The organism is Enterobacter sp. MF024 (genome assembly GCF_005843915.1).
In the GTDB taxonomy this organism is placed as follows: domain Bacteria; phylum Pseudomonadota; class Gammaproteobacteria; order Enterobacterales; family Enterobacteriaceae; genus Enterobacter; species Enterobacter barmai.
The window spans coordinates 563,407-620,245 of sequence record NZ_VCBB01000001.1 but is presented as its reverse complement, the minus strand read 5'-3'; the positions used below and the strand labels follow the sequence as shown (position 1 = coordinate 620,245).

55 protein-coding genes and 1 pseudogene (2 of these 56 running past the window's edge) are annotated in these 56,839 nt (G+C 56.0%); 24 read left to right on the top strand and 32 right to left on the bottom strand.

Annotated elements, in window-relative coordinates:
- Positions 1–1,177 carry the 3' portion of a glycogen debranching protein GlgX gene (gene glgX, locus FFB58_RS03155; protein ID WP_138368960.1) on the top strand. It extends 899 nt beyond the left edge of the window, so 1,177 of the gene's 2,076 nt are visible here — the last part of the coding sequence; the start codon falls outside the window, past its left edge; its stop codon occupies positions 1,175–1,177.
- Here glgX and FFB58_RS03150 read toward each other — a convergent pair.
- The 3 genes from FFB58_RS03150 to FFB58_RS03140 all read right to left on the bottom strand — a co-directional run bounded on the left by FFB58_RS03150 (position 1,174) and on the right by FFB58_RS03140 (position 2,184).
- Positions 1,174–1,458, bottom strand: a complete 285-nt coding sequence (locus FFB58_RS03150) for a VF530 family protein (RefSeq protein WP_039028755.1) — start codon at positions 1,456–1,458, stop codon at positions 1,174–1,176. The two genes, glgX and FFB58_RS03150, sit on opposite strands and share 4 nt — an antisense overlap.
- 82 nt (positions 1,459–1,540) lie before the next feature.
- Positions 1,541–1,918 (bottom strand): RidA family protein, encoded by a 378-nt coding sequence (locus FFB58_RS03145; protein ID WP_138368959.1) that lies wholly within the window; start codon positions 1,916–1,918, stop codon positions 1,541–1,543.
- Between the two features lie 38 nt (positions 1,919–1,956).
- The gene (locus tag FFB58_RS03140; protein WP_138368958.1) at positions 1,957–2,184 is read right to left on the bottom strand and encodes a hypothetical protein; all 228 of its coding nucleotides are present in this window, start codon (positions 2,182–2,184) and stop codon (positions 1,957–1,959) included.
- A 153-nt stretch (positions 2,185–2,337) separates the two neighbouring features.
- Between FFB58_RS03140 and FFB58_RS03135 the strand changes: the two genes are divergently transcribed.
- Positions 2,338–2,748, top strand: a complete 411-nt coding sequence (locus tag FFB58_RS03135; protein ID WP_171029922.1) for an ASCH domain-containing protein — start codon at positions 2,338–2,340, stop codon at positions 2,746–2,748.
- 23 nt (positions 2,749–2,771) lie between these two features.
- Complete coding sequence (locus tag FFB58_RS03130) at positions 2,772–3,332, top strand: nucleotidyltransferase family protein (protein WP_138368957.1); 561 nt, start codon at positions 2,772–2,774, stop codon at positions 3,330–3,332.
- Between the two features lie 10 nt (positions 3,333–3,342).
- On the opposite strand, the gene FFB58_RS03125 is transcribed toward FFB58_RS03130, so the two are convergent.
- A complete protein-coding gene (locus tag FFB58_RS03125) occupies positions 3,343–4,620 on the bottom strand; it encodes a glycoside hydrolase family 10 protein (protein WP_052246153.1) in 1,278 nt (425 codons plus the stop codon).
- 305 nt (positions 4,621–4,925) lie between these two features.
- Here FFB58_RS03125 and FFB58_RS03120 point away from each other — a divergent pair, with 305 nt between their 5' ends.
- The 3 genes from FFB58_RS03120 to FFB58_RS03110 are packed head-to-tail and all read left to right on the top strand — an operon-like array spanning position 4,926 to position 9,680.
- Positions 4,926–7,322 (top strand): membrane-bound PQQ-dependent dehydrogenase, glucose/quinate/shikimate family, encoded by a 2,397-nt coding sequence (locus FFB58_RS03120; protein ID WP_138368956.1) that lies wholly within the window; start codon positions 4,926–4,928, stop codon positions 7,320–7,322.
- Complete coding sequence (locus FFB58_RS03115; RefSeq protein ID WP_138368955.1) at positions 7,319–8,704, top strand: cytochrome ubiquinol oxidase subunit I; 1,386 nt, start codon at positions 7,319–7,321, stop codon at positions 8,702–8,704. Before FFB58_RS03120 ends, FFB58_RS03115 begins: the two co-directional genes overlap by 4 nt.
- Positions 8,697–9,680 carry a cytochrome d ubiquinol oxidase subunit II gene (locus FFB58_RS03110; RefSeq protein ID WP_138368954.1) on the top strand — a complete coding sequence of 328 codons (984 nt, stop codon included), beginning with the start codon at positions 8,697–8,699 and terminating at the stop codon, positions 9,678–9,680. The genes FFB58_RS03115 and FFB58_RS03110 overlap by 8 nt, the downstream gene beginning before the upstream one ends.
- Here FFB58_RS03110 and iaaH read toward each other — a convergent pair.
- From iaaH to FFB58_RS03095, 3 genes are all read right to left on the bottom strand, one after another.
- Entirely contained in the window at positions 9,677–11,110 is a 1,434-nt protein-coding gene (iaaH, locus tag FFB58_RS03105) for an indoleacetamide hydrolase (protein WP_138368953.1), read from the bottom strand. The two genes, FFB58_RS03110 and iaaH, sit on opposite strands and share 4 nt — an antisense overlap.
- An 81-nt stretch (positions 11,111–11,191) precedes the next feature.
- Positions 11,192–11,884, bottom strand: a complete 693-nt coding sequence (locus FFB58_RS03100) for a LuxR C-terminal-related transcriptional regulator (protein WP_205735736.1) — start codon at positions 11,882–11,884, stop codon at positions 11,192–11,194.
- A 55-nt stretch (positions 11,885–11,939) separates the two neighbouring features.
- On the bottom strand, positions 11,940–15,719 hold the full coding sequence (locus tag FFB58_RS03095) for an NAD(P)-binding protein (RefSeq protein WP_138368951.1): 3,780 nt from the start codon (positions 15,717–15,719) through the stop codon (positions 11,940–11,942).
- A gap of 827 nt (positions 15,720–16,546) precedes the next feature.
- Between FFB58_RS03095 and FFB58_RS03090 the strand changes: the two genes are divergently transcribed.
- The 5 genes from FFB58_RS03090 (at position 16,547) to FFB58_RS03070 (ending at position 22,595) form a co-directional block, all read left to right on the top strand.
- Positions 16,547–16,798 (top strand): helix-turn-helix domain-containing protein, encoded by a 252-nt coding sequence (locus FFB58_RS03090; protein WP_138368950.1) that lies wholly within the window; start codon positions 16,547–16,549, stop codon positions 16,796–16,798.
- 3 nt (positions 16,799–16,801) lie between these two features.
- Entirely contained in the window at positions 16,802–18,109 is a 1,308-nt protein-coding gene (locus tag FFB58_RS03085; RefSeq protein ID WP_138368949.1) for a type II toxin-antitoxin system HipA family toxin, read from the top strand.
- A 105-nt stretch (positions 18,110–18,214) separates the two neighbouring features.
- Positions 18,215–19,276, top strand: a complete 1,062-nt coding sequence (locus FFB58_RS03080) for a YncE family protein (protein WP_138368948.1) — start codon at positions 18,215–18,217, stop codon at positions 19,274–19,276.
- 10 nt (positions 19,277–19,286) lie between these two features.
- On the top strand, positions 19,287–21,281 hold the full coding sequence (locus tag FFB58_RS03075) for a TonB-dependent receptor (RefSeq protein WP_138368947.1): 1,995 nt from the start codon (positions 19,287–19,289) through the stop codon (positions 21,279–21,281).
- 132 nt (positions 21,282–21,413) lie between these two features.
- Positions 21,414–22,595 (top strand): PLP-dependent aminotransferase family protein, encoded by a 1,182-nt coding sequence (locus FFB58_RS03070; RefSeq protein ID WP_138368946.1) that lies wholly within the window; start codon positions 21,414–21,416, stop codon positions 22,593–22,595.
- Positions 22,596–22,635: 40 nt separating this feature from the next.
- On the opposite strand, the gene FFB58_RS03065 is transcribed toward FFB58_RS03070, so the two are convergent.
- A complete protein-coding gene (locus FFB58_RS03065) occupies positions 22,636–23,472 on the bottom strand; it encodes an alpha/beta hydrolase (protein ID WP_138368945.1) in 837 nt (278 codons plus the stop codon).
- 78 nt (positions 23,473–23,550) lie between these two features.
- Complete coding sequence (locus FFB58_RS03060; protein WP_138369243.1) at positions 23,551–24,954, bottom strand: MFS transporter; 1,404 nt, start codon at positions 24,952–24,954, stop codon at positions 23,551–23,553.
- Between the two features lie 116 nt (positions 24,955–25,070).
- Here FFB58_RS03060 and FFB58_RS03055 point away from each other — a divergent pair, with 116 nt between their 5' ends.
- Complete coding sequence (locus FFB58_RS03055; RefSeq protein WP_138368944.1) at positions 25,071–25,976, top strand: LysR family transcriptional regulator; 906 nt, start codon at positions 25,071–25,073, stop codon at positions 25,974–25,976.
- 45 nt (positions 25,977–26,021) lie between these two features.
- Here FFB58_RS03055 and FFB58_RS03050 read toward each other — a convergent pair whose 3' ends face one another.
- The 6 genes from FFB58_RS03050 to FFB58_RS03025 form a co-directional block, all read right to left on the bottom strand.
- Positions 26,022–27,050 (bottom strand): fimbrial protein, encoded by a 1,029-nt coding sequence (locus FFB58_RS03050; protein ID WP_171029921.1) that lies wholly within the window; start codon positions 27,048–27,050, stop codon positions 26,022–26,024.
- Positions 27,051–27,118: 68 nt separating this feature from the next.
- Complete coding sequence (locus FFB58_RS03045; RefSeq protein ID WP_138368943.1) at positions 27,119–29,620, bottom strand: fimbria/pilus outer membrane usher protein; 2,502 nt, start codon at positions 29,618–29,620, stop codon at positions 27,119–27,121.
- Positions 29,621–29,673: 53 nt separating this feature from the next.
- Positions 29,674–30,342, bottom strand: a complete 669-nt coding sequence (locus tag FFB58_RS03040) for a molecular chaperone (RefSeq protein ID WP_138368942.1) — start codon at positions 30,340–30,342, stop codon at positions 29,674–29,676.
- 54 nt (positions 30,343–30,396) lie between these two features.
- Positions 30,397–31,008, bottom strand: coding sequence for a fimbrial protein (locus FFB58_RS03035; RefSeq protein ID WP_138368941.1), 612 nt, complete (start codon positions 31,006–31,008; stop codon positions 30,397–30,399).
- Positions 31,009–31,149: 141 nt separating this feature from the next.
- On the bottom strand, positions 31,150–32,691 hold the full coding sequence (locus FFB58_RS03030; RefSeq protein WP_171029920.1) for a DHA2 family efflux MFS transporter permease subunit: 1,542 nt from the start codon (positions 32,689–32,691) through the stop codon (positions 31,150–31,152).
- Positions 32,692–32,701: 10 nt separating this feature from the next.
- On the bottom strand, positions 32,702–33,718 hold the full coding sequence (locus tag FFB58_RS03025; protein ID WP_138368940.1) for an HlyD family secretion protein: 1,017 nt from the start codon (positions 33,716–33,718) through the stop codon (positions 32,702–32,704).
- Between the two features lie 374 nt (positions 33,719–34,092).
- Between FFB58_RS03025 and FFB58_RS03020 the strand changes: the two are divergent.
- Positions 34,093–34,296, top strand: a pseudogene (locus FFB58_RS03020) (type II toxin-antitoxin system RelE/ParE family toxin); the annotation flags it as partial.
- Positions 34,297–34,398: 102 nt separating this feature from the next.
- Here FFB58_RS03020 and FFB58_RS03015 read toward each other — a convergent pair.
- The 3 genes from FFB58_RS03015 to FFB58_RS03005 form a co-directional block, all read right to left on the bottom strand.
- Positions 34,399–34,716 carry a YebG family protein gene (locus tag FFB58_RS03015; protein ID WP_039028778.1) on the bottom strand — a complete coding sequence of 106 codons (318 nt, stop codon included), beginning with the start codon at positions 34,714–34,716 and terminating at the stop codon, positions 34,399–34,401.
- Positions 34,717–34,813: 97 nt separating this feature from the next.
- Positions 34,814–35,290 (bottom strand): nuclear transport factor 2 family protein, encoded by a 477-nt coding sequence (locus FFB58_RS03010; RefSeq protein ID WP_138368939.1) that lies wholly within the window; start codon positions 35,288–35,290, stop codon positions 34,814–34,816.
- 63 nt (positions 35,291–35,353) lie between these two features.
- Positions 35,354–35,920 (bottom strand): TetR/AcrR family transcriptional regulator, encoded by a 567-nt coding sequence (locus FFB58_RS03005; protein WP_138368938.1) that lies wholly within the window; start codon positions 35,918–35,920, stop codon positions 35,354–35,356.
- Between the two features lie 232 nt (positions 35,921–36,152).
- Between FFB58_RS03005 and mdcA the strand changes: the two genes are divergently transcribed.
- The 8 genes from mdcA to mdcH all read left to right on the top strand — a co-directional run bounded on the left by mdcA (position 36,153) and on the right by mdcH (position 43,228).
- On the top strand, positions 36,153–37,808 hold the full coding sequence (gene mdcA, locus FFB58_RS03000; protein ID WP_138368937.1) for a malonate decarboxylase subunit alpha: 1,656 nt from the start codon (positions 36,153–36,155) through the stop codon (positions 37,806–37,808).
- Positions 37,808–38,668 (top strand): triphosphoribosyl-dephospho-CoA synthase, encoded by an 861-nt coding sequence (locus FFB58_RS02995; protein WP_138368936.1) that lies wholly within the window; start codon positions 37,808–37,810, stop codon positions 38,666–38,668. Before mdcA ends, FFB58_RS02995 begins: the two co-directional genes overlap by 1 nt.
- Positions 38,669–38,678: 10 nt before the next feature.
- Positions 38,679–38,978 (top strand): malonate decarboxylase acyl carrier protein, encoded by a 300-nt coding sequence (gene mdcC, locus FFB58_RS02990; protein ID WP_138368935.1) that lies wholly within the window; start codon positions 38,679–38,681, stop codon positions 38,976–38,978.
- Complete coding sequence (locus tag FFB58_RS02985; protein WP_039028784.1) at positions 38,971–39,804, top strand: biotin-independent malonate decarboxylase subunit beta; 834 nt, start codon at positions 38,971–38,973, stop codon at positions 39,802–39,804. The genes mdcC and FFB58_RS02985 overlap by 8 nt, the downstream gene beginning before the upstream one ends.
- Positions 39,804–40,604: a biotin-independent malonate decarboxylase subunit gamma gene (gene mdcE, locus FFB58_RS02980; protein WP_138368934.1), complete on the top strand. Its 801-nt coding sequence runs from the start codon at positions 39,804–39,806 to the stop codon at positions 40,602–40,604. The genes FFB58_RS02985 and mdcE overlap by 1 nt, the downstream gene beginning before the upstream one ends.
- Positions 40,605–40,741: 137 nt before the next feature.
- Positions 40,742–41,701, top strand: a complete 960-nt coding sequence (locus FFB58_RS02975; protein ID WP_138368933.1) for an AEC family transporter — start codon at positions 40,742–40,744, stop codon at positions 41,699–41,701.
- Between the two features lies 1 nt (position 41,702).
- Entirely contained in the window at positions 41,703–42,323 is a 621-nt protein-coding gene (locus FFB58_RS02970) for a malonate decarboxylase holo-ACP synthase (protein ID WP_138368932.1), read from the top strand.
- Positions 42,320–43,228 carry a malonate decarboxylase subunit epsilon gene (gene mdcH, locus FFB58_RS02965; RefSeq protein WP_138368931.1) on the top strand — a complete coding sequence of 303 codons (909 nt, stop codon included), beginning with the start codon at positions 42,320–42,322 and terminating at the stop codon, positions 43,226–43,228. Before FFB58_RS02970 ends, mdcH begins: the two co-directional genes overlap by 4 nt.
- Here mdcH and FFB58_RS02960 read toward each other — a convergent pair.
- Together FFB58_RS02960 and grxB are read right to left on the bottom strand one after the other, a co-directional pair.
- On the bottom strand, positions 43,225–44,151 hold the full coding sequence (locus FFB58_RS02960; RefSeq protein WP_138368930.1) for a LysR family transcriptional regulator: 927 nt from the start codon (positions 44,149–44,151) through the stop codon (positions 43,225–43,227). The genes mdcH and FFB58_RS02960 overlap by 4 nt on opposite strands.
- Positions 44,152–44,190: 39 nt before the next feature.
- Positions 44,191–44,826, bottom strand: coding sequence for a glutaredoxin 2 (gene grxB, locus FFB58_RS02955; RefSeq protein ID WP_138368929.1), 636 nt, complete (start codon positions 44,824–44,826; stop codon positions 44,191–44,193).
- 229 nt (positions 44,827–45,055) lie between these two features.
- Between grxB and FFB58_RS02950 the strand changes: the two genes are divergently transcribed.
- Positions 45,056–45,583 carry an NlpC/P60 family protein gene (locus FFB58_RS02950; protein ID WP_039028793.1) on the top strand — a complete coding sequence of 176 codons (528 nt, stop codon included), beginning with the start codon at positions 45,056–45,058 and terminating at the stop codon, positions 45,581–45,583.
- A 10-nt stretch (positions 45,584–45,593) separates the two neighbouring features.
- Here FFB58_RS02950 and FFB58_RS02945 read toward each other — a convergent pair whose 3' ends face one another.
- The 6 genes from FFB58_RS02945 to FFB58_RS02920 form a co-directional block, all read right to left on the bottom strand.
- Positions 45,594–46,004: a DUF6691 family protein gene (locus tag FFB58_RS02945; RefSeq protein ID WP_138368928.1), complete on the bottom strand. Its 411-nt coding sequence runs from the start codon at positions 46,002–46,004 to the stop codon at positions 45,594–45,596.
- Positions 46,005–46,013: 9 nt separating this feature from the next.
- Positions 46,014–46,436: a YeeE/YedE family protein gene (locus tag FFB58_RS02940; RefSeq protein ID WP_138369240.1), complete on the bottom strand. Its 423-nt coding sequence runs from the start codon at positions 46,434–46,436 to the stop codon at positions 46,014–46,016.
- 176 nt (positions 46,437–46,612) lie between these two features.
- The gene (locus tag FFB58_RS02935; RefSeq protein WP_138368927.1) at positions 46,613–46,954 is read right to left on the bottom strand and encodes a hypothetical protein; all 342 of its coding nucleotides are present in this window, start codon (positions 46,952–46,954) and stop codon (positions 46,613–46,615) included.
- Between the two features lie 68 nt (positions 46,955–47,022).
- On the bottom strand, positions 47,023–48,285 hold the full coding sequence (locus FFB58_RS02930; protein ID WP_138368926.1) for a type II toxin-antitoxin system HipA family toxin: 1,263 nt from the start codon (positions 48,283–48,285) through the stop codon (positions 47,023–47,025).
- Positions 48,278–48,592 (bottom strand): helix-turn-helix domain-containing protein, encoded by a 315-nt coding sequence (locus FFB58_RS02925; protein ID WP_205735735.1) that lies wholly within the window; start codon positions 48,590–48,592, stop codon positions 48,278–48,280. The genes FFB58_RS02930 and FFB58_RS02925 overlap by 8 nt, the downstream gene beginning before the upstream one ends.
- Before the next feature lie 73 nt (positions 48,593–48,665).
- Positions 48,666–49,421, bottom strand: a complete 756-nt coding sequence (locus tag FFB58_RS02920; protein WP_138368924.1) for a DeoR/GlpR family DNA-binding transcription regulator — start codon at positions 49,419–49,421, stop codon at positions 48,666–48,668.
- 87 nt (positions 49,422–49,508) lie between these two features.
- Here FFB58_RS02920 and FFB58_RS02915 point away from each other — a divergent pair, with 87 nt between their 5' ends.
- Together FFB58_RS02915 and tam are read left to right on the top strand one after the other, a co-directional pair.
- Positions 49,509–50,093, top strand: coding sequence for an NUDIX domain-containing protein (locus tag FFB58_RS02915; RefSeq protein WP_039028799.1), 585 nt, complete (start codon positions 49,509–49,511; stop codon positions 50,091–50,093).
- A gap of 86 nt (positions 50,094–50,179) precedes the next feature.
- A complete protein-coding gene (gene tam / locus FFB58_RS02910) occupies positions 50,180–50,938 on the top strand; it encodes a trans-aconitate 2-methyltransferase (RefSeq protein WP_138368923.1) in 759 nt (252 codons plus the stop codon).
- Here the strand turns inward: tam and FFB58_RS02905 are convergent, their stop codons facing one another.
- The 6 genes from FFB58_RS02905 to FFB58_RS02880 form a co-directional block, all read right to left on the bottom strand.
- Positions 50,939–52,129 (bottom strand): cytochrome c biogenesis protein/redoxin, encoded by a 1,191-nt coding sequence (locus tag FFB58_RS02905; RefSeq protein WP_138368922.1) that lies wholly within the window; start codon positions 52,127–52,129, stop codon positions 50,939–50,941.
- A 225-nt stretch (positions 52,130–52,354) separates the two neighbouring features.
- Positions 52,355–53,656: an ATP-binding protein gene (locus FFB58_RS02900; RefSeq protein ID WP_138368921.1), complete on the bottom strand. Its 1,302-nt coding sequence runs from the start codon at positions 53,654–53,656 to the stop codon at positions 52,355–52,357.
- A complete protein-coding gene (locus FFB58_RS02895; RefSeq protein ID WP_138368920.1) occupies positions 53,653–54,393 on the bottom strand; it encodes a response regulator in 741 nt (246 codons plus the stop codon). Before FFB58_RS02895 ends, FFB58_RS02900 begins: the two co-directional genes overlap by 4 nt.
- A gap of 48 nt (positions 54,394–54,441) precedes the next feature.
- Positions 54,442–55,437 carry an alpha/beta hydrolase gene (locus FFB58_RS02890; RefSeq protein WP_138368919.1) on the bottom strand — a complete coding sequence of 332 codons (996 nt, stop codon included), beginning with the start codon at positions 55,435–55,437 and terminating at the stop codon, positions 54,442–54,444.
- 159 nt (positions 55,438–55,596) lie between these two features.
- On the bottom strand, positions 55,597–56,511 hold the full coding sequence (locus tag FFB58_RS02885; protein WP_138368918.1) for a bestrophin family protein: 915 nt from the start codon (positions 56,509–56,511) through the stop codon (positions 55,597–55,599).
- A gap of 258 nt (positions 56,512–56,769) precedes the next feature.
- On the bottom strand, positions 56,770–56,839 hold the final stretch of the coding sequence (locus FFB58_RS02880) for a tagaturonate reductase (protein ID WP_138368917.1). Its footprint extends 1,382 nt past the window's final position; 70 of the gene's 1,452 nt are visible here — the last part of the coding sequence; the start codon falls outside the window, past its right edge — the gene reads right to left on this strand; it ends in the stop codon at positions 56,770–56,772.

Below are 56,839 nucleotides of genomic sequence, written 5' to 3'. Positions count from 1 at the left end.
CTACCGCACTATCGCCGGTCAGCACCGCTACTATGTGAATGACACCGGCACCGGCAATACCGTGAATACCTCGCATCCCCGGGTGCTGCAGATGGTCATGGACTCCCTGCGCTATTGGGCTGAATCGATGCATATCGACGGCTTCCGCTTTGACCTCGGCACCATTCTCGGGCGCGAGCCGGAAGGGTTCGACCAGCGCGGCGGCTTTTTCGATGCCATGATGCAGGATCCGCTGCTCTCACGGCTGAAACTGATCGGCGAACCCTGGGATATCGGCCCCGGCGGTTATCAGGTGGGGGGATTCCCGCCCGGCTGGGGCGAGTGGAACGATAAATACCGCGACACCGTGCGCGAATACTGGCGCGGGGATAACGTCTCATCGGACTTTGCCGCGCGACTGCTCGGCTCCGGCGACCTGTACGATCAGCGCGGCCGCCGCCCGTGGGCCAGCATCAACTTTATTACCGCTCACGACGGTTTCACCCTGAACGACCTGGTCTCTTACAACGAGAAGCATAACGAGGCTAACGGCGAGGATAATAACGACGGCCACAATGATAACCGTTCATCAAATTATGGTGCTGAAGGGCCGACCGACGACGAGCAGATTAATGCTCTGCGCGAACAGCAGAAGCGCAACTTCCTGACTACGCTGCTCTTCTCGCACGGGACGCCAATGCTGCTGGCCGGGGATGAGTTTGGCCGCAGCCAGCTGGGGAATAATAACGGCTACTGCCAGGACAGCGAGATCAGCTGGGTGCACTGGGAGAATCTGCCCGCCAGCGCTGACGCGCTGCGCAACTTCACCCGTCATCTTATCAAGCTGCGGGCCAGTCAGCCGCTGTTACGCCGTGAAAGCTGGCGCGACGGCATGGAGATCCAGTGGTACAACGCGGGCGGTGGACCTCAGCTGCCGGAGCACTGGGATGAGGGCACCACGCTGGGGCTCTATCTCACCCGGGCCGATCTGCAGGGTCAACACGGGGTGTGGCAGGAGGTGCTGCTGCTGATCAACCCGTACGAGGCCGCCGTCCCGTTCCGTATCCCGGAATGCGGGGAAGGTGGCTGGGTGCTGGAGCTGAGTACGGTGGAGGATGACAACCTGGCCCGGGCCGTTACCCCGGACACGGACTTCTCGCTGGCGGGCCGCAGTATCGTGCTGTTACGCCGACCTTAACGGTTGGCTCGCGCTCTGGCCCACGGGCTGGTGGAGTCGTCGTCGGCATTGTCCGGCGCGGTCTCCTCCAGCGAGTCCAGATACAGGGCTTCGACCTCGGCGCGGGCCCAGGGCGTGCGGCGCAAAAACTTCAGGCTGGATTTCACGCTGGGATCGCTGTTAAAGCAGTTAATTTTAATCAGCTTTCCCAGCTGCGCCCAGCCGTAGCGCGCCACCAGGGCGTTAACCATCATTTCAAGCGTGACGCCATGCAGAGGATCTTTGGAAGGGTGAGCGGTCATAAGCGTCCGTATTATCAGGCCAGGGTTGGAAGCGGGGAAGGTTACAAGAAAAGCCAGGGGCCAGCAACGTTACCCGTCGATATTACAGGGCAAAAATCGTCTCAATTTCGACAGAGAGGTCCGGCGAAAAGAGGCGGCTGACCTCTACCAGCGAACTGGCAGGCAAATGGTTCCCGTAATTACGGTACAGCACCTCCCGCAGCGCGTTGATCTCCGCGAACGAGGTGATAAAGATAGTCACTTTGATGAGTGACGAAAAATCAGCGCCTTCTGCTGCGATAATTTTCCGTATCTGACTGAATATCTCTTCGGCCTGCTCCGCGATGCCTTGGTGTTGCGCGGGTGTGCCAAACGCGGTTAACCCGGAAATGTAGAGCGTGTTTCCATGCCTGACTGAATGGACATACGGGGCTTTCACTTCCCCTAACTCCGGATAGTTCTTTCTTACCAGTTCACTCATGTTGAAAACCCTTCTGGATGTTTACCTTTGTGCTGGAGCTATGCCACTAAATATTGAATCAGCGATTTGAACAGATACACCATTATTGTAATCTGTAGTGCCCGGTAGCCCCATCTGACGTAGCGCCATGCATGTCGTTCTCTGGCGTCTGCTGCTGCAATTGCGGGGTCAGCATGTTGTTTTTTTGCCCTGGTCCTGAATTCACTTATTACCCACAGCACCACAATAAAAGCAACAACGGCTTTTTGAAGTAAGGCATTATCCATAGCGCATTATTCCTGCAGGATTGTTATTTCATCCACATTAAATGAACGATACCCTTGTTGCTACTACCAGATAAGTATTACAGGTAAGAGAATGTAGGCCGGGCAAGCGAAGCGCCCCCGGCATTTTGCGTATCACGATTTATAAGGTTTTTTATGCATACGATTGATGGATTAAAAATGAAGTTTCCCGGTGCGGATGTCTGGCAGATGGGGGACAGCCAGGCGCTGGCAAGCGAGCTTGCGGACCTGATCAGAAAAGGGATTAAAACAGCCACCTGTGGTTCCTTAGCCTCTTACCAACAAGAAGGTGCCGCATCCAGAATTGGCGGTTACGTCATCGTTCTTGACGGGCAGGAGGTACCGGCATGCGTAGTCAGGGTGGTTTCGGCGCGTCTGGTGCGCTTTTGTGATGTCACCGTTGAGTTTGCCCGCAAAGAGGGTGAAGGTGATTTAAGCCTCGAACACTGGTGCAAAGAGCACCAGCGATTCTTTACCCAGGAAGGGACTTTTTCTGATGATATGGAGCTGATTGCGGAAGAGTTTGAAGTGGTTGAACTCCTTTAATTCGTTTTCTGACAGAGGCACCTGTGGAATATTTAACGTCATTGCAGAAAATAGTGTCTGATGATCCTGGCAGGATGGATGTGCTCTTCGCAGTGAGGGCACTGAAACTCAATGACGGCTGGATCGGGGCGGGGTTTGTACGAGATGCCGTATGGGATCATTTACACGGCTCGGGTCGACGCCCTGTTTCGGGTGATGTGGATGTGGTCTGGTTCGATTCAGAACGTTGCAGTCCGGAACATGATGGCTTTCTGGAAGAAAGACTCAGACAACAAATGCCTTCCTTCGACTGGTCGGTAAAGAATCAAGCCAGAATGCATCTGCGAAACGGTGATAATCCCTACCTCTCGACAGAACACGCCTTGCGGCACTGGCCTGAAACCGCTACGGCTGTAGCGGTCAGATTAGGTGATAATCAACGTATTGAGATAATTGCACCCTATGGGCTCGGCGATCTGTTCGAGCTGCGCCTGCGTCCAACACCTGCATTTGAGCGCGATAAATTGAATGTGTTTATACAACGTATCGACTCAAAGCGATGGCTGGAACGTTATCCCAGGCTGCAGTTCTTTCTGAAACAGTGAGCGTTTCCCTTTACGACCCCCAGCGCGTGCGCAAATACCGCACCGCGTCCTGCGCCCGGGGCTGGTTCAGGTTGTCTTCACGGAACAAAATCGTGCCGTCAATATGCGGATCGGATTCGTTCAGATCGAGCTGTTTCTTCAGCTCCGGCACGCCGCCGTTTACCGTCCAGTCGGGCTCTTTGCTCGAGGGTTCTCCCACTTTATACAGCGCCACGCCAATATAGAGGCGCGTATGGGTCGGCTTCACTACGTCGGCCCACCATTTTGCCAGCACGTCATAGCGCGCCGCATCCCGGGCAAAAGGCCAGTACAGCTGAGGGGCGATGTAGTCCAGCAAACCCTGCTGCACCCATCGACGGGTATCGGCGAAGGACTCGTCGTATGCCGCCGCGCCCCGGGTTTCGGAGCCGGCCGGATCGTGAGAGCGGTTACGCCAGACGCCTGCCGGGCTCACGCCAAACTCCACGTTCGGGTTTAACTGCTTAATGGTGCGCGATACCTGGGTAATCAGCTGCTGGGTGTTGTTGCGTCGCCAGTCGGCTTTTGAGTCAAATCCCTGACCATACTGGCGGTACGTCTGATTGTCGTTCAGCTTCGAACCCGCGGACTCGGCATAGAAGTAGTCATCAAACTGCACCCCGTCGACCGGGTAGCGCGACACCACTTCCGCCACGATGCTGGTGATCCAGTCCCGGGCTTCCGGAATACCGGGGTCGAGAACAAAACGATCGCTCGCGGTGCGGATCCACTCCCGATGCAGGACGTAAACGCTCGGCGGATGCAGCGTCAGGGTACGATTCAGCTCTGCGACCGTGCCGGGGCGGGTATTGGTCGACACGCGGTACGGGTTAAACCAGGCGTGAACTTTCATCCCGCGCTTGTGCGCTTCATCAAGCATAAACTGCAGCGGATCGTAGCCCGGATCTTCACCAATTTTTCCTGTCAGCATATCTGACCACGGCAGTATTTTTGACGGCCACAGCGCCGTGCCGTCCGGTTTCACCTGGAAAAACACGGTATTGATGCCGAGGCTTTTCAGGTTATCCAGCTTGTCGGTCAGGGCCTTTTGCTGCATGGCGATCCGCGATTCGGCGCTACGGCCATTCACGGATGCCTGCGGCGGCCAGTCGAGACGGGAAACGGTCGTCAGCCAGACGCCGCGCACCGGCTGGTGGCGCGCGTTTTTATCAGGCAGCGGCTGTTTCGCCACGGGCGGCAGCGGGGTGACCAGGGATTTAGGTGGGGTTGAGCTGCAACTGACCAGTAAAAGCGCCCATGCGATAAGCATGCCGGAACGTTTAAGGTGGGTGGCTAGCTGAGAACGAGGTGAACAGGCGATGATGATAAGCTCCAGTTATACAATTTTCGCCGGGAACATTTATTGTCGTTCTATTCGGAGGTAAGTCAATCTCGTCAGTAAGGTTTTAATGACGACAAAGGCATCATACAAAACCCATAACGCCACGAACTACGCTTTGTTTATCCTGTTACGCCTCATTCCCTTTCCCGGGCTGTCTTTATAGCCACTTTCTTAAGGCGTCATCCCAAAGGTTTCTTAAACTTTATTGACTTGTCTTTACAAAAGGGTGGGCTATGCCACAGATAACATCTCGTCTCTGGGCCGTGTTAACCGGCTTGCTGGTCGCGCTTGTAGGGCTTGGCTATGTGGTTCTGGGCGGTTGGCTGGCGTTCGTCGGGGGGACCTTTGTCTTTATCCTGCTGGGCGTCGGCTTTTTTATCAGCGGTGTACTGCTGTTCCGCCAGCGGCTTTCCGGCGTCTGGCTCTATCTGTTGATGTTCCTGGCCTGCGCTGGCTGGGCACTGTATGAGGTCGGGCTGGATGGCTGGCAACTGATGCCCCGCCTGCTGGTGGTCGCGGTCCTTGGTGTATGGATCAGCATGCCGTGGGTGATCCGCCAGTTGACCCTGGTTCCCTCAGCCAGGCGGAAGGGGATGGCCGCAGGCGGGATCTACGTCGTGGCTATTGCGGCAATGCTTATCTTTGGCTGGCATATCTCCGGCACGCGGTTTATCCATCATCAGCCATTCCCACCTGCGCAGGCGGCGCAAATATCGCAAAGCGATGATGACTGGAAATACTATGGCCGTACCGCCGACGGGCAGCGTTTTTCGCCGCTGATGCAAATCACTCCCCAGAACGTCAGCCAACTGAAACTGGCCTGGCGTTTTGATTCAGGGGATGTGAAACGCGAGGGGGAGGACAAAGCCGGGCGTGAATTTAACCTCGAGGTCACGCCGGTGAAGGTGGGCGATGTGCTTTATATCTGCACCCCGCATCGTCAGGTTATCGCCCTGAACGCCACCTCCGGTAAAGCGCTGTGGACATTCGATCCGCAAAACGATACCTCGGCGAACGAGTATCTGGCCTGCCGGGGTGTGGCCTGGAGCGACGACGCCACTGACAAGGACTGTCCGCAAAAAGTGATCACCACCACCGCAGATGCCCGGCTGGTGGCGCTGAATGCGGAGACGGGCAAACCCTGCGCCAGCTTTGGTAAGCAGGGATTTGTCAGCCTCACGGACCATATGGGCGAGGTTCCCCCGGGTTTCCATTTCATCACCTCACAGCCGATGGTCATGGACGGACGTATCATCCTTGGGGGCTGGATCTATGATAACCAGTCCACTGGCGAACCCTCTGGCGTGGTGCGGGCGTATGACACCAAAAGCGGTAACCTGGCATGGGCCTGGGACATGGGGCGCAATCCCGCCAATGCGCCGCTGAAACCCGGCGAAGAGTATACGCGGGGTACCCCTAACGGCTGGGGAACCTATACCGCCGATCCCGCGCTGGGGCTGGTTTACATTCCTCTTGGCAATGCCACGCCGGACTATTACGGGGCGCAGCGGCGTCCCTTTGACGAAACTTACTCCAGTGCGGTTGTGGCGCTGGATGTCCGGACCGGCGCAGAGCGCTGGCACTATCAGACCGTGCATCACGACGTCTGGGACTATGACGTTCCCATCGGCCCCACGCTTGTCGATCTGCCCGATGGTAATGGGGGGATAACCCCGGCGCTGGTGCAAACCACCAAGATGGGGCAACTGTTTTTGCTGGATCGGCGAAGCGGAAAACCCCTTGCCGCCGTCAATGAAAAATCGGTTGCTGTGACGCCGTCACTTCCCGGGGAAAGGCTTTCCCCCGTTCAGCCAGATTCTGCTGGCATGCCGGATCTTTCCCCTGCCGATCTGCGGGAAACGGATATGTGGGGTGCCACCGCGTTTGACCAGCTCCTGTGCCGGATCCAGTTTCACCAGTATCGCTATCAGGGGAAATTTACCCCACCCGCCGAGGGAACCTCTATTGCTTATCCTGCCTTTGATGGGGTGATTGACTGGTACGGCGCTTCTGTCGATCCGCTTCACCACGTGCTGATTGCCAACACCAGCTATATCCCCTTCACCATGCAGATCATGAAAAGCGAAGAGGCTATTCAGAAAGGACTCATGAAAACGTGGGCGGGCTGGCAGAGCGGACAACCCTATCCAAAACCAAAAGAGTTCGCCGTCGGGCCGCAATACGGCACGCCCTGGGCGGCCATCGTCAAACCCTGGCTAAGCGTGCTGGATGCCCCCTGTAATGCACCGCCGTGGGGGAAAATCTATGCCATCGATCTGGTGAGTAAAAAAATCATCTGGGAGCGCCCGGCGGGCACCACCCGGGATATGAACATTTTCGGCACCCATACCAACGTGCCGCTGCCAACGGGCATCTTTATGATGGGCGGAAATGTGATCACCCAAAGCGGGCTGATCTTCACCGGGGCCACGGCGGATGACTACCTGCGAGCCTTTGATGAGGCCAGCGGCCAGGAGCTCTGGCGCGCCCGACTGCCTGCAGGCGGGCAGGCCACGCCAATGACCTATCAGGCCGGAGACGGCAAGCAATACGTTGTCATTGCCGCTGGCGGTCATGGCGGGCTCGGTACCCGTTCCGGTGATTCATTGATGGCGTACGCGTTGCCATGAGTCCGGAGACCGCGCTTTTGCTGGCGCGCAGTCAGTTTGCTTTTACCATCAGTTTTCACATCGTGCTGGCGGCGTTCACCCTTGGGCTGGCGCAGTTTCTGATGGTGCTGGAAGGGCTCTGGCTATGGCGTAAGCAGCAGGTCTGGCTCAGCCTCTGGCGCTACTGGAGCAAGGTGTTTGCCCTGAATGTGGCGGTGGGCGTGGTGACCGGGGTAGTGATGGAGTTCTCCTTCGGTACCAACTGGAGCAGTCTTGCTGGCCGCACCGGCGCGGTACTGGGGCCGATGCTGTATATGGAAGTGCTGGTGGCCTTCTTTCTGGAAGCGGGTTTTATGGGAGTAATGCTGTTCGGGATGAACAAGGTGCGTCCGGGCATTCACTTTATGGCGACCTGTATCGTGGCGCTGGGCTCGTTTTTTAGCGCCTTCTGGATCCTCGCCGCTAATTCATGGATGCAGACGCCGGATGGCTATCTGATTGCCGCCGACGGTCGCTTTCGTCCCGTCGACTGGTGGGCGGCGATCGTCAATCCCTCTTTCCCGTGGCGGATGGCGCATATGGTCGGAGCGGCGATGCTGGGCACCGCCTGTCTGGTGGCGGCCTGCGGTGCATGGCATCTGCTGCGCGATCCCCGGCATCCGGCGGCACGGCGTATGTTTTCGCTGGCAATGTGGGCGCTTGTAATAATGGCCCCGCTGCAAATCGTGCTGGGGGATCTGCATGGGGAAAATACCCGGGATCACCAGCCGGTGAAGCTGGCCGCGATGGAGGGAAGCTGGGATCCGCCGCCACCGGGTCATGGCGAACCCTTGCGCCTCTTTGCGATCCCCGATATGGCGCAGCACCGTAATCACTATGAGCTGGCGATCCCGGATATCGGCTCTCTTTATCTACGCCATAACCTGCAGGGGACTATCCACAGTCTTAATCAATATCCGCCGGATGAATTGCCGTGGGTGCCGCTGGTGTTCTGGGCGTTTCGTATCATGGTCGGGCTTGGACTGCTGATGCTGGCGGCAGGTGTCGGTGGGCTGGTCGTGCGGCTGCGGGGACGATTATGGCAGACACGCTGGCTTTTACGGCTGATGGTGCTGATGGCGCCCGCCGGTTTTGTTGCCATGCTGGCCGGATGGGTGGTTACCGAAGCCGGGCGGCAGCCCTGGACGGTCTACGGCCTGCTACGTACCACAGAGAGCCTCTCTCCTCTGGGACCGCAATTCGTTCTCGGCTCGTTTATCCTCGTCGTCACGCTTTATCTGGTGCTGTTTGCGCTGGGTCTGTGGTTTTTATTGCGTCTGCTTGCCAGACCGCCAGCACCAGACGAAGAGGGGGCAGAACCTGATGTGGCCCGCCGGACGGGCAAAGGGGAACAGGATGCATGAAGTGATGGGGTTGCCGATCTTACAGGCGTTGTCGGCGGCGTCTCTGGTGCTGAGCCTGTGGATCTATGTTCTGCTGGACGGGACGGATCTGGGGAGCGGTATGTTATGCGCCTTTCAGCGCGATGAGGCGTCCCGGCATAAGATTGTGCTGTCGCTTTTACCCATCTGGGATGGCAATGAAACCTGGCTGGTGCTGGCGGCGGGCAGCCTTTTTGGCCTGTTTCCCGTGGCGTATGCCATTATTCTGAGCGCATTGTATGTGCCGGTGTTCATCCTGATACTGGCGCTTGTCGTGCGTGGAATGGCGATTGAGTATCGTCATTACGCTCCTCATCTGTTCGATAAACTGCTGATAGCAGGGTCACTGTTTGCCACCCTTGCGCAGGGGGGGATTGTCGGCAGTCTGATCCAGACGATCCCCAATGATGGTCAACAGTTTACCGGTACGGGATGGGAGTGGTTCAGCCCGTTCCCGCTATTTTGCGCGCTGACGCTGGTGGTCGCGTATTGCCTGATGGGGCAGGGCTGGCTGAACTGGCGGGGGACAGGGGCGCTGGCGTCCCGGGCACGACGGGCGATCCCCTGGCTGGCAGGGATAACGCTGGTGTTAGTGCTTGGGCTGCTTTTCTGGAGCATGCAGTTACAGGAGGCGTGGCGCCAGCATCTGCAAAACCCCCGGGTGTGGATGCCGTTTGCGGGGGCAGTGGCGGCAGGCTCCGTTTTATTGTGGTTCAGCCTGGTGCGGCACTATGACTTTTTACCGCTGGCGGCGATCCTCATGCTGGTGAGTTCCGCGTTTGGCGCGCTGGTTTTTACCCTCTATCCGTGGATTGTGCCGACCACGCTAACGGTTCATCAGGCGGCAGCGCCCCCGGAGACGCAACAGTTTCTGCTGATAAGCTTTGCGCTGCTGGCCCCGGTGACGCTGCTGTATAACACCTGGGGATTTCGGTTATTCAGCGGCAAGATCCGTTAACGCGCCAAAATCTGCTCCAGCGTCGCGCCAATCGCCAGAATCAATGCGTCGCTGCCCGGCAGGCCGTCGATCTCCAGCCCCACCGGCAGCTGGCTGGTGGCGCCATAACCGACCGGCAATGTCAGCCCCGGCAGGCGGGCGTTACTGCCCGGATCGACATTGCGGATCAGGCGAGCAAAGTTCTCCGCCGAACTCACCTCATCATTGGCCAGCGGGGCGACCACCGGTGAGGTCGGGAAGATTAAAGCATCCAGCTGATTCTCCCGGAACGTCTGTTCATAGATGTTCAGCAGGCGCGGAAGCCCTTCAGACAGTGCCCGGTCGTAGAGCGGCTGGAGTGGAACAGGGTTGCCATCGCGATCGGGGATCAGCCCCGGCACAATGCCGTGCTCAAAGATGGCGCGCACGTCCGGGCTGGCGATGTGCCAGACAATCTCCTCCAGGCTCACCTGCGTGTTATGCGCTTCCAGGTAAGCCTGTAAATCCTCTTTACCCTCGTGCATCACCACCGGAAACGAGACGGCGGCGTTGGCCTCTTCAAGCCCGGGCATTTCGACGGCAACCAGCGTCACCCCGGCGGCGCGCAGCCTTGCAAGCGCGACGTGGGCTTCCTCGCTGACTTCGTCATCCAGCGTTTGCCAGAAATAGTCCGCCAGCCCTAAGCGGATCTCACTGGCGGGTTTGGCGGGCAATATCGCGGCACCGGTAATCAGGCTGTCGAGAAGAGTGATATCGGCCACGCTGTGGGCCATCGGGCCTGCGGTATCCCGGGTGTGGGAAATCGGGGTGATCGCCGCCTGAGAGTAGCGGCCCGTGGTAGGCCGAAAACCGACGCAGCCGTTCAGGGCGCAGGGCTGGCGAACCGAGGCGCCGGTATCGGTGCCCATCGCCACCGGTACCATTCCGGCGGCAACGGCCACTGCGCTGCCCGACGACGAACCGCCCGCAATCCGGCTGGCATCCCAGGCATTGCGCACCCCTTTAACGTCCGGCGAGTGATACGCCGCGTTATAGCCGGTTACGCCAAAGGCCAGCTCGTGCATATTGCATTTGCCAACCACGATGGCCCCCGCGTCGATCAGCCGTTGGATCACCGGCGCGGTGGTCGTGGGCACGAAGTCCTTCAGGGCTGGCGTACCGGCGGTATTGGGCAATCCGGCCACGTGAATATTATCTTTCACCGCAATAGGTACACCGCCGAGAGGCAACGGTGCGCCGCCGTCGGCGAGATGCTGGTCCCAGGCTCTGGCCTGGGCTAACGCCTGCTGCGCGTTCACCGTAATAAAGGCGTTGAGGTGAGGCTGGGCGTCTATACGGGCTAAACAGGCGCGAACGAGCTGCTCGCTCGACACTTTTTGTTCCTGAATGAGTTGTGCCGCGTCGGTGGCGGTAAGGGTGTGCAGTTGTGTCAGGTCGTTTATTGTTTTCATTAGGCTATTTCCGGACGGTGGTAGTCCGGAACATTTAGGCAAATCGGCAATTAGCGCGCCATCCTCAGGATTGAGGAGAGATTAATGCTTAAGTCTGGAGGCCAGCTCCGTCCGGTTGGCGCAGTCGAGCTTTTTCAGGGCGTGATTGAGATGGGTGCGCACGGTGGTAAACCCGATGTTCAGCAGCCGGGCAACCTCTTTATCACCCAGTCCTTTGCAGACCAGATCAACGACCTCCTGCTCCCGGGCGGTGAGCAGCGGCGTTTTATCCCGTTTCGGTAAGGCTCTGGCGAACCAGGGCTCCAGCAAGTGCAGAAGGTGCAACTCCCGTTGCCCGAACGGTGCGGCGCCTTTAGCTCGCCAGATGCGCAGATCCCCCACATCTTCGCCATCACGTAAAAAGTAGACGTTCACCCCGTGATGCATGCCGCAGGGTTTCAGGAACTCATTATAAAAGGCGCTCTTTTTAAGCTCGCGCGCACTCATTACCTCGTCCACCAGGGTGGGACGCTGTTTTGCCCGCAGCAGCGGCGTGATGGGGTCAATGTACTGCCAGGTGCTGGCATGTTCCCGCATCGCGCGTTCATCTATGTTCCAGCTGACGCCATGGGAGGACGTATTAGAGGCGGGAGACCAGATGCACGACGCCGCAAAGTCGGCCTGCAGCAGGGCGCACACATTCTCAAGCGTCTGCTGGCGCAGGGCGTTGCTGCCCTGGCCAGCACCGAGTTGCCATACGAGCTGCGAGAACAGGTTCAGCTCGTGATGATTCAAAAGACTCTCCATTTATCCCGCGCTCTTTGTTTTTTATGCACGAGAGTGTAGACCACTACGAAACGGAGTGCCGGTACGCAGACTGCCTGACCTTCTCAACCGCCACTTTTCCGGCGATAAATGCATGGTCAGAATTGTAGTACTCCCATTCGCTGTATCGTCCGGCGAGGGTAATGCCGTGCAGCAACAGCCATTTTCTGATCGTTTCGACGTTCTCCTTGCGCTGCTGGTCATAGATAACGTAGGCGTAAGGGATGTCGATTTGATTGGAGGTGACGATCTCATCGTTATGCGAGATGATCCCCACGTCGATGCACTCCTGAATGCATCTGTCGATCAGCGCCTGGCCGTCGGCAGGCAGAGGCTTATCCGGCGAATAGCTGATCTCGCAGGTCAGGCCGCACGCGCCTGCCGGGCTACAGAACGGGCTGGCGTTGCCCTGCACGAAGATTCGATGAAATACCGTCTTACCGGCGTAGTAGATCCAGTGTTTATCGGTCAGATTGTCGCGATTAATCCCCAGGTTGACGCAGCGCACAGAGACGTGACGCAGTCCTTTTGCGGCTTTGCGAACATCCGGGGGCACTTCGTCGCCCATCAGGCGGATAAGTTCCGGCAACACCAGGGTACTGATCATCTGTTCATAGCGATACTGTCTGCCGTCAGAGAGCACCACGATATGCTGGTTAACGTAGATTTTGCTGACCTCCGCGCCCGTCTCGATGCGGCCCTTAATATGCGGCACAAACCCGGACATCAGCGCCTGGAAACCGCCTTTCAGGGGATAGCCGAAACGCGCATTGGGCCCCATGGGCTTCGCGGTTTCACCCAGCGCACCCTCGATAATCTGATCCAGATCCGGCAGGGGGACGCGTCCACCCAGCCACGAGGTCTCCATTTCCGAGAGCGGCACCGTCCATAATTTTTTGTTGTAGGGAATAGCAAAATGGCGGGCGATCCCTTTGCCCCAGGTTTCATAGATGAAAGCTTCAAAGCTGCCTTCTGGCGGCGTCTGCTGGCCTGTGCTGGTGTAGTCCGGCACTGCGCCATCGGCACAGCAGTCATGATGGTGACGGGCGCTATTACTGCAGGTCGGGGCCATGCTTTTCACCTCAGAACCCGTGCCATATCGCGCCTCGATGGCACCCAGAATGCACTCTTTAATCACCGGCGCAGGCAGGCCGTAAAGCGATCCCTGGAAGGGGTAGCGGGTATACACGCCGTCGGTATAGACCCAGGCTTCGCGGATCTGCCAGTGGATATTGTCACCCAGCAGGATGTTGTACAGGGCCAGCACCTCCTCATCGGCGGAAAACATAATGTGCCCCGCATAGTCGAAGGTAAATCCGTTGTCCTGAACCGAGCGGCACAGGCCTCCCACCGTTTCATTACGCTCCAGCAAGATTGCCCCTTCGCCAAAATGGTAGGCCGCGCTAAGACCCGTCGGCCCGGCTCCCAGAATTAAACAGCGTTCGGCTTCTGCACCGCTTCTGGCCGGTGGGATCAGCCGTAAAACCGGCGGGGAAGAAAGGTCGTCGCTGGCGGCCTCCGCTGCGACTGTCGACCGGGCCTGATGGCGGGCAAACGCCTGTTCAATCAGCTCATGCATATTCTGCACGGTTTTATCCCAGGAGGTACTGGCGACAATCTCTTGCATGATCTCGCGCTGCGAGGCGCGTTCCTCCTCTGATAACGCCAGTGCCTGTTCGCAGGCCACGACAAAGGCGGTATGATCCCGGGCGACGGCAACCACGTGGCCATAAGGTTTTTCGACATCGGCAATGGCGGTACTGACTACCGGCAGCTGCGCGGCCATGTATTCCAGCACCTTCGTCGGGCTTATAAAGCGCGTGGACTCATTCAGCGCAAACGGCATCAGGCAGACGTCCCAGCCGGCAAGGAAGTGGGGCAGGGCCTGGTATGGCTGCATGCCGGGATAGTGAATATTGCTTCTTTGCGGCAGGGTTGACGGGTCGATTTTCACCACCGGGCCGACCATCACGATTTGCCACTCCGGATGCGCATCCGCGAGCGTCGCGATAAGCCGTAAATCCATCCGCTCGTCAATCACGCCGTAATAGCCCAGCCGCGGGTGGGGAATGTCATCCTGCAGCGGATGGTGATTCGTGCGATCCAGCGCCTGTTCAAAATGCACCGCATCCACGCTACTGGCAAAACAGTGAATGTTCGGATGGCGATCTTTCCTGGCGGCATACAGACTCGGCCCGCCGGTAAAGACGATATCCGCGCGCGTCAGCAGGGCTGATTCACGCTGCAGAAGCTGTCGGGGCGCTTTCTCAAAGGCGGCCAGTTCATCCATACAGTCGTACACCACGACGGCCGGGGTAAAGACTTTCAGCAGGGGGAGCGCCATCGGCGTGTAGAACCAGACGACCGGGGTTTCACCTTCATCGCGGATCTCTGACAGCAGCGTTTCCAGCCAGGCGATTTGCTCATCGTGAAAACCCGGTTCTGTAGACGGCGTATGCGGCTGGATGACGGTCACGTTAGGCGCGGGCTGGGTCATCTTCAGCTCCGCTTTACCCGCTGACCAGAGCGGCTCTTCGATAAATACAATCTGATAGTGCTCAGCAAGCCGCGTCAGCAGATGCTGCGGGCGCTGAAAAACAAAATCCCAGCGCAGGTGACTAAAAACATAAATTTTTTCCATGCCTGATACCTCTTTGCTGGTGCAAATATTGACGCCAGTTAAGTATTGAAAGTGTTCCAGTCGGGACTGGGTTTGTTTAAGCGCACGGGCATAAACGGCATTAAGCTGCCTCTCTTTTTCTGGCGACAAATCCCATAAGCCCGAGTGGTGCCAGAGCGTGCTGTTCTCCCAGTCGGGTCGGTCAATAATCGGGTAAAGGCAAATCCCTACGAGCTCCACGCCTGCAAGCTGCGCCTGCGCCACCTCTGAAGCGATATCCTTAATCCAGGCGCCACGCCCGCTACCCACATGGCTCGTTTCGGCAAGCAGAATCGGACGCTGATAGCGCTCCCAGGTCTCCTGCAACATTTCGTGCAACAGCCGTCGGCGATGGTCGCCCAGATGCCACGGCAGGCGCTGGTTGTTGCCCATAATCCACTGATTGTCGTGGTAATAATTGGCCCCGAGCAGATCCAGATAGCGGGGATGACCACCCAGTTCAGGCTCATGTCTGCCTGTAAGCATGTCCCACGCCTGAAACTGCGCGGTACGCAAAGCCTCGGTTTGCTCAATGCTTACGGGATCGCTATCCGGCGAAATCAGATGGATTAACGGGTCGCAATGTAAAATTCTCGCTCGCGGATCGGCCGCCCATATGGCATCGCAGGCGGCAATTGTGGCGCGAACCAGCTGTCGTTTGACCTGCATGCTTTCACCCGCGCCCGGTGGAGAAGTGGGGAACAGCCCCACCGCAATGCCCCAGGCTGTGAATGAGATCTCATTGATGGGCGAATAGACGGGCGGCTCGTCATACCAGGGGCGCAGAAACGCGGCCAGAGAACCGCATAAATGGGCGAAACGGGAGACAAATTCCTCGGAGAAAAAATCGATATCATCAGGAAAGCCGTAGTGACAGATCGTCCAGCAAATTTGCACGCCCGTTTCTTGTGCCGAAATCATCTTTTTGGCAACGGTAGTAAAGTCGTAACCGCCTGATTTATTGACAAGACGCCAGCCAACGCTCTCTCTTACCGTTGCAATGTTGAACGGTTCTAGCGCGCGGTAATCCTCTGTATGGCGTATGTCATGCTCCGTTGCTTTATCCATTGAAAGGGCGTTACCTGCCCGCGTAACAAAATCCGCACCTTCAAAACCTGCCTGCCAGAACGACCTGAATATCGGCATATTGTTGCTCCGGAATGGGTAATCGTATTTTTAATAAATATTTTAAGCCTCGTTATTTAAAACGCCCGGCCATACTTGATTACCCATACTTACGGAGAAAAATAATGCAGAATAAAATCTGAGCCATGTTTATTGCAAAAACATTCAACCATAACCATCCCCTCCACATATTTCGTTAACAGCGGAATAGGGCAATAGCAATACCCCGGAGTTCACCCGTTTTATGTCTACGTCCTGTGTATCAATGCGAAAACACTGCTACCTTCTCTTTCAATGATAGTCGCGGATCCTGCTCCAGAGCGGGGTTTTTCAACCGACCTTCGCTTCGGTTATTAAAAATTCGAATAAAATCATCATGTGCTGGTGGCGCTTTTTTTATGCGTTACGGCTCGGTTAAACGATATTACGCCCTAACCACAGCTTAAAATAATCGCTGCCCGCTACGCTCGTTTCCTGCATATCTGTCCTGATGTCTCAAAACTGCGTCTGGTACTTTCGTCTTAGCCCGGAAAATATATACCCGATCCGCTTTTGTTATTAAATCTGTGCGGCTTAACGCTGGTGGAATATACATAAGGCGGCTCATCTGACAATCCATAAATACAGATAAATGGTCAGCAATGTTCTTTAGTTACAACATACAATATGCTTTCATCAATAACCTGACATCAACATCGTGCCAGAGTACATCGCTTAACAGAGTAGAAAGGGCATAACCGTTATTCTATCCGTCATAGAGGATAAATTGAATTTAACCGCTATAGGGGTTATTCTTGTTTTATCCCCTACAGGGGATTTTCTTAGAATATCCGCTATGGGGGGTAGGCATGAAGGTGACATCAGCTGGCGCGCTGGCTCAGGCTGTCCGGGATCAGCGTAAGGTCAATAAGTTAACGCAATCTGAGACGGCTGAACAGGTTGGTATTAAACAAACCACGGTATCGGATTTCGAGAACAAACCGGAATCCACCAAACTGGAGACGCTGTTTAAAATCCTCTCGGCGCTGGATCTGGAACTGCATGTGGTGAAAAGAGGCTCTTCGCTGCCCGATAACACTACATGGACCAAGGAGTGGTAAGCGATGCGCGCACAACGTCTGACGGTTGCCATGAACGGCGACGTGGTGGGTACGCTGCATCGTGATGGCAGCGGTGCGATGTCCTTTGAGTATGCCCCCGGGTGGCTGGCAGAGCCGGGCGCGCGTTCTATCTCGCTGTCTCTGCCGCTACAGCATGGCAGGATACGCGGAAAGCAGGTCTTCAATTTTTTCAGTAACCTGTTGCCCGATTCAGAGGCAATCATTGCCCGCATGCAGGCCCGCTTTCAGGTCGAAACGGCGCATCCCTTTGATCTGCTCGCCAGCGTCGGACGAGACTGCGTCGGCGCCATTCAGCTCTATCCACCGGGGCTGGAGATTCCGTCGGTGACGGATATTGTCGCCGAACCGCTGGATGATGCGCAGATTGCGGCGTTGCTTGAGGGCTACCAGATGGCGCCGCTCGGCATGAGCGAAGAGGAGGCCGATTTCCGCATCTCGCTGGCCGGCGCGCAGGAGAAAACAGCGCTGCTGTGGTATCAGGATCGCTGGCAGCGACCCCAGGGCAGTACCCCAACCAGCCATATTTTCAAGCTGCCGATCGGCAGGATAGAGCAGAACAATATCGATCTTAGCGAGAGCTGTGAAAACGAGTGGCTTTGCCTGCGGATAGCGAAAGCCTTTGGATTCCCCGTTGCACAGGCCGAAATGGCGACCTTTAGTGGCAAAAAGGTGCTGATTATTGAGCGCTTCGATCGCCGTTGGGCCCGCAGCGGCTGGCTGATGCGTCTGCCGCAGGAGGATTTTTGTCAGGCGCTGGGCGTCTCTCCGGCACTGAAATATGAATCCCACGGCGGTCCCGGCATCGCCGACGCCATGAAGCTGCTGCTCGGCTCCCGCCTTGCCGGACAGGATCGTGAGATGTTCTTTAAAACGCAGATCCTGTTCTGGATGCTGGCTGCAATAGATGGTCACGGTAAGAATTTCAGCCTGTTTATCGAAGCGGACTCCTCGTTTCGCATGACCCCTTTATACGATGTGATTTCGGCATTTCCGCTGTTTGAAGCGGGGAGTATCCCGGCCAAAAAAGCGAAGATGGCCATGGCTTTACAGGGCAAAAACCGGCAATACCATTTCGCGACGATCCAGCCGCGCCACTTTATCAGTACCGCTGCGCACGCGGGGTATTCGCAGGACTCCGCGCTAAAACTGATGAAAGAGATGTCCAGCCGCACCGATGAGGTCATAGCGACCGTTACGGCGGACCTGCCTGCGGATTTCCCGGAGCAGATAAGCGGGGCGATTTTCCGCGGTCTGGCAAGCCAGGCGGCAAAAATAGGGCGGATGGAGTAGATGAGTACAAAAATTGGTAGGGAAGTTACGCCTGTTTGTAATTGATAATGATAGTTATTTTCATTATCATTTTTCTTTACGTAAGCAACTGTAAAGAAAAATAACATGATTAAAGCCTCTGCCGTAATGAACAAAACTCTGTGCGCGCTCGCCATTTCCCTGGCGATGCACTCGGGGTCAGTATTCGCCAAAACCTTCACCGAAAAGGATTTCGTCTCCCAGCCGCTTGGGCATGGCGTCTACGAACTGGCCTGGGACAAAGGCCAGCAGGCGCTTTACGCTGCCTCCGCGCCTTCATTCGATAAAGACAAAACGGACGGGTTAGTCTTTAAGCTGGCGGCGCAGTCGCTGCAAATTGACGCGAAAATCCCGATGGAGCGTCGCACGTTTGCCGTCGCGCTGGATGAAGAAAACCACATTCTCTATCTCGGCAATGCGCTGGAAGGGTCAGTGACGCTGCTCGATACGCGCACCGACAAAGCCATCAAAACCCTTCAGCTGAGCGACAATTCCGATCCGGAAAAGAGAGCCCACGTGCGTGAAGTGGTACTGGATAAGAAGCATCAGCGTCTGTACGTCTCCGGGATAGGGCGTAAGGATAAAGGCCTGCTCTGGGTGGTGGATACGCAGAAGCAGGAGCTTGCCCAGACCCTTCAAAAACTTGAGCCGGTCGGTTTTGCGGTAGATGAAGCGGGCGACAGGGTCTATGTCGTCTCCGGCAGCGGCGAACTGATTACCCTCGATGGCAAAACGTCGCAGTTGCTTAATCGCGTGAAAGTCGATCCCGCCGATCCGGAACATTATTTCCTCAACATCGCGCTGAACACCGCCAGGGGCGTAGGCTATATCGCCGACACCAACACCAAAGACGTGCTGGTTGTGCAGCTCGACTCCGGCAAGCTGCTCCATCGCGTTCCGACCCCAAACTCCGTTGCCGTGCTGTACAACCCGGCGCGGGAAGAGGTCTACGTCACTCACCGTAACGATCGCCAGATTAGCGTAATCGACGCGACCAGCAATCGCCTGAAACACACCATTAAAACCACGGCGATGCCAAACAGCCTGGCGCTGTCTGCCGATGCTAGCACGCTCTATGCCAGCGTCAAGCAGGGTGAGAAAGCCAACCAGGCTGACTACGTGCTCAAGATTGATTTAACTAAGTTCTGAGGATCCGGTTTTGATAAAGCAGACACGCATGGCCGTGGCGGTTTCGCTCGCCCTGGCTAACCTTCCTGCGGCCGTTTTCGCCGCAGAAACTACCGCCGTTAACGAAGATGAGCTGGTCGTCACCGCGACCGGCTTCAGCCAGGAACGTCGCGAAGCACCCGCAACCATCTCCGTGGTAAATGAAAAGGAGCTGAACACCCGCTCGAACCAGAACGTCACGGAAGCCCTGCGCGAGATGCCGGGCGTCCTGGTGGGCAACGGCCACGGCAGCCTGGCGACGGGCGATGTGCAGATGCGCGGGATGGACTCCACCTATACTTCGTACATGGTGAACGGCATCAAACAGGCCACCCGCGAATCCCGTCCGTACGGCCACCATATCGGCACCGAAGCGGCCTTTATGCCGCCGCTGGCCGCCATCGAGCGGATCGAAGTGATCCGCGGGCCAATGTCCTCGCTCTATGGGTCTGACTCCATCGGCGGCGTGGTCAACGTCATCACCAAAAAAGCCTATAACCTGGAGAAGTGGACCGGCGTTCTGGAGGATAACTACTTCCTGCAGGAGAAGAGCGAGTACGGCAATACCAACCAGACCAATGCCTTTGTGATGGGCCCGGTGATCCCCGGTAAACTTGGGGTGAGCCTGGCCGCGGATTATCTCGATCGCCGTGACGATGACAGCATCAACGATGAGCGTTTTGTAAAGCATCAGTCCGGCAATCTGGATGCGACGATCTCCATGTCACCAACCGACACCCAGCTGTGGGATTTGAACGCCACCAAAGGCAATCAGGAGAAGACGCATAACGATAAGCAGTGGTACTGGGGCTTTGACCGCGACGCGGCTTCGCTGTCACAACATGCCTGGTACGGCGACATACTGGAAGTGAAGAACTTCGTCAGCTACGAGAAAGCGAAGACCGAGTACCGCGTGCCGGAGATGTCCTCGCAGTTTATTACCCAGAAGAACTACGAAGCGAACAGCGCCAACATTTTTACCCTGGGCGACCACAAGCTGACGCTGGGCGTGAACTTTACCCGCAACGAATTGGATGATGAGTTCGGCATTAAGGATAAAGAAGCGCCGGGCGTCACGCCGGTGAGCGAGATTTCGCGTAATGGCTGGGCGGTATTTGCTGAAGACGCGTGGATGATTGTGCCGGACTTCACCCTGACCACCTCGGCGCGTCTCGATCACGACAGCTATTTCGGTTATCACGTCACGCCTAAGATCTACGGCAACTGGACCATTGATGAGAGCTGGGCGCTGAAGGGCGGCGTGTCGGCCGGGTATAAGAAACCGGATCTGCGCCAGAATAACGAAGGCTTCACCAGCGTGTATGGCGCATATCCTTATTCTGAGATCGGCATCGGTAATGATGATCTGAAACCGGAAGAGAGCGTTAACACCGAGCTGGGCCTGTACTGGCAGCAGGACGCGCTGGCGCTGGATGCGACCATCTTCTACACCAAATTCAAGGACAAAATCAGCGACCGCGTGATTTGTACCGCATCAGACACGCAGACGTGTACTTATAACGGTTACGTCGCAGATTCCGTCTTTCAGTACGCCAACGTCAGCGACGCTGAGATCTACGGTCTGGAGCTGAACGGCGACTGGCAGGTAACGTCATCGTTAAGAGCCAACGCGAACTATACCTATACCCACAGCGAGCAGAAAAGCGGCGACTACAAAGGCTATGCCCTGAGCGATTTCCCGGAAAGCATGGCCAACGTCTCTCTGACCTGGAACGGGGTGAACGACCTCGAACTGTGGACCAAAGCGAGCTGGCGCAGCTCCTCGCCGGACATCGGCAAATCCAGCGAAACCGAAGCCTACGCGCTCGTCGATCTGGGGGCGCGTTATCACCTGAACAAGAACGTTACGCTGATGACCGGGATCTATAACCTGTTCGATGCTAACCCGATTTACCGCACCTCCTATAACCAGTCTTCGATGCTGGAAGGCCGCCGCTATAACTTCGGCGCCCGTATCGAATTCTGATCCTTCTGCCGGAGCCGTCGTGCTCCGGCCTCTTCAATTGTTATTCCTCGTTTTTCTGCCGCAGAAAGTGATTATCAAAGCCGCCGACATGTGATACTTAAACTGGGATACAACAAACCAGGATAATAAAAGATGTCGCACAACAAAATTGCCCACAAAGTACAAAACCTCCAGTCATCAGCGATCAGAGAACTATTAAAACACAGCAAGATGGAAGGGGTGATTTCACTCGGTGGGGGCATTCCTAACCCGGATCTTTTCGATCGCGAAGGGCTGGAAATGGCAATGGAAAAAGTGCTCTCCAGCACCTGGAAAGACGCTTTCCAGTACGGACTGAGCGAGGGCAGCCCGGAGCTGCGCGGGGAAATTTGCCAGCTGCTGAGCGGCCGGGGGATTCGCTGCGGTATTGACGAGGTGGTCGTCACCTCCGGCTCCCAGCAGTCGCTGGATATTCTGGCGCGGGCGCTGATTAATCCGGGCGATATTGTGGTCGTCGAACGTCCAACCTATCTCGCGGCCCTGCAGGTTCTGCAGTTAGCAGAAGCGAACCTGATGTCGGTGGGTACCGATGGCGAAGGGATGATCGTCGATGAGCTCGAAGCGCTGGTTAAGACCACGCCGATCAAAGCTGTTTATATCGTCCCGACGTTTGGCAACCCTGGCGGCGTGACCCTGGCAGAGCCGCGTCGCAAGCAGTTAGTGGAATTAGCGCAGCGTTACGATTTCGTCATTATCGAAGACGATCCCTACGGCGAAATCAATTTTACCGACAAAACCTTCACCCCATTAAAAGCCTGGGCGGCGGAAATGGGCTGCAGCGATAACGTGATTTACACCTCGACGTTTTCAAAAATCCTCGCGCCGGGCGCAAGGGTAGGCTGGTTAGTGCTGCCGGACTGGGTGAAACGTCAGGTTGTCATTCTGAAGCAGGCCACCGATCTGCACACCAGCACCTTGTCGCAATCGCTCACTTACCACTATCTGACGACCGGCCGTCTGGCGGGGCAAATCGCGTTGATCCGCGACGCCTATAAACATAAATGCGAGATCCTCTGTCAGGCAGTGGAAAGCGAGCTGGGCGAACATCTGACGTTCCACAAGCCGATGGGCGGTATGTTCCTGTGGGCGAAATTTAAATACGAAATGAACACCACCGAGTGGCTGAAAAAGACGCTCAACAACGGTGTGGTCTATGTGCCAGGTGAGTTCTTCTACTGCAACGAGCCGGATCACGCCACGCTGCGCATGTCTTATGTCAGCGTCACGGATGAGAATCTCAAGGAAGCGGTCCTGCGGTTGAAAGCCTCGCTGTAAGTTCCCGGAGCGGGTGGCACAGGCCACCCGTTTCAGGTTGTCAGCTGCGAATAAATTCCAGTAAGTCTTTGTTGATCGTATCAGGGTGCGTGGTGTGCATACCGTGCGGATAGCCCGGATAAACCTTAAGCGTGCTGTTGCTGATGAGCTCATCCTGAAGCAGGCTGGCGTTCTTATACGGCACCACCTGATCGTCATCGCCCTGCAAAATAAGCACCGGCACGGTAATCGCTTTCAGATCTTCAGTCTGATCCGTTTCTGAAAACGCTTTAATACCTTCATAGTGCGCTTTCGCGCTGCCAATCATCCCCTGTCGCCACCAGTTCTGGATGGTTCCCTGCGATATTTCAGCTCCGGTTCGGTTAAAACCGTAGAACGGGCCGGTCGCCACATCGAGGTAAAATTGCGCCCGGTTGGCGGCCAGCGCTTGACGGAATCCGTCAAACACCTCAAGCGGCGTACCGCCCGGATTATCCGGCGTTTTCACCATCAAAGGCGGTACGGCGCTGATCAACACCGCTTTCGCCACGCGGCCCTGCGGTTGTCCGTATTTCGCCACATAGCGTGCAACCTGCCCGCCGCCGGTGGAATGGCCGACATGCACCACATTGTGTAAATCCAGATGTTCAACGACGGCTGAAACATCGGCGGCGTAATGGTCCATATCGTGCCCGTCGCTGACCTGGCTAGAACGGCCATGACCGCGACGGTCGGTGGCGATAACGCGGAAGCCTTCAGCTAAAAAGAACAACAGCTGGTTATCCCAGTCGTCAGCGCTTAATGGCCAGCCGTGGTGGAAGAAGATAGGTTGTGCATCTTTGGGACCCCAATCTTTATAGAAGATACTGACATCATCTTTGGTGGTGACAAATGACATGGTAGACCTCTCGGGGAGTGAAAGAACCTGAGTGAAGTGGGCTGAGTCTTAGATGAAGACGTACAGCCGCTAAGAAGTCTAGTTGAGATAATTAACGGCTGCCTGCGTTTTGCGCAGTCGACTCAGGCTACACAGCACCGACGCGACAGACGTCGCCACCGCCACCCACAGCGCAAAATGGACGGCCCGTTCATTCAACGTCTGGCCGGTTTCGGGGGACATGATGGTCAGCAGGATGGCCACAACTGCGGCACCCAGGCACTGCCCGAACGTCCGCGCAACAGACAACACCCCGGAGGCATAGCTGGCGTGCCCGCGCGAAACATTCGACAGCATTTCCCGGTTGTTAGGGCTCTGAAAACAGCCAAATCCGATACCGCACACCAGACTGCGCAGGCAGATATCCCAGGCAGAGGGCGCGGCGGGCAGCATCGCCAGCAGGATCAACCCCACGACAAAAATAGCCAGCCCGATGGTTGAGATCAGCGGCGCAGAAATCGTGTCCGCCCAACGGCCCGCATGAGGCGCGATCAGCACGATGCCGATTGGCCACGGGATAAACAGCAGTGCGGAAACGACAGGGCTGTAGCCATATACGCTCTGGAACAGGAAAGGCAGGGCGATAAAAGTAATTCCCTGGCTGATAAACGAGGCTAACGAGGTTAATGCCGCGAGGGTAAAACGCCCGTTGCTGAAAATAGCGGGGGGCAGTAACGGCGCCGGGGCACGGCGGATATGCCAGATAAACAGAACCGTGCTGACCAGCGCGACAATACCCCAGCAGACAGCTGCAAAATTAAGGCTGTTCGCCGCCATAATCATTGAACCTAAAAGCACCGCCGAGAGCATCGCGCCGGGCGCGTCGAACGCCGCTTTTTCGGACGTTGATTTTCCGGGTAACGCCTTGCCAGCCAGCAACAGCGCGAAGGTTCCGGGAATGATGTTGATCGCAAACAGCCACTGCCAGCTCAGGGTGTCCAGTATTGCGCCGCCCAGCACGGGCGCAACGGCGGTACTGGAGGCAATAAGCAGGGCGTGCAGGCCCAGCACGCGACCGAGCAACCGGCCCGGAAAGACGGAACGCAGGATCGCCGGGGCTATACTCAACGTGGCCGCGCCGCCGATCCCCTGCAAGACACGCATCCCGGTGAGCAGCTCCGGGGTTGTTGCCAGCGCGCAACCCAGCGATGTCAGCGTAAAGGTGGCGAGACCGGCCAGAAAAATGGGACGGGTGCCGTAGAGGGTGGCGAGCGAGGCGAAAATCATCAGCGTCATGGCGGCGGCAAGCAGATAACCGTTGGCGAACCAGACCGCGTAACTTGCGGGCACATGCATTGCCTGTGCCATAGATGGCAGAGCAATGTTAATCATGGTGCCATCGAAAACGCCCATCAATGTGGTCATCATTACGGCGAACATTACCCTGGCGCGCTCCCGGCCTGGCAGCCCGTCATCACCGGGTTGGTTTGAAAATAGCGTCATCATCTGCACTCCTGAAGTCGGTTTTGATGACGAAACTATAAGCGCGGGGTATATAAGGCGGAAGGCGCATGGTTTACACTTAATCATTGCACGTAACGCCTTATCTGAGGTTCATCATGTCCGATCCCGATTTTAACCTGCTGGTCGCGCTCGACATCCTGCTGGCAGAAGCCAGCGTCGCCGGGGCCGCGCGCCGCTTAAACCTGAGTACCTCCGCCATGAGCCGCACGCTCAGCCGCCTGAGAGAAGTAACGGGCGATCCGCTCCTGGTGCGGGCCGGACGAAATATGGTGCTGACGCCCTGGGCGGAAGCCTCCCGGGAGCGAGTCAGAAATGCGGTGCAGGAGGCGAGGGCGGTGCTGCAGCCGTCAATGGAGACATTGCAGGTGGAGAAACTGGCGCGGCTTTTTACCATCAGAGCCAATGATGGGTTTGTCGTCGCGTTTGGCCCGGCGCTGATTGCCGCCGTGGCTGAAGCTGCGCCGGACGTCTGTCTTCGCTTTGCGCCGAAGCCTGAAAAAACGTCACGCTATCTGCGGGAGGGGCTCGTTGATCTGGAAATTGGCGTTCAGAGCAATATGGGACCGGAAATTCGTCTGCAACGGCTTTTTCAGGACAGGTTTGTTGGCGCAGTGCGTAAGACGCATCCGCTGGCATCATTACCGGAAATCGGCGTGAAGGAGTATGTCGCCTGGGGTCATGTGGTGGCCGCGCCGGACGGATCGTTACATGGGTTTGTGGATGATGCGCTGGCGGAGTCAGGCCTGACGCGAAAAGTGGCGAGCGTGGTACCGGGTTTTCCTACGGCATTATCCGTGGCACTGGCATCCGATTTTATCGCCATGGTGCCGGCGCTGTATTTGCTCAATCAGCAGATGACGGAGCAACTGCATGTGTTCGAACTGCCCTTTAAAACCCGGAGCATAACGGTGTCGCAAATGTGGCATCCGAGAATGGAAAAGGATCCGGGGCATCGCTGGCTGAGAGAGAAAGTGCTTGAGGTGTGTCGGGACGTACGGTGACGAAACGAAACAGACCCGAAGGTGGCTCCCTCGGGGTCTTGTTTCTCAGTTATAAATCAGGCTAAAGGTCGCCAGACTGTCGGCTTGCCCGGCGGTCGCCTGCGGAGCCGTGCGAACATACTGGGCATCATAATTCAGACTGAACTGCGTCTGGTTAGCACTGTTGGCAAAGGCTTCGACACCGGTACTGTTAAGCGGCACAGGCTTACCCTGTGCGGAGCCATAGCTGTCACCGTACAGGAGGCGGATCCCCGCGCCGGTGGCCGCCCCGTCTTGCTGGCTCAGGGTAAAGACATCATTATTTGCCCCGTCTTTTTCCGTGGGCCCAAAAAAGCCTATCTTCACGGCGTTGGTTTGCGACGCTTCGCAGGAAAGGGGGATCGTGAAGCGATGCTTTTCCCCATCGATGCCATTATTAAGATCGCTGACGCTGGTCTGTCCCATGTTCACGCTAATGTTGGCATCAGTGATGTAACAACTCGATTTATGCACTTTCAGGTCCGTTGCCGCCACTTCTACAGTCACACCCGCCTCGGATATCACCGCACCACTGGCATCTTCGAGAATCAGCTTTCCCGCCCTGATTTGTCCACTGTTTGGCTGTTCGTAGATAATCTCCGGCGCGGTTTTGTAGAACACAACGAAGAACTGGGTGGCCATTTGCGAAGGATCACTGGTGTTACATACCGCCACGCTGTCATCACCCGCCGCGATGTAGTGAACCGGCTGGCCCGCGCAGTGGGTGGTCTCCCTGACGCCCACGGCAAACCCTACGCCGGGAATATCGGGAACGTCATAAACCGATGCCGGTGCGCCCGTCCCGTTAGGCGCCACGCCACTCACGCCAGAGACGGTTAAGCCGCTGTCTGCGACAAAACGCATTGTGACCGGGCCCGTGCCTTCAGCGCAGTTATAAAATGAGCGATTCTCCTGCCCCAGAATCGCACCAGACAGCATTGAGCCCGGGGAAAGTGACGGATTATCCGTAATGGAGTAATTCTGGAAGTTGATAACCGCATCGTTCATTGTGGGTGGACAGCTCTGTGCTGCAACGGCCTGAAAGGGAAAAGACATAATGCAGCCTGCCAGGACTGTTATTACCCGAAATAGCGTTGTCATTTTTTTCACATCATCCTCTGTCTTTAATCGCATTTTTCCACCAGCAGCCTGACGGGACTGAATTCTGTTGCTGCAGGCAGTGTGATGGGAGCCGAACAACGGACTGTCTGCCCCTGCTGGCGCCAGCTGGCATGAAGCACACCGCGCAGCGGTACGCCGCTCAGATAGACTTGTCCGCCATCACCCACAATCCCTTTACTGGATGTCGCGTTTTCAGCGCCGGAGACAAAAGCGTTGGCACCAAACGGGAGGGGACGCCCCTGCCAGGTGAGCGTAATCAGGGCTCTTACTCCCACATGGGTGCGGTAATTCGCCAGAACCACCGCGCCGCTGGTAGGAACGACCGTCTGACTGTTTTGTTCAAGATCAACCTCATCCGCCAGCGTTTCGGTATCCAGTGAAAGCGTATTCTTGTGGTACGCCGAGAGTGTGGGCATGACGGCGTAGCCGCGAGAATCGGTATGAACATTGGTTGCCCCTTCAATCTGCACGTCAGGTGCGCCTTCTGCGCGGATCAGGCCAATGGTGTCGCCAAGGCTTTGGCTCAGCGTCACGCCATATTGCGTCGCCACAATGCCGCCGGCCGCACCGTAGTTAAGACGATCGTTATAGCGATCGTGGCTGTAACCGATGCTGGCGCTGCCCGAACCGCCATGCCAGGCCAGCGCCAGATTGCTGTTGGCAACATGGGCCTGATTATCAAAACCTTGCTGGATGTTGTAGCTGAGCTGATCCTGTGAAAGCGCCGTTCCGTACAGGGAAACCTGTTGCGTGGTGTGGCCATTCAGATTGTTGTTGAGACTGTAACTGGTGGTGCCGCCAGGCAACCAGCGGCTTAGCGGAACGCTCACGCTCAGGTTGACCGAACGCTCGTTGTCGCTGTCATCTGAACTTGAGCGTGTGAGGTAGTAGCCCAGGCTCCAGGAGATGCCCTTATAGTTGGCGTAATATCCCACGTGCACGGTCTGATCTACGGCAGAAGAGTCCCAGTATTTCTGTCGATAAAACGATGCGCTGATGTTGCCCCAGCCACCAAAATCCTGCGTCAGGCTGAACTCTGTCCGGTGACGGCGGTTTTCAATGTGCTGGTCGGGATCCCGATAATTATTCGCTTCGCTAAAGCTGTAAAAATCGCGGGTTGTGTAGTGGTTACTGGACAGATCGAGAGAAGTATCTGTCGTCGCAATATTTTTATGGTACTGGGCGCGCAGCTGCTGACCGTGACCTTTTTTGTTGTCGGTGAGCTGTGCGCGGGCAGCCAGGGTATCGATACCCAATGCACCCAGTTGGCCAAAATCCTTGCCGACGCCAATGGCCAGCGCCTGATAGTGGTTGGATAACTGCGCGCCGCCATAAAGCGTGAGGCTTGAAGGCAAGCCATAGAAAGCAGACGCCTGGATAAAGACAGGCGTCTCGCCATCCGTATCCGGGCGGGAAAATTTACCGGCACTGGCACTGAATTTGACGCGGCCTTCCCGCAGCATAAAGGGCACAGCAGACCACGGCTGGGTGAACTTTCGCTCGCTACCGTCACTTTCGCGGATCGTGATGTCGAGGTCGCCACTCTGGGCTGTCGGGAACAGGTCGTTAATGACGAACGCGCCCGGCGCAACGTAGGTTTCATAGATGATGTAACCGTGCTGACGAACGGTGATGCGGGCATTGCTATGGGCAATGCCACGGATGGTCGGCGCGAAACCGCGCTCGCTATCGGGAAGCATATTTTCATCAGATGCAAGCTGCATCCCGGTGAATTGAAAACTGTCGAAGACGTCGCCGGAGGTGTATCCATCCCCCAGCATCAGTTCGCTTTTCCAGCGTTTAATTGCCCGTTTGACCGACGTACCCTGCGTTTGCCAGTGATGACCAGCGCCGTATTCAACCGAGGAGGCATTACGGACGCGCCACGGGCCAAGGTTAAAACCGGAACGGAGGCTCAGAAAACTGTCACTGTCGTGAATGTCGTTGATATTGGTTGTCGATCCCGTCAGGTTGTAATCGACAAAGGCCGCGGGGATCCCTTCATCCCACTGTTCAGGCGGGATAAAACCCCGGCTTTTTTGCCGCATTGCCGCCTGCGGAATGCTGAAGTTCAGACGATGGGCGGCGAAATCGTACTTGACTGCCGCATCGGGTATGAATTTTCCGGGGTCGGAAAAGGTATCGCCTTTATGCAGGGCCTGAAACGCCGGAAATGCCCCGGTGTTCACACCCAGCCGGGAAAGGTAGCCAGCATCCAGAACCGGTACCAGCTGTGCATCTTGCTGGATAAATTCCAGCTCGCATTCATCGACCTGGGTCTGGTTAACGAAAACAGAAACTTTGTAGCGCCCGGGCTTTTGCCCGCCTTGCCGGGAAAACCAGCTCAGGTCACTTGTTTGCTGCTGCCCGGAGGTGATCTCTAATGCATGAGGATCGAAATAGTCATCTGCCTGTGCCTGTCGCAGGCCGCAGCAGAGGGTTAGCGCGCCGGTGAAAATAACCAGGCTGAATCCGTCGACGCTGCTTAGGAGGGAGGTTTTCATTAACAGAGATTGGCCTGGTACCGTTATAAAAACGATTCGTTGCCAGACGCATTTCAGGACTGGGTGGCCAGGGTGGTCAGCCCACCAAAATCGTTGATCGCTTGCCAGCTGATGGCTCCCGCACAGGATGTATTCCAGCTACGCTCGGCAAACGGATCCACCATACCAGGATCGTTTAATTCTGTATTACCCACCTTGACCCGATAAAAGGAGACGAACCATGGCGAAGGATTTTTCACGGTCAATCTGTTACCGGAGCAGGTAAATTTCAGCTGCTTATAGGCCAAAGCGGCATCACCTTTTAAGCCAGATGGACGGAAAAAGAGTTTGAATTTCGATTTGACGTTTATCTGTAGTTTATTGCTGTTTGCTTTCCTGGTCGGCGCAATATTTTTGACGTTGAGCCAAAAAACGGACTCACGGTCAGAAGGCAAAGGGGTGCCCAGATAGCTGATCCGCAGCGTATTTTTTTGCTCAGCATCAAGACGAAATAACGTTGGCGTGACAACAAACGGAGGGGCTGATTTATCGGTGCTGCTAAAGTTTTCTATCCAGGACTGGATTAAATAGGGAGTCTCTTTTTCCATATTGGTAATTGAAAAGGCAACTTCCCGTTGCCCTTGAGGATAAACAACACGCGTTCCGCCCATGACGACACCGGCATGTGCTGAAAGGGAATAGCCCAATGACAAAAACAGTATTGCTAATGTTTTCTTATCCATGTTGATTTCCGCTGAGAATTAAATAAGCAGAATATTGTCTGCTTATTTGACAAATTAGTTATAAACCATCAGGAAGTTCGCATCTGCATCTGCTTCACCGGTGGTGACATTGTCAGCGGTGGCATTGTAGTTTGCGTAAAAATTGAGGGTTGTAGAGTCTTCGCCTTCGGCGAGAGTGACGCTTTTGGAGACATCGCCAATTTTAATCTGAGTATTACGATCGCTTTCGTACAGCTTAACGGCCACGCCTGTTGCCGTATTTCCGTCGCTGTCTACGGCGGAATTCAGGCCCAGCAGCGCATTATCGGTAGCGTCTTTTGTACCATCGAACAGAACGGCAACGGATTTGACCGAGTCAGGGCATCCCTCCACCGAAATATGGAAAGGGGTACGGGTGGTCTCTTTTTGGGTTGCAAAGTAAGAGGCGGCCCATGTGCCCAAATCCACAGTCTGACCCGCGGTATCCGTGCTGACGTTGCAGGATGCGTCAGTAATTTTCCCGGTGAAATGGACCACGCCGCCGGTGCCCTGAGTACCTGTATCAGAGCCCGGATTCGTATTCATGCCATTATCACTGTTACCTGACGGAAGAGCAGCCAGCGCACTTGCACTGGCCATCATTAACGTACAGACGGTGACTGCCACAATATTTTTTTTATTGATCATGCCTACTTTTCCCTTTTTCTAAAACGGCTTTATTTGCCGCGAATAAAAAACAGCGGAAATGCTAACAAACTCATTGTGAAGACCTAAACGCAAATTCATTTAAAAATAAATTTTTCTTAGCAGAGCAGGCGGGAGAACGCATTATTCCAGAATCGGTTCTTCCACACGTGTCGGTTTGGAAAAGAGCAGCACCAGGGGTAAGAGTAGTAAACATAAGAACATCATCAGGCGGAAATCCTGATAATAAGCCAGCACTGTCGCCTGACGCGTAACTTCCCCATTAATTGCCATTAGCCCGGATGCGCTATGCAGACTGTAGGCTCCGTGGTGAATATTCTCATGCAGGGCCTTATTAAAGGGATTAACAAATTCAGCAAAAATGCTGTGATTACGCTGACTCTGTTGCGCTAAATACGTGGTGACTGCAGAGATGCCAATACTGCTCCCAATATTGCGTATTAACGAATAGAGAGAGGTCCCTTCGGTACGATATTTTGGTGCCAGCGTTGAAAAGGTGAGGGTGGAGAGCGGCACGAACGTCAGCCCCATACCAATACCTTGTACCACACCGCTACTGATAATATCCCATTGACTCATCCACATACTGAAATGCGTCATCTGCCAGAGTGAAATAGCCATGATCACCACGCCTGCGGCAATAACATAACGTAAATCCACTTTGCCGGCGATACGTCCGACAATCATCATACTGAACATGGTGCCGAACCCGCGTGGCGTCATCAGCAGACCGACATCAATCACTGGATAGTGCATAAAACCCTGCAAAAGCGGCGGCATCAGCGCCATTGTTGCCAGCAGAATGGTGCCCATACCAAAACTGAACAGCAGTCCGACAACGAAATTTTTATCGCGGAAAATCCCTGGTTCAATAAAAGGTTTTTTCGAGGTGAAAATATGCGCGATAAACAGGTACAGTGCCGCGCCCGCGAGAGCGGCTTCAATAATAATTTCACCGCTTGAGAACCACTCTTTCGACTCACCACGGTCGAGAAATAGCTGCAAGCTGCCAATCGTCACGCTGAGCAAAAAGAAGCCCAACAGGTCAAACTTACGCTTGTTGTCGATCACCGTTTCTTTGACGAAGGCGGTGATCCCAAGCCAGGCCAGCACGCCAAACGGAATGTTGATATAGAATACCCAGCGCCAGCTGTAGTACTCGGTTAACCATCCCCCCAGTGAAGGTCCAAGAATTGGACCTATCATTACGCCCATACCCCACATCGCCATGGCCGAACCATGTTTTTCTTTTGGCCAGGCATCAAGCATGACCGACTGCGACAGCGGCACCAGGCTTGCGCCAAAAATTCCCTGCACCAGACGAAAAAGGACAATCTGATCGATAGACTGCGCCGCGCCGCAGAGCATAGAGGCGAGGGTGAAACCGACCACGGACCAGGCAAACAGACGCTTGCGGCCAACACGGGCAGAGACAAACCCGGTCAGAGGCATGGTGATGGCGGCCGCCACAATGTAAGAGGTGAGAACCCAGGATGTTTGATCCTGCGTGGCTCCCATAGCTCCCTGCATATGCGGCAGTGCAACGTTGGCAATGGTGGTATCCAGCGCCTGCATGATGGTCGCCAGCATTACCGAAAAGGTAATCAACATGCGGTGGTCCGCACTTTTCTTTTGCGGCAGCGGAGCCGCAATGACATCAGACATAAGCCCCTCCTCAGGAAGCGCTACCGGCATCAGCCTGGGTATTAATTTTGATGGTGGCGCTCAGACCAGCCCGAAGCTGCGGTTTATCCGATTCGGTTTGCAGACGGATACGCACCGGTACACGTTGCGTCACTTTTACCCAGTTGCCGGTGGCGTTCTCCGCCGGGATCACTGCGTATTCCGCGCCTGTTGCCGGGCTGATGCTACTGACTTTACCGTGCCAGGTTACGCCGGGTGCATAGTCGACGTTAATATCAGCAAGCTGGTTGTCACGGATATGGGCCAGATCTTTTTCGGTAAAATTAGCTTCGACATAGAGATTGCTGTCCGAAACCAACAGCATTGCCGTTGTTCCGCTCTGCACAAATTCCCCGGCTTGCAGTACTTTGGTAATGCTGCCGGAGGAGGGGGCGTATTCATTCACATGGGAAAGGTTGTTTTTAGCAGTATTAAGTTCAGCCAGGGCTTTTTTATAACGCGGATGTTGCTCAACTGGCGTGGCAATATCGCCGCCAAAGCTGTCTGCCACTTCCTGCAACTGTTTTTGCAGCATATTAACTTCGAGCTTCATTAATAAAACTTTCTGGTGAGCACCATCCATATCAGAAGCAGATACGTATCCCGGACCGTTCAGCCTGTGCAAACGTCCTTCTTCACGTTGCGCGTAAGCAAGCTGACTTTTCGATACCGCGATGTTGGCAAGTTTGCTCTGGTATTGGGATTTGATGGTATTTAGCGCGATAACCGTATCATTGAGTTCTGATTTGGCCTCCGAGACGGCCAGTTCATAGGGTTTGGGATCAACGCTGAACAGAAGATCGCCTTTATTGACGTGCTGATTTTCTCTGACCGCCACATTAATAACGCGCCCGGAAACTTCCGCACCGATCGCGGTTTTGTCGGCTTTCACGTAGGCATTATCGGTCTCGACATAACGGCCACTGTTTAAATAAAACCAGCCGCCAGACACGACGCCCAGAGCAGGAATGGCCAGCAATAAAATGAAACGTAACTTTTTAATAGTCATATCAAATCTCTTAATTGTGGTGACACCCGAGGTACAAAAAAAAACAGAGCGCAGAGCAGGTCGATGCGCTGAGGTATCATTGATTTATTGATAGGATAAATATAATAAGCGGACTTATAGTAAACCGAGCAAGAAGTGCTATTCGCTGTTTAAAAATAAATTTTGGAAAGTAAAAGCCGTTTCTGCGGGGATACTGGAACAAAGGAGAATTCGATTTCACCTTGATTGAAAACGCAAGATGGACAGAGCAGGGAATGGCTGCGGCTGGTAGACTGAGTGACTCTCACACCCAATTTAACATAATATACATTATGCGCACTAAGGTTGTAGTTGTAGCTTTCTATTGGATCTTTCAATCCAAGTCTCCTGTAATACAGAAGCTCCGGGAACGGCTTCAAAACCCTCGTGTTCCGGCTTCGCAGTTACATGGACGAAAGGATCAGTACAAAATTAAACTGCGTGGCGCAGGATACAGACTGGTTTACCGCGTCGAAGATGAAATTATTACGGTAACTGTGGTTGGTGTGGGAAAGCGTGAAAATGATGACGTCTACAAAATGACACAACAGAGAAATTAGAGCCTTACCCTGCCCCGGACATCTGAAACACCCATCCCAAAAAAAAGCCGCAAGCAGTTTCCCGCTCACGGCATCAGACTCAGTAATGATGTGTTCTGGCAATCAGGCAGCTTTGACGGCTCTGATTTTTTTACCACCTTCCACATCAGACTCTGTTTTCTCTGTTGCAGTTGCGGCATTGAGATCGGGAAGCTTGCTGGTACGCAGAATATGCTGCACGGCCTCTTTCTGCTCGGCGAGATACAGCCCAAGATTTTCAGCCTGCGTCTCATCCATCTGCATACCGCTCTGCAACAGCCAGTCGGTGAACGCTTCTGCAAGGTCAAGCAGTTTGTCGTGAGCGTCAGCCTCTTTCTTACTGGCAAATGTCATTTTCTCTTCACCTTTTCTTACGACGACAAATTTTGTTTCAACAGCCATTCTGCACCCCCTATACTGTGTATGCATACAGTATAGCAGTTACTGGCTTATCTTGCAGCCATAATGTGCTTGCATGAGCACAGTAAAGATCTAAATCTTACAGCCCCAAATCACTCAGCCCCGGGTGATCGTCCGGGCGACGCCCCAGCGGCCAGTGGAACTTGCGCTCGCTTTCCTTGATAGGCATGTCGTTAATACAGGCGAAACGGCGCTGCATCAGCCCGTCTTCCCCGAACTCCCAGTTCTCGTTGCCGTAAGAGCGGAACCAGTTACCCGAATCATCGTGCCATTCGTAGGCGTAACGCACTGCAATGCGATTGCCCCCGAACGCCCATAACTCTTTAATAAGACGGTAATCAAGCTCCTTCTTCCACTTGCGTTCCAGGAATCTTTTGGCTTCTTCGCGATTATTGGCAAATTCAGCGCGGTTACGCCATTTGGTATCCAGAGAGTAAGCCAGCGAAACTTTTTCCGCGTCGCGGCTGTTCCAGCCATCTTCAGCAAGCCTGACTTTTTCAATCGCGGATTCACGAGTAAACGGAGGAAGTGGCGGACGAGTTTGTGCATCAGACATGGTGGAGCCTCCAGCATCATTGGATATTTCAGGGAGTATTTATTCCAGGAACCCAGGTCTGTTTTACGAAACCTGTTTCAGTAATAGCTGAGCAATATTTCGGGCATCATCTGCAGCGCGGTAATCACCCATAACGCGTGACAGGGTGATGGCACCTTCAATCAGTAACAGTAACTGCCTCGCCATGGTTGAGGCGTGTTCAATATTCAGTTGCCCGGTCAGTTCAAGGGCGTAATCCAGTATTTTCTGTTTATGCAGTCTGGCGATCTGGCGCACCGGATCGGCACTGTCCCCTACTTCTCCCGCAGTATTGATAAAGGCGCAACCGCGATATCCCTCTGACTCAAACCAGCCTTTGAGCACGGTGAACATATTCAGGATGCGTTCCTGCGGCGTATCCGCTTTGTCACACTCAGATCTGAACCATTCCATCCAGCGAATATCCCGCGCGTTCAGCGCCGCAGCCGCCACTTCGTCTTTGTTGGCGAAATGGTGATAAATACTTTTCCGCGCCACGCCTGAGGTTTTAACCAGGAGATCCATACCGGTCGCATGGATCCCGTTCTCGTAGATGAGTTGTTCAGCGGTCGCGAGAATTTTTTCCCGGGTGTTTGTCGTGTTTTTGTTCATGACTTAATGGTAGAACGATCGTTCTACCCAGGCAAGTTAAATCTTCTCATCCTCGCAGGTAGTCCATACTTTACCTTCCTGCTTTGATCGCCCCCTCATAATGTCACACGGAATCATTACTCTCAGGCTAACAATCTGTTTCTTAGCTTAATTGATGCACTACTCCTTACGGAGCAGACTTAATGCAGCATAAATTTAGGCAAAAATGATTTGCTGAATCAGGAGGTTAAAAATGAATGCTGGCCAAAGTCCGGCCCGGAACTGGAACACACGTCGCAGCGAAAAGGCCCGACGCGTCGCTTCCCTTCCGTTGCAGGGTAAAGTCATCCCCACCGACGATCTGGTGGATGCCCTGGAAAAACTGATTGCCCCCGGCGACCGCGTGGTGCTGGAAGGTAATAACCAGAAGCAGGCCGATTTCCTCTCCCGCAAGCTTGCAGAAGTCAGCCCGGCAAAAATTCACGACCTGCATATGATCATGCCAAGCGTGGGTCGCAGCGAGCATCTGGATATCTTCGAAAAAGGTATTGCCCGTAAGCTCGATTTCTCTTTCTCAGGCCCGCAAAGCCTGCGCATTTCACAGCTGTTGCAGGACGGCCAGCTGGAGATCGGTGCTATTCATACCTATATCGAACTCTATTCGCGCCTGTACGTCGATCTCTGCCCGAATGTAGCGCTGATTGCCGGCTACAAAGCCGACCGCAAAGGCAACCTCTACACCGGGCCAAGTACCGAAGACACCCCGGCCCTGGTAGAAGCCGCCGCCTTCCGTGACGGGATTGTTATCGCCCAGGTTAATGAAATCGTCGATGACGAATGCGACCTGCCTCGCGTGGATATTCCGGGTTCGTGGATTGATTACGTCGTCGTCGCCGATAAGCCGTTCTTTATCGAACCGCTGTTCACCCGCGATCCACGCCTGATCAAGCAGGAACATATCCTGATGGCGATGATGGCGATCAAAGGCATCTACGCCGAGCATCAGGTCCAGTCACTGAACCACGGCATCGGTTTCAACACCGCCGCGATCGAACTGCTGCTGCCCACTTACGGCGAACAGCTTGGTCTTAAAGGCAAAATCTGTAAGCACTGGACCCTGAACCCGCATCCAACGCTGATCCCGGCGATTGAAAGCGGCTGGGTTGAGAGCGTGCACTGCTTCGGCGGCGAACTGGGGATGGAAGAGTATATCCGTGCCCGCCCGGACATTTTCTTTACCGGTGCCGACGGCTCCATGCGCTCCAACCGCGCGTTCTGCCAGCTGGCAGGTCAGTACGCGGTCGATATGTTTATCGGTTCCACTCTGCAGGTGGATGGCCTGGCTAACTCCTCAACCGTGACCCGGGGCCGTCTTTCCGGCTTCGGCGGTGCGCCGAATATGGGCCACGATCCTCATGGTCGTCGTCACGCTACCCCGGCATGGCTGAATATGATCACCGAACCCGACCCGATGCAGCGCGGTAAAAAACTGGTCGTTCAGATGGTGGAAACCTTCCAGGCTGGCGTTAAGCCAACGTTCGTTGAACAGCTGGATGCAGTTGAGGTGGCGAAATCCTCCGGCATGCCGCTGGCACCGGTCATGATTTATGGCGACGACGTGACCCACGTTCTGACCGAAGAGGGCATCGCCTACCTGTATCGTGCGAACAGCATTGAAGAACGCCGTGCCATGGTTGCCGCAGTGGCTGGCATCACCGATATCGGTCTTGGCGTTGATGCGAAACGCGTAGCGGAACTGCGTAAGAGCGGCAAAGTCGTGTATCCGGAAGATATGGGCATTCGCCGTTCTGAAGCCACCCGTTCCCTGCTGGCTGCCAGCAGCGTTGCGGATCTGGTTGAGTGGTCCGACGGTCTGTATAACCCACCTGCGAAATTCCGGAGCTGGTAATGAAACTCCTGTCACAGACTCAGTCAGAGGGTCAGGCACAGCTGCTGGCGACGATTGCCCGCGACTGCCTGATCGACGAAGCGCGATTAAGCCCGAAACCGGGTCTGGTGGACAGCCGGGGAAACGGGGCGCATCACGATTTGTCCTTAGATCTGATGGAGCGTTCTGCGCACAGCCTGACCCCAACGTTTCTGCAACTGGCCCGACAGAGCTGGCAACGTCCTGCCGACATCGCCCTGCGCGAAACCGTGGGTCGTCTTGGGCGTGAAGGTGAACGGCAGATGATGGCCGCCACCGGGGGCGTTAATACCCATCGCGGCGCTATCTGGGCGCTCGGCCTGTTGGTCAGCGCAGCCGCCATGCTGAACGCCAATGCCAGCGCGCAGCAGATGGCGGACACCGCCGCCCTCCTCGCCCGTCTGCCCGATAACGCGGCGCCGAAACTCTTCAGCAAAGGGTTGAAAGCCACCCATCAGTATCGGGTGCCCGGCGCGCGTGAAGAGGCCCAGCAGGCGTTTCCCCACGTGATGACGCTGGCGCTGCCGCAGCTATTGCTCAGCCGTGCGCAGGGTGCGAGCGAAAGCGAAGCCCGCATTGACGCGCTGATGGCGATCATGACCTCGCTCAGCGACACCTGCGTGCTTTCGCGTGCCGGCATGCCGGGACTGGAAACCATGCAGAGCGGTGCCCGCGCTGTGCTTGCAACGGGCGGCAGCGCAACCGCGAAAGGCCGTCAGGCGCTGGCTCGTCTGGATTCACAGATGCTGGCCCTTAACGCGTCCCCCGGTGGTGCCGCCGATCTGCTCGCCGCCACGCTGTTTCTCGACAGGGTTTGCCAGCCCGCGTCTTGCTCATTTTAAAGAGGATGTTATGGAACACATTACATTGTCATTTCCTGCCAGCCGTACCCTTCAGGGCAAAGCGCTGGCAGGCGTTGTAGGCTCCGGTGATATGGAAGTTCTGTTCACCGCCGCCGCTGGAGATGCCCTCAGCATCGATATCACCACCTCCGTGGATAACAGTACCCGCCGCTGGAACGCGTTGTTCGAGCGCCTGAATCTGACCAGCGGTCTGCCTGCGGGCAAGCTGGTGATCCACGATTTCGGCGCAACGCCTGGCGTGGCGCGCATTCGTATCGAACAGGTATTTGAAGAGGTGAGCCATGCGTAACGATCGCAGCTTTATTGAACTGCGCGCCCGTGAGCGTGCCCACGCGCTGCTGGATGAAGGCAGCTACCGCGAACTGCTCGATCCGTTCGAAGGCATTATGTCTCCGTGGCTCGCGCCGCAGGGCGTGGTTCCACAGTCCGACGACGGTATGGTGGTTGCTCGCGGCACCATTAATGGCCAGTCCGCTGTGGTCATTGCCATCGAAGGTACCTTCCAGGGCGGCAGCATGGGCGAAGTGTCTGGCGCCAAAATGGCGGCGGCGCTGGAGCTGGCTGCAGAAGATAACCGTAACGGCATCCCGACACAGGCTGTGCTGAGTCTGGAGACCGGCGGCGTTCGCTTACAGGAAGCCAATCTCGGTCTGGCGGCCATCGCTGATATTCACGCTGCGATTGTCGATCTGCGTCGCTATACCCCGGTGGTCGGCATTATTACCGGCACCGTCGGCTGCTTCGGCGGGATGTCTATCGCCGCGGCGCTGTGCAGCTACCTGATCGTCACCCGCGAAGCGCGGCTTGGCCTGAACGGTCCGCAGGTTATCGAACAGGAAGCCGGGATTGAAGAGTATGACTCCCGCGACCGTCCGTTTATCTGGAGCATGACCGGCGGCGAAATTCGTTACGAAAGCGGCCTGGTGGATGCCCTGGTGGGCGACGGCGTCAACGCCGTGAAAACCGCCATGAACGAGGCGATCGCCAAAGGCGTTCCGGCTCAGCACCGCAGCGATAAATATGCCGATTTCCTGGCTCGCTTGTCGAACTTCGACACGCGCCAGCAGGCCGATACCGCGCAAATCAAACAGCTTTTCGCCGGGGAGGTGAAATGATGACTCAGTCCAAAAACCGCGCCGCCATCTGGCTGGAAAAACTGGCCCCGAACGCCCCACGCATGAGCGGCCTGTGCCCTTCTGTTCAGGTGGCCGATGCGCCGCTGAACGGCGAAAACGTCCGCTTTATCGCAGTCGTACCCGACGCCAACAACCATTATCCACGCGCGGCGAAAGGCGAAGTGGGCCTGCTCGAAGGCTGGACGCTGGCCAAAGTGGTCAATGAGACCATCGATGCTGATGCCAACAGCGATGTAAAGCGCCCGATTGTGGCCGTGATCGACGTCCCCAGCCAGGCCTATGGCCGCCGTGAAGAAGCGTTTGGGATCCACCAGGCGCTGGCAGGGGCTGCTGGCGCCTATGCCAAAGCGCGTCTGGCGGGCCATCCGGTGATCGGTCTTATCGTTGGTAAAGCGATGTCCGGCGCGTTTCTGGCGCACGGTTATCAGGCTAACCGCCTGATCGCTATCAACGATAAAGGCGTGCTGGTGCATGCGATGGGTAAAGAGTCCGCCGCACGTATCACCCTGCGTACCGTTGATGCCCTGGAAAAACTGGCAGCAACCATTCCGCCAATGGCTTATGACGTCAGTAACTACGCCACCTTGGGCCTGCTGTCGGATCTGCTGACCCTCAGCAATCCGGATGCACCCTCTGATGCGGATCTGGCAACGGTAGAAATCACCGTGCAAAAAGCCATTGCCGATGCCCGTCAAGATCCCGGCCTCACAAACCGCCTCGGCGCGGAAAATCGCCGTAGCTCTGCGCTGGTGCGTGAGAAAATGCGCGCCGCCTGGTAACGAGCAGCACAAAGTACGTAAAAAAAGACCTGCCGAAAGCGGTCCCCGTCGGGCGCAATATAGCGCCCACGGTCAACTCGCTTTTAGAAAATTATAACCATCGCGTCAGTGTTAATTTTTTTATCTACAGGTGATCTATGACTTATGTAATTGTTCATGCCCTTGCGCCGATTTTTATCATCATGCTGCTCGGCTTCTGGGCCGGTAAAGCCAAAATGGTCGACAACAAGAATGTGTCGCTCCTGAATATTTTCGTAATGGATTTTGCCCTGCCGGCTGCGCTGTTCAGCGCCACCGTGCAGACCCCCTGGGCGGGTATTGTTGCCCAGTCTCCGCTGATTGTGGTGCTGACGGGCGCAATGTGGATCACCTATGCGGCGATCTACTTTACCGCCACCAGCATCTTTAAAAAGTCACCGCAGGATGCCGCCGTGTTGACGCTGACTGTGGCCCTGCCAAACTATGCCGCGCTGGGCCTGCCTATTCTGGGCAGCGTGCTGGGTGAAGGCTCTGCCACCTCTCTGTCGGTCGCAGTCTCTATCGCCTGTGGTTCGGTACTGATGACGCCGTTCTGTCTGCTGATCCTGGAGCGTGAGAAAGCGCGTGCCGCGGGGGAAAACAGCGGTTCTACCCTTGCGATGCTGCCGGTACTGATGTGGCGTTCACTGAAAAAACCTATCGTGATGGGCCCGCTGCTCGGGGTGATTCTGTCCGCTATCGGTATCAAAATGCCGGACCTGCTGCTGGCGGCAATTAAGCCTCTGGGCCTCTCGGCAACCGCGGCGGCGCTGTTCCTGACCGGTGTGATCCTCTCGGCCCGCAAGCTGAAGCTGAACGCCATGGTCGGGATCGCGACGGTCACCAAACTGCTGATCCAGCCGTTCATCGCCTGGGGTATCGTTATCGCCTTTGGTCTGCATGGCTCCGTGGCTATCACCGCGATCCTGATGATTGCGTTGTCTGCCGGTTTCTTCGGTGTGGTGTTCGGCAACCGCTTTGGCGTGCAGTCACCGGATGCAGAAGCCGTGCTGCTGTTGAGCTCCGTTCTGTGTATCCTGTCGTTACCGCTGTTTATCACACTCACTTCAGGTATTTAAAATGACATTCACACCGCGCCCTCACGACTTACTGTGGCTGAAAAGCCGTGATGCTCTCCTTGATATTCAGGAGGCATGGGTAGCAAACCAGTGGCATACCGGTTTGCCGGTTGTGGTCCGGCGCGATGTGAATGCGCAGCAGGATATTCCGGTTGGCGTGCGCGGCATGAAGCGCGAACAACGCGCCGCGGGATGGGTGAAGGCTGAAAGCGTTTCCCGCGTGATGTCGCCGGAAACGCTGGCTGAACGCGAACGCCTCCTGCACTCGCCTTTTGTTTCTCAGCCGCCTCTCCAGGCGGCTATTTTGCTTACCACCTTCGCATGGCCCTGGCACTGGGGCATTACCGGCAGTACGGCATATGCGCTGGCGACGGAGATCCCTGTGCTTCATGCCGACAGCGATCTCGATTTGCTTATCCGCGCCCCGCAGCCGTTGACCGACGAGGAACTGCGCCAGTGGCAGGCTCAGATCGAAAAATTGCCCTGCCGCGCCGATACCCAGGTGGAGACACCCTATGGCGCTTTTGCGCTTAATGAGTGGCTGCGCGAAGGACGCGTCCTGCTTAAAACGGCCACCGGCCCGCAGCTGACCGCCACGCCATGGCACAGGGAGCCAGAATGAAAATCCTCTTTACCTTTCCAGGCCAGGGCACGCAACGCGCTGGCATGCTGCAACATATCCCCGATCGTGAAGCCATTCTCAACGACGTGAGCGCCGTTCTGGGAGATGAAACTTACCAACTGGACAGCGAAGCATCGCTGAAACATACCCGTGCGGTGCAGCTGTGTTTGTTGATCGCCGGTGTCGCCTGGGCCCGCGAGTTAATTGCCCACAACGTCAAACCGGATATGGTCAGCGGCCTCTCCATTGGGGCTTATCCTGCGGCCGTGATCGCTGGCGCCCTCGATTTTCGCGATGCCCTTCGCCTGGTGGCGCTACGAGGCGAGCTGATGGAGCAGGCCTATCCGCAGGGTTACGGCCTGACGGCCATTGTGGGTTTGCAGCTTTCGCAGCTGGAAAAACTGATGGCGGGCAGCGAGACGTATATCGCTAACCTCAATGCGGAAACGCAGATTGTGATCGCCGGTCGCGATGACGAGATGGCGAACGTCGCGCAAAAAGCGCTGGATGCGGGAGCCAGTAAAGCCACCCGGCTGGCCGTCAGCGTTCCTTCCCACTGCGCATTGCTGGATAAACCGGCGGCAAGGCTGGCGGACGCCTTTCAATCCGTGACGTTGTCACGACCTTACTGCACCTATCTGAGCGGTTCGACGGCGCGGGTGCTGTGGGAACCGCAAAAAATCGCCGACGATCTGGCGTTTAATATGGCCCGCACCGTCCAGTGGCAGGACGCCATGGTTTCTGCCAACCAGCGCGACGCGCGACTGGCAATCGAAATGCCGCCGGGCAGCGTCCTGACAGGGCTTACCCATCTCGCAGGCTGGCAGGGCGATGCGATTTGCCGGGAACGTAACAGCATTGAAGTGGTGCAGCATCTGGTGAAACGGCTTAACCGCCAGGATTAAACCACCAGCCCACGGGCGTACATCCGCCCTTCTGCCGCGAGCGCCAGCAGATCCTGGTCCCGCTCGCGGTGATGCATATAGACAATCGAAATCAGCTGGCGCATCTGATACGGCTCCGCCAGCTTCAGAAGCTGGACGTCATTCTCGTAGACCTTTTTCATACGCCCGGGGATAAGGGAAAAGCCCACCCCCGCCTGCACCAGACTTATCATCGAGAAAATGTCATTTACGCGGGTGACGATCTCCGGCTCAAATCCGGCAATATTAAAGGCTTCCTGGAAACCAGCGTAGGTGGCGAAACCTTCAGCCAGTGAAACAAATTTCCGATCCGCATAGTCACGTAAATCTGCCGTTTGCGTGGCGTTGAGCTTTTCACTTCCCGGCGCGGCAAGAAAGATATCGTCATGAAACAGCGGCACAACGTCGAATTTAGAACCGGCAAATTCACCTTCGTCGGTGGAGATCAGGATCGCATCCAGCGCGTCGTCCTCGAGCATATCCAGCAGCATCTGGTTAGAGCCCATGGTTAAATCCAGCTCCAGCGAAGGCCGACGCAGCTTCATGCCCATGATAATTTTTGGCACCGTTTCCAGCGTCAGGGAGTAGAGCGTGCCGATACGCAACCGCCCGCGCCCGACGCCTGCCACTTTGCGGGTCTCATCCAGCCCCTTGTTCATCAGGCTAATAACGTCCTGACAGTACTCCAGCAGCGTCCAGGCGGCAGGCAGCGGCAGCAGGTTACGCCCCTTATGGACAAACAGCGGACAGCCCACGCCCTCTTCAAGGGTATGCAGTGCCCGGTGAACGCTGACGCTACTGAACCCTAAGGCCTCAGCGGTACGGGCAATATTACCCTTACTCATAAACATCATAAAAACGCTGAGCTTGCGGAAGGTAATGTCCTGATGGATATCGTCTTTCATTTTTACGGCCTTCGATTAAGGGGGCAAGCCCCCTTATAACTACAGTGCTTTATCCGTAAACAGCGGGACATGACAGGACGTTGCAACGTGGTCCAGATAGCGACTCAGGTAGTCCGGAGACGGGAAATCTTTCACAATGGTCAGCGAGTTCAGCACCGGGAAAAGATAAAAATCGGTAATGCCGATCGCGTTCCTGGCGCGTAAATACGCCTCGATTTTACCCAGCTCAGCCACCAGCGTGTCGATATACGTCTGACTGTTGGCCATTAACGCATCGAGATCGCCAAATGCCTTAATCTCACGCTGGGTATAGGCCTCACGCGCGGCGGGGGTGGACAGCTCCTTGAAATCCGCCCGGGTAAAACGCGGGATCGCCAGATTGAATACGGTACGCGTATTGTCCTTACACCAGGCGTCAATCAGCGGATCGCATTCACCTTTAATAACCGGCGCGCCATCAAGCTGGTCGACGTAATGGACGATATCCATGCTTTCCGGCATGTAAACCCCCTCCTCTTTTTGCAGGATTGGCACGACCTTTCTGCCGACCATGCGGGTTGGCGTTTCGGCGTCCCCTTCCATAATCACGTTTAATTCATGAGGCACCTTTTTCAGGCCAAAGATCATTCTTGCGCGCATACAGAACGGGCAATGCTCATATACATAGAGTTTCATAGCGATCTCTTTCTCAAGCGATTAATGGTCCAAAAGTGGATTCATTAAAGGTTCTGGGTTGGTGATTTTATGTGTACTTTATCGCTCAATAAATGAGCGCATGACGTTCATGGCAGAAAACAATAATTAACGAATTTCAGTCTTTACCCCCGGTTTATCGTCACCGGGCTTAAAGACGCTTTTGCGCAATACGTAAGGAGAATTAACCCAGCCCTGAAACGATCCTGTAATGAAGACGTTAATTAAAGCCCTGATTATAATCTGTTTACCAGTAAAATTTGCCTGTGCCTTCGAATTTGTGCCCGCCACCGGCCACCATCATACGCCGCTGAAGACAGAACGCATTGCCTACTCCGGCTCTGTACCTGATAACGTCAAAAATAAACTGGCAACGGCGTATGTGGCGTGGAGAGGAACCCATTACCGCTGGGGTGGTGACAGCCATAGCGGTATTGACTGCTCTGCCTTTACCCGACGCGTCATGATGTCTGCCTGGCACCTGCAGCTACCAAGAACCGCTCTCGAGCAGAGCCGGACGGGACGTCATGTATCAACCCGTGAACTGCAGCCGGGCGACCTGGTGTTCTTTATCACTAAGCCGGGCGTTCATCATGTCGGGGTTTATCTTGGGGACGATCGCTTTATGCACGCCTCGGTAAGTCAGGGTGTGGCGATCTCACATCTGTCCGACCCTTACTGGCAGACGCGATATATGACCGCCAGACGGATCGGCACATCTCAGAATCACTATGCGTGAGTGGTGCCGGTCAGGATGAACGAAACCGGCTAACCAGCACCATGCCGGTGAGCATCGACAGCACAAAGAGTATCCCTTTCACGGCGCCCGTCCCGGTTAATACCAGAGCCGGGCCGGGACAGATCCCCGCCAGCCCCCAGCCGAGACCAAACAGGATGGCCCCGACCACCAGCGCCCTGTCTATGGTCGTATTCGTCGGCAGGACAATGGGCACGCCACAAAACGCCATTTTTCTGCGTTTGACCAGGGCAAAACCGACGATCCCCACGGCAATCGCCCCGATCATCACGAACGCCAGCGAGGGATCCCAGGGATGAGAGAGATCGAGAAAGTTAAGCACTTTCTCCGGGTTCGCCATACCGCTAATCAGCAGACCCACGCCAAAAATAAGGCCGCACAGAAACGCCATCACCATCAACATAATGCCTCCTTAACCCAGCCAGAAACCCACGACAGTGGCAGTAACAATCCCCGTCACCATAAAGGTCAGCGTCGCTACCAGAGATCGCTTAGAAAAACGCGATAGCCCACAGACGCCATGTCCGCTCGTACACCCGGACCCCAGGCGGGTTCCCACGCCCACCAGCAAGCCGGCGACGATAATCATCGGCCAGGAGGTCTGCACGTTTATCTCGGGTAAGGTAAAGAAAAGGCTATACAGCAGAGGCGAACCGATAAGACCGGCTAAAAAGGCAATGCGCCACCCTTCTGGCTTCGATAACAACCCCGAGAGAATGCCGCTGATACCGGCGATGCGTCCGCAAAAATGGATCAGCAAAACGGCTGCAAGGCCGATTAACAATCCGCCGCCGAGACTGCTGAGCGGTGTGAAGTGAGAGAGATCAATCGTCATCATTGTCTCATGCCTCCAGGCAGTACAGGTCATATAAGGTGTTGTAGCATATTGTCTGCAGGACCAGTCCGCCACCGTCCACAAATAAAAAAAACCGGCTGAGGCGCGCGCCCCTGCCGGTTGGCTGGATCAGGTATCAGTAGACACCTGTTCCCATCCCCGGGGAGTCCAGGCCCCTATATTTTCAGCTCCGGAACCAGGGCTTTTTTGTCCGACATGCAGGTTTGCCACGCCTTGCCCGGCTCGCCGTTATCCAGCACCGATGAAGTGCGGTACTCCACGGTGCGGTCCTGTTGACCAGGCACCACGTAGTCAATGGTCGTCCAGCGGGTATTGGCGTCTTTGCCCTCGGCGGTGAGTTCGATGGTCTGGTTTTTTACGATCTCGGAACACTCTTTCGCCGCGGCCTCGACTTTACGAAACTTCTTCTCTTCCGGCGAGGTGCCTTCACTGGACATGGACATACACCCTGTAAAGAGCAGACAGGCAAGAGTGACAACGCTAAATTTTTGCAGCATCACGCAGTCCTTAGTAATGAACAGGTTACTGCAAAAGCGTAGCTTATACGGCTGCGCTCTTCCTGGGATTAACGGAGCGGGTTTATATTGGCATCAATTTGTGTTTGGATTGCGCGACGGGTAGCCGGGGTAATTTTTCCCGGGAGTAGCGCTTCGGCATAAGCAGAAAATCTACTGCCGACATCGGCTATGCGGGAAATGAGTTCCCTGACCTGCGTTTCGCTAAGCTCTGCTTCCTGCTTGCCCAGCCAGATCAAATGCTGTTTCTGAATACTCAGCGCCTCTCCCATTATGTCCATTTGATGATATCCCCCTGGACCTTCATTCCACGTGACATCAAACGCCGGTGCCAGCGTCCATATGCCGTCAGCCGACATCAGATAAGCAAAGTTTTTCGGGTGATCGTCCCGGTTATTGAAAATGACGTTAAACACAATGCGGGCAAAGGCGCGCGCCTTTTCGCGTACATCGTTAGTACAAACCTGCGTGGCTCGCAAAAAGGTGGCATAGTCCAGGGAGCCGGGAACGCGATAATCTGCCCCGGTAAATGCCGCCAGGCTTTGCATTGGCACGCGCATGCCTGATTCGCGGTCAAAACGTTTGCTGGCAAAAGCCGCATGACCTCCCGGCAGATCAAAATATTCCGTTTGCGGTGTATCAATGCCGCACTCCTGCAGGCAGTGGGCATATACCTTCTCGATAGCGCACACCTCGGCATGTTCGCCTCTGGCGGGAAACTTGATGAGCCAGGGTTCATAGTCTTTCACAGGAACCGTGGTGAATCGCAATGTGGCAGCGTCACGATACAGTAACGCTTTAGGTCTCGCGCCCTGTGGCGACCCCCCCATTTGCAGCAGTCGGTGTAAAAATGCCCCGCCTTCGCCCTCCAGTACCTCCCTTACCTCGTCTGCAAGTTGAGTCAACGGGATATCACTTTGTGGCACCGCAAGTTCATCCTGAACAGGAACAAAGGACATTGCTCCCATGGCATTGCTGCCAATCCAGGTGAGCCTTTCCAGTGGACCAATGCGCGCCGCATTCAGTCCGCGCTGCCTGAAGAGGCGATCCATCAGCAGCATCCCCCAACCATCTGGCAGGGAATCATATACTGGCCCAGGCAGACCTAACTGATGCTCAGGAAAATTTCGCCGCAGTTTTTCACCCTTCAGCGCAAGAGTATGTGCTGATAGTTCAAACCCTTTCTCAAGCGCCTGCTGGCTGTATTCAAAGAAGATCAACGGACGGCGGGTTAGTGCTGTGGTGGTAGCCAGCGTTCCCCACAGCCAGCGCTCTCCCCAACCCTCGTACCAGACTTCGACACGATCAGGCATTATGACTCCTTTTTCTTATTCGCTGTCGCGAAGCGCTGACTTCGAAGCGGCGAAGATCGTCCAGACTCTCCAGTTTCGGCATAAACAGGTTTTCCAGCTCATGGCCAAGACCCAGCACCATGGCCACGCGTACCACGACCTCGAAGCCGACGTTACGCCCGGCCTCCAGATTTGACACCGTATTGACCCCTACGCCAGCCCGTTGCGCCAGCTCAGCCTGGGTAAACTGGCGTCTTATACGCTCCTGCCGTAACCGCTCGCACAGCGACTTAACGATCTCCTCGGGCTTCCTGAAATTTAAATCCATTATTTTGTCTCTTAACTCAGAATGCTGGCGTTAACACACAATATTATAGATTTATCTATGCTCTTTTTCCATGTCACGCTTTAACAACCGACACCCCCAGCCCAACCACCGCCTCCACCCAGCGGCTGTCGGTATCGTCTTCAACCACCACGGTATTAATCAGCGAAAGGTCGCCGATCAGGAATGGCGAAGCGGTATTAATCTTCTCCGGCGACGCCAGCACCACCGTTTCGGCCGCTCTGCCGGAAAATGCACGTTTGATGCACGCTTCTTCGTAATCCCCGGTGGTGAGTCCGGCTTCCGGGTGAATACCGGTCACGCCCATGAAAAACAGATCGGCATGGATACGCGCTACACCTTCAATCGCGGCGGCACCCACCGTGACGACAGAGTGGCGGAACAGGCGTCCGCCGATGAGGATCACCTCAACCCGGGGATGCTCCACCAGCGCCAGAGCGATGCCCGGACTGTGGGTAACGGCCGTGAAAGAGAGATCCGCAGGCAGGCAGCGCACCAGCTCCGTGGTGGTGGTCCCGCCATCAATCATCACGATCTGGCCGGGGGAGATAAGCTCAACCCCCTTCTGCGCCACCCGCTTTTTGGCATCGATACCGAGATGGCTGCGCTCGGCAAAGCTGGACACCGCCTTTGACGCCGGCAACGCGCCGCCGTGTACCCGCTGTAAACGCCCGTCGGCTGCCAGTTCGCGCAAATCCCGGCGAATAGTATCTTCCGACACCTGGAATTCAAGGCTAAGGGTTCTGGACAGCACCTGCTCTTCGGAACTCAGTTTTTCGAGGATCAGCTGTTTGCGTTGTCGGGTGAGCATGAGACATTCCTGAAGTTGCATGTTTCGATCTTGATTTTGCACGAATGTGCAGATTATGATGATTACTCTACGTAAACAGGAGGCATCGTGCAATCAATACGTGCAGAAGTACGCATTCTCGACAGCAAAATCTTGTCGGATGACTGGTACACACTCAAAAAATACACCTTCGATTTGCGTCGCCGCAACGGGGAGTGGCAGCGCCAGAACCGCGAAGCCTACGACCGGGGCAACGGCGCAACCATCCTGCTCTATAACCGCGAAAAACGAACGGTGATCCTCACCCGTCAGTTCCGTTTTCCGGTCTATATCAACGGGCACGACGGCTATCTGATCGAATCCGCCGCAGGCCTGCTCGATAACATGTCGCCGGAAAAGCGCATCAAAGCCGAGGCGGAAGAAGAGACCGGGTATCAGATTGACCAGGTGGAAAAGGTGTTCGAAGCCTTTATGAGTCCCGGCTCCGTCACCGAGAAACTCTACTTTTACATCGCGGAATATCGCCCTGACGATCGTACCGGCGCAGGCGGCGGCATCGAAGCCGAAGGCGAAGACATCGAGGTGCTGGAGTGGCCGATTGAGCAGGCCTTACAGGCCATTGATGACGGCATTATCGTCGATGGCAAAACCATCATGCTGCTCTACCACGTCGCCCTGAAGAAGATCGTCTGACGTTATCTCCCGACAGAAAGGGATTTCTGTCAATTCTGAAACCTCATCATCTACACTTCAGAAAAGAGCAAACTGGAGATGCCTGCATGACCGACTGGAACCCTGGCCTGTATCTGCAATACGGCGCGGAACGCACCCGCCCCGCCTTAGAATTACTGTCCCGAATTGCGATGGATGACGTTACCGATGTGGTTGATCTCGGCTGTGGGCCGGGCAACAGCACGGCGCTGTTGCAGCAGCGGTGGCCTGCGGCGCAGATAACCGGGGTGGATACCTCACCCGCCATGCTGGCAGAGGCCAGGGCCGCGCTGCCGGGCTGTCGCTTTGTTGAGGCGGATATTCGCCACTACCGCCCCGAACATGCCCTGAGCGTGATCTATGCCAATGCCTCGCTGCAGTGGGTAGATGATCACTACGCGCTGCTGCCGCATCTGGTCTCACTGTTGAAACTGCACGGCGTGCTGGCTATTCAGATGCCGGATAACGATCTTGAGCCGACCCATGTCTTAATGCGCGAAGTGGCGTTTGAACAGGATTACCCGGATCGCGGGCGCGCATCCCTGGCGGGCGTCCATGCCTATTACGACATCCTGACCGAAGCGGGCTGTGAGGTGGATATCTGGCGCACCACCTACTACCACCAGATGAGCTCCCACCAGGCGATCGTTGACTGGGTGAGCGCCACCGGGCTGCGCCCGTGGCTTCAGGATCTGAATGAGGCCGAGCAAAAACGCTATCTGCATCGCTATCACCAATTGCTGGTGGAGCAGTATCCGCTACAGGAGAACGGGCAGATACTGCTGGCCTTTCCACGGCTGTTTATTATTGCCAGACGCGAGCCGTAATCAGGCTTTAGCCTCTTTCAGCAGCTGCTGGATCACCTGCTCCTGCTTCTCTGTGTTTCCCTCGCCGAAAGAGGCGTAACGCAGTTGCCCTTTGGTGTCGAAGAAGTAGTGCGCAGGCCAGTAGCGATTGCCAAAGGCGGTCCAGATCTTGTAGTTGTTGTCAGCCACGACCCGGTACGGAAGCTGCCATTTGTCGATGGCCTTCTGCACCGATGCCAGCGGTTTTTCCCACGGATACTCCGGGGTATGCACGCCAATCACCACCAGACCCTGCGCCTTATATTTGTTAGCCCAGTCGCGAACGAACGGCAGCGAGTGCTGGCAGTTGATGCAGTCCCAGGTCCAGAAGTCGATCAACACCACTTTGCCTTTTAACGACGCCGGGCTGACGGGCTCGCCGTTGAGCCATCCGGTACCGCCCTCCAGGGACGGCATCGCGCTGGTGGTTACCGGCTGCGCCACCGGTTGAAGCGTCGGCTGAGGATTGCTGGCGGGCGCCAGCTGCAGGAGCGTTTTCTCCAGCCGATCGGCCACCCCGTTTGCCCCCTGAAAGACGCTGTTAAGCCCAAACGCCGTAAACGCAACGGACATCAGCATGGCAACACCCGCCGCTTTTCGCAGCCCGTCCATCAGGCCCGATTTCGCTTTCAGCCGTGCGATCAGCGCCTGCCCGCTAAAGCCCAACAGCGCGAGCATCACCGCACAGCCGCTGCCGTATGCCGCCAGCAGGCTACCGGTGGCTACCGGGTTATGCCCGGCGAGACTCAGACTGAGAATGGCCCCTAACACCGGCCCGGCGCAGGGCGACCAAAGCAGCCCAACCGCCAGCCCGGCCAGCACCGCCGAAACCATACCCCGGGCGCTGTTACTGTGAGAGTTAATGACATTGCCGAGGCGTAACGCGGGCCCGGCGATGCGCTGGGCAAATGACGGGAAGATCAGCGCCAGCGCGGCCAGGCTCAGTAATGCCAGGGCTGTCCAGCGTCCGACGATGGTGGCATTCACCACCCAGTCGCTGGCGACGGTAATAAGACTCGCTACAGCGGTAAACATGATCACCATGCCGCACAGCATGGCGATGAGCTGCCGCCGCTGACCGCGAAATCCGGCGAACAGCAGCGGAATAACGGGCAGCGTGCAGGGGCTGAGCAGGCTGACCATACCACCTAAAAATGCAATCACGAGAAACATAAAACACCTCACTAAACCAGTTGATAGTGAAGCTATTACAGCGTGGGGAAGTGTCTGGTGTGTGTGGAGGAATGGGGGTTTTTGTCAGGTGGTGTATGCGTGTTGTGGGTGGATACAGTCTGGTACATTGAGCGACCTGACCGCCCGGCGGCGCTACGCTTGCCAGGCCTACAAGGTCAAGGGCTGGTTTGTAGGCCGGGTAAGGCAACGCCGCCACCCGGCAATTCACGCAGATGGCAAGGTGATCCGTGCAGAGAGGCCACCTTCGGGCCGGTTAACTAACTGCAACTCCCCGTTGAGCTGCCCCGCAAGCTGTACCGCGATCGCCAGCCCCAGCCCCGTCCCGCCGGTCTCCCGGTTACGGGAAGACTCCACCCGGTAAAACGGCTGTAACACCGCCGCAAGCTCATGCTCCGGAATGCCGGGCCCGTTATCCTCCACGGCGATCTGCACTCTGTCATCACGCATTGTCAGCGTCACGTCTGCCTTATCACCAAACTTCAGCGCGTTATCCAGCAGATTGGTGAGAATGCGATGCAGCGCCTGCGGACGGGTGGCAAAAGGGACGTTGCTTCTGGCTGCGGTAAATTGCACGTTTTTACCGGTATCGGCGTAATCACACACCAGCGTATCGATAAAGTTATACAGATCGACGTTGCGCACCGGTTCAGGTGCGACGCCGGACGAGCGGGCGTAGTCGATCCCCTCCCGCACCAGGCGCGTCATGCTGTCCAGGTCCTGAGTCAGCTTATCGCGCAGATCCGGCTGGTCGGCCATCTCCACGCGCAATCGCATGCGGGTAATAGGCGTCTGTAGATCGTGAGAAATGGCCGCCAGGATCTGCGCCCTCTCCTTTAACGACGTCTGAATCCGCTCCTGCATGGCGTTAAACGCCCGCGCGGCCTGGCGCACCTCCAGCGGACCCTGCTCGGTAAGGGTCAGCGGATGGGGGCTGGCGGGTTCAAGGGTATCCACCGCCCGGGTAAAATGGGTAAACGGACGTACCACCTGACGCACCGCCAGCCAGGCGCAGATCACCACCAGCAAAAGCTGGATCACAAAAACCACCGGCAGCCAGCGGGCGACCGGCGGCATGCGTGGGGTGAGATCCAGCGTCAAGGGCGAGCCGTCGCTCAGGGTCAGGTGGGCCTGAATATGCGAGACCGGCCCCGGCACCGCCGTGAAGCGCAGCGGATAGTGCTTCGCCAGTGTCTCCGTTAAGGTACGAACCGCATCCCGGGAACGGGCGTCTGCGGGTGGCGCACCCGACTCGCCCGGCCCAAGAATATAGCGATAGTTTCCCCGCTCGAGGCGCGGGAGCCACTGCGCCCGCTCGTTTGCCGGCAGCCGGTCGAGGATCGCCACGCTGGTGGAGACATCATCCTCCAGATTCCCCAGCATCACGTGCCGGGCGCTGCTCATCCGCTCGGCCAGCACCAGCGTCACGCTCAGGCCGTTGGCGAGCAGCAATCCCATCAGGACGATCAGCAGCAGACGGTAATGGAGGGAACGCGGCCAGAGCCTCATTCTTTCGCCTCAAGAATGCTAACCGGCATCGAAAAGACATAGCCTTCGCTACGTACTGTTTTTATATACAGTGGTGTGCGCGCATCCTCATTTAACCGCTGTCGCACCCGGCTGACCAGCAGATCGATTGAGCGTTCGAACAGCTCCGCATCCCGCCCCTGGGTGAAATTCAGCAGCTGATCGCGGGTTAAAACGCGCTGGGGATGATCGACAAACACCCGCAGCAGGCGGTACTCCGCCCCGCTCAGCGCCACGATGGTGCCGGTGGCGTCGAGCAGATGACGGGCGCTGGTATCGAGCTGCCAGTCGCCAAAGGCGATGATCCTTCCGGCCTCGGTCACCTGCAGATTCGGCGGCAGCGTGCGAAACCGGCGCAGTATCGCTTTGATCCGCGCCAGCAGCTCGCGCGCCACAAAAGGTTTGACCACATAATCGTCCGCGCCCATTTCGAGGCCCAGGATGCGATCCATATCGTCGTGGCGTGCGGTCAACATCAGGATCGGCAGATCTTTATGCTGACCGCTACGCAGCTGGCGGCACAGCGTCAGGCCGTCGTCGCCGGGCATCATGATATCCAGCACCACCATATCCACCGCCTGCTTATCCAGCACGGCGCGCATCTCTTTGCCGTTGGCCGCGCCCGTGGCGCGATAGCCAGACTTCACCAGATAATCGACGATCAGTTCGCGAATATCCCTGTCATCATCCACGACAAGAATGTGATCGGTTGTCTCCACCCTAAGCTCCTGTTTTTTAGCGATGGGCAAAAAAATAGCATAGCTGGCTTACAACTTATCCGCATCCACCACCGCCTTGACGAAATCCTGCGGATCTTCCTGGGCCGGATTGTGGCCAATATTGCCGGTAAAGGTGCGATGCTGATACTTGCCGGTGAATTTTGCGGCGTACGCAGCAGGTTCCGGATGCGGCGCGCCGTTATTGTCGCCTTCAATGGTGATGGTCGGCACGCTGATGGTTGGCGCGGCCGCCAGCTTCTGCTCGTAGCTGTCGTAACGGCTTTCACCACGTTCCAGCCCCAGCCGCCAGCGATAGTTGCTGATGGTCACCGCCACGTGATCCGGGTTATCCAGCGCTCTGGCGCTGACGTTGAAGGTTGCATCGCTGAATTTCCACCCCGGTGAGGCCAGAGTCCAGATCAGTTTCGCAAAGTCATGGGTGTTGGCCGCATAACCTTTCTCACCGCGCTCGGTGGCGAAATAGAACTGATACCACCACTGCAGTTCCGCCTTCGGCGGCAGCGGTTTTGCCCCGGCCTGCTGATTGCCAATCAGATACCCGCTCACCGAAACCAGCGATTTCACGCGTTCCGGCCACAGCGCCGCCACGATATCCGCCGTTCTTGCGCCCCAGTCATAACCGGCAAATACCGCGCGTTTGATATTCAGGGCATCCATCAGGTTAATCACATCTTTTGCCATCGCCGCCGGTTGCCCGTTGCGTGGCGTGGTGGACGACAGGAAACGGGTGGTGCCGAAGCCGCGGTTGTACGGCACGATCACTCTGTAGCCTTTTGCCGCCAGCGCGGGAGCAACCTGAGCGTAGCTCTGAATATCGTACGGCCAGCCGTGGAGCAGGATCACCGGTTCGCCGTTTTTCGGTCCGATATCGACATAGCCAATATTGAGGTCGCCCGCATCAATCTGGCGGATTTGCTTAAATGCGGCGCTGAAGTCGCTGCCTGCCGCCTCGGCCTGACAGGCCGAAACGGTAGCGAAAGAAAGGGTCACTGCCAGGGTTGAGTAAGCCAGTTTTTTCATCATGGTGGTCTCTCCGGGTTTTGTATTTGACCCGTTAATTTCACCACCCTGATGTATGGGGAATATGTGCAAACCAGCCCTTTTTGCAAGGCGCTGTATCCTGATGGCGTTCAGATACACTGCGATACAAACACCCGGCAGGCGAACGGTTAACCCATGATGTTATGTCAGCTGGTAATACTTGTCCGGCAGTTTGCGCGTCGGGATATCCTGCTCATCGTTCATCTGCAGCAGATCGATCTCCATCGCGTTACAGATGGCATCCAGCGGCAGGTCGTTATTCTCGGTACCGAACGGCTCCTCAAGCTCTTCCGCCAGGGTATCCAGCGAGATAAAGGTGTAGGAGATCAGGACTGAAACAAACGGCGTCATGTAGTGCAGGTCGCTGACCAGCGCGAACGGCAGCATGATGCAGAACAGATAGACTGTGCGGTGGAGGATCAGCGTGTAGGCAAACGGCACCGGGGTGTTAGCGATGCGCTCGCAGCCGGCCAGCACGGTGGACATATCATTGAGACGAATGTTCAGGCTGTGGAACAGAATATCCGACAGCTCACCGCTGCGGCGTCTTACCGCCAGCCATTCGCCCATAATCAGCAGAATGCGGTTCGCGGGCGAGCTGGAATCCATTGCCACGCACAGGTTTTCAGGCGACAGGTACGTTGAAAGCTTGTCGGCCTGCGGCTGTTTGCGCAGGGTCATGCGCAGGCAGTGGGCGAAAGCGATCTGCAGACGAACAAACTCCCCTAACGCCGGGTCGTCCGGTAGCGTGTTTTTCACCTCCCGGAACAGGGAGCGCGAGGCAATCATCAACTGCCCCCACAGCTGCCGCGCTTCAACATAGCGGGCGTAACAGGCGTTATTGCGAAAACCGAGGAAGATGGCGATGGCAACCCCAAGAATGCTGAACGGTGCAACCGTCAGCCTGATGCCCAGCGAGGTGTACCAGGGCAACATCAGGATCACCACGATGGAGAGCAGGAAGTTGAGGAACAAACGGGAGAAGATTTTGGTCAGCACGGAACCGTGCCAGACAAAAATAAGGCGCAACCAGTGCTGTTGGGGTCGAACGATCATAGTCAGCTTCATCGGGAAAAAAGAGCGGTGACTATTAAACGTGATCGGGGTCACGGTTGCAAGAGTGTTAAAAAATGATGACATTTTGTGAGGCCAGAGGCGGGCCGCACGGTGTTGAAGCGTGGGGTATGGCAAGTGAGTTACAGTATGTTGTAACTATAAAGGGTAAAAGAAAGTTAAGGCTGGTGCGGTGGTTCCCCCTCACCCTTACCCTCTCCCCAAAGGGGAGAGGGAATCGTAGGTGCAGGAATCAGGCCCTTAGCACAGCGGTTTTACGGCGGCACGCATGCCCTGCAGCAGAATGGCATCCAGATCGCGGGCAACCTGG

Excerpts from the sequence above, each read along its gene's own strand:
- FFB58_RS03150 (WP_039028755.1), bottom strand. The coding sequence starts at position 1,458 with ATGACCGCTCACCCTTCCAAAGATCCTCTGCATGGCGTCACGCTTGAA.
- FFB58_RS03145 (WP_138368959.1), bottom strand. The coding sequence starts at position 1,918 with ATGAGTGAACTGGTAAGAAAGAACTATCCGGAGTTAGGGGAAGTGAAA.
- FFB58_RS03140 (WP_138368958.1), bottom strand. The coding sequence starts at position 2,184 with ATGGATAATGCCTTACTTCAAAAAGCCGTTGTTGCTTTTATTGTGGTG.
- FFB58_RS03135 (WP_171029922.1), top strand. The coding sequence starts at position 2,338 with ATGCATACGATTGATGGATTAAAAATGAAGTTTCCCGGTGCGGATGTC.
- FFB58_RS03125 (WP_052246153.1), bottom strand. The coding sequence starts at position 4,620 with ATGCTTATCGCATGGGCGCTTTTACTGGTCAGTTGCAGCTCAACCCCA.
- FFB58_RS03120 (WP_138368956.1), top strand. The coding sequence starts at position 4,926 with ATGCCACAGATAACATCTCGTCTCTGGGCCGTGTTAACCGGCTTGCTG.
- FFB58_RS03115 (WP_138368955.1), top strand. The coding sequence starts at position 7,319 with ATGAGTCCGGAGACCGCGCTTTTGCTGGCGCGCAGTCAGTTTGCTTTT.
- FFB58_RS03110 (WP_138368954.1), top strand. The coding sequence starts at position 8,697 with ATGCATGAAGTGATGGGGTTGCCGATCTTACAGGCGTTGTCGGCGGCG.
- iaaH (WP_138368953.1), bottom strand. The coding sequence starts at position 11,110 with ATGAAAACAATAAACGACCTGACACAACTGCACACCCTTACCGCCACC.
- FFB58_RS03095 (WP_138368951.1), bottom strand. The coding sequence starts at position 15,719 with ATGCCGATATTCAGGTCGTTCTGGCAGGCAGGTTTTGAAGGTGCGGAT.
- FFB58_RS03090 (WP_138368950.1), top strand. The coding sequence starts at position 16,547 with ATGAAGGTGACATCAGCTGGCGCGCTGGCTCAGGCTGTCCGGGATCAG.
- FFB58_RS03085 (WP_138368949.1), top strand. The coding sequence starts at position 16,802 with ATGCGCGCACAACGTCTGACGGTTGCCATGAACGGCGACGTGGTGGGT.
- FFB58_RS03080 (WP_138368948.1), top strand. The coding sequence starts at position 18,215 with ATGATTAAAGCCTCTGCCGTAATGAACAAAACTCTGTGCGCGCTCGCC.
- FFB58_RS03070 (WP_138368946.1), top strand. The coding sequence starts at position 21,414 with ATGTCGCACAACAAAATTGCCCACAAAGTACAAAACCTCCAGTCATCA.
- FFB58_RS03065 (WP_138368945.1), bottom strand. The coding sequence starts at position 23,472 with ATGTCATTTGTCACCACCAAAGATGATGTCAGTATCTTCTATAAAGAT.
- FFB58_RS03060 (WP_138369243.1), bottom strand. The coding sequence starts at position 24,954 with ATGACGCTATTTTCAAACCAACCCGGTGATGACGGGCTGCCAGGCCGG.
- FFB58_RS03055 (WP_138368944.1), top strand. The coding sequence starts at position 25,071 with ATGTCCGATCCCGATTTTAACCTGCTGGTCGCGCTCGACATCCTGCTG.
- FFB58_RS03050 (WP_171029921.1), bottom strand. The coding sequence starts at position 27,050 with ATGTCTTTTCCCTTTCAGGCCGTTGCAGCACAGAGCTGTCCACCCACA.
- FFB58_RS03045 (WP_138368943.1), bottom strand. The coding sequence starts at position 29,620 with ATGAAAACCTCCCTCCTAAGCAGCGTCGACGGATTCAGCCTGGTTATT.
- FFB58_RS03040 (WP_138368942.1), bottom strand. The coding sequence starts at position 30,342 with ATGGATAAGAAAACATTAGCAATACTGTTTTTGTCATTGGGCTATTCC.
- FFB58_RS03035 (WP_138368941.1), bottom strand. The coding sequence starts at position 31,008 with ATGATCAATAAAAAAAATATTGTGGCAGTCACCGTCTGTACGTTAATG.
- FFB58_RS03030 (WP_171029920.1), bottom strand. The coding sequence starts at position 32,691 with ATGTCTGATGTCATTGCGGCTCCGCTGCCGCAAAAGAAAAGTGCGGAC.
- FFB58_RS03025 (WP_138368940.1), bottom strand. The coding sequence starts at position 33,718 with ATGACTATTAAAAAGTTACGTTTCATTTTATTGCTGGCCATTCCTGCT.
- FFB58_RS03015 (WP_039028778.1), bottom strand. The coding sequence starts at position 34,716 with ATGGCTGTTGAAACAAAATTTGTCGTCGTAAGAAAAGGTGAAGAGAAA.
- FFB58_RS03010 (WP_138368939.1), bottom strand. The coding sequence starts at position 35,290 with ATGTCTGATGCACAAACTCGTCCGCCACTTCCTCCGTTTACTCGTGAA.
- FFB58_RS03005 (WP_138368938.1), bottom strand. The coding sequence starts at position 35,920 with ATGAACAAAAACACGACAAACACCCGGGAAAAAATTCTCGCGACCGCT.
- mdcA (WP_138368937.1), top strand. The coding sequence starts at position 36,153 with ATGAATGCTGGCCAAAGTCCGGCCCGGAACTGGAACACACGTCGCAGC.
- FFB58_RS02995 (WP_138368936.1), top strand. The coding sequence starts at position 37,808 with ATGAAACTCCTGTCACAGACTCAGTCAGAGGGTCAGGCACAGCTGCTG.
- mdcC (WP_138368935.1), top strand. The coding sequence starts at position 38,679 with ATGGAACACATTACATTGTCATTTCCTGCCAGCCGTACCCTTCAGGGC.
- FFB58_RS02985 (WP_039028784.1), top strand. The coding sequence starts at position 38,971 with ATGCGTAACGATCGCAGCTTTATTGAACTGCGCGCCCGTGAGCGTGCC.
- mdcE (WP_138368934.1), top strand. The coding sequence starts at position 39,804 with ATGACTCAGTCCAAAAACCGCGCCGCCATCTGGCTGGAAAAACTGGCC.
- FFB58_RS02975 (WP_138368933.1), top strand. The coding sequence starts at position 40,742 with ATGACTTATGTAATTGTTCATGCCCTTGCGCCGATTTTTATCATCATG.
- FFB58_RS02970 (WP_138368932.1), top strand. The coding sequence starts at position 41,703 with ATGACATTCACACCGCGCCCTCACGACTTACTGTGGCTGAAAAGCCGT.
- mdcH (WP_138368931.1), top strand. The coding sequence starts at position 42,320 with ATGAAAATCCTCTTTACCTTTCCAGGCCAGGGCACGCAACGCGCTGGC.
- FFB58_RS02960 (WP_138368930.1), bottom strand. The coding sequence starts at position 44,151 with ATGAAAGACGATATCCATCAGGACATTACCTTCCGCAAGCTCAGCGTT.
- grxB (WP_138368929.1), bottom strand. The coding sequence starts at position 44,826 with ATGAAACTCTATGTATATGAGCATTGCCCGTTCTGTATGCGCGCAAGA.
- FFB58_RS02950 (WP_039028793.1), top strand. The coding sequence starts at position 45,056 with ATGAAGACGTTAATTAAAGCCCTGATTATAATCTGTTTACCAGTAAAA.
- FFB58_RS02945 (WP_138368928.1), bottom strand. The coding sequence starts at position 46,004 with ATGTTGATGGTGATGGCGTTTCTGTGCGGCCTTATTTTTGGCGTGGGT.
- FFB58_RS02940 (WP_138369240.1), bottom strand. The coding sequence starts at position 46,436 with ATGACGATTGATCTCTCTCACTTCACACCGCTCAGCAGTCTCGGCGGC.
- FFB58_RS02935 (WP_138368927.1), bottom strand. The coding sequence starts at position 46,954 with ATGCTGCAAAAATTTAGCGTTGTCACTCTTGCCTGTCTGCTCTTTACA.
- FFB58_RS02930 (WP_138368926.1), bottom strand. The coding sequence starts at position 48,285 with ATGCCTGATCGTGTCGAAGTCTGGTACGAGGGTTGGGGAGAGCGCTGG.
- FFB58_RS02925 (WP_205735735.1), bottom strand. The coding sequence starts at position 48,592 with ATGGATTTAAATTTCAGGAAGCCCGAGGAGATCGTTAAGTCGCTGTGC.
- FFB58_RS02920 (WP_138368924.1), bottom strand. The coding sequence starts at position 49,421 with ATGCTCACCCGACAACGCAAACAGCTGATCCTCGAAAAACTGAGTTCC.
- tam (WP_138368923.1), top strand. The coding sequence starts at position 50,180 with ATGACCGACTGGAACCCTGGCCTGTATCTGCAATACGGCGCGGAACGC.
- FFB58_RS02905 (WP_138368922.1), bottom strand. The coding sequence starts at position 52,129 with ATGTTTCTCGTGATTGCATTTTTAGGTGGTATGGTCAGCCTGCTCAGC.
- FFB58_RS02900 (WP_138368921.1), bottom strand. The coding sequence starts at position 53,656 with ATGAGGCTCTGGCCGCGTTCCCTCCATTACCGTCTGCTGCTGATCGTC.
- FFB58_RS02890 (WP_138368919.1), bottom strand. The coding sequence starts at position 55,437 with ATGATGAAAAAACTGGCTTACTCAACCCTGGCAGTGACCCTTTCTTTC.
- FFB58_RS02885 (WP_138368918.1), bottom strand. The coding sequence starts at position 56,511 with ATGATCGTTCGACCCCAACAGCACTGGTTGCGCCTTATTTTTGTCTGG.